General features: G+C 74.5%; 37 protein-coding genes and 5 pseudogenes (1 of these 42 running past the window's edge). 16 read left to right on the top strand and 26 right to left on the bottom strand.

Annotation, left to right across the window (positions count from 1 at the left end):
• A pseudogene (locus tag ABD198_RS07780) lies at positions 1–22 on the top strand (class I SAM-dependent methyltransferase) (its annotated part extends 644 nt beyond the left edge of the window); the annotation flags it as partial.
• 131 nt (positions 23–153) lie between these two features.
• On the opposite strand, the gene ABD198_RS07775 reads toward ABD198_RS07780, so the two are convergent.
• The 4 genes from ABD198_RS07775 to ABD198_RS07760 form a co-directional block, all read right to left on the bottom strand.
• Complete coding sequence (locus ABD198_RS07775) at positions 154–753, bottom strand: Rv1733c family protein (protein WP_343998798.1); 600 nt, start codon at positions 751–753, stop codon at positions 154–156.
• 32 nt (positions 754–785) lie between these two features.
• Positions 786–1865: a zinc-dependent alcohol dehydrogenase family protein gene (locus tag ABD198_RS07770; RefSeq protein ID WP_343998796.1), complete on the bottom strand. Its 1080-nt coding sequence runs from the start codon at positions 1863–1865 to the stop codon at positions 786–788.
• Between the two features lie 326 nt (positions 1866–2191).
• Positions 2192–6550, bottom strand: a complete 4359-nt coding sequence (locus ABD198_RS07765) for a cation-translocating P-type ATPase (RefSeq protein ID WP_343998794.1) — start codon at positions 6548–6550, stop codon at positions 2192–2194.
• 26 nt (positions 6551–6576) lie between these two features.
• On the bottom strand, positions 6577–7200 hold the full coding sequence (locus ABD198_RS07760) for a hypothetical protein (RefSeq protein WP_343998792.1): 624 nt from the start codon (positions 7198–7200) through the stop codon (positions 6577–6579).
• A 347-nt stretch (positions 7201–7547) separates the two neighbouring features.
• On the opposite strand from ABD198_RS07760, the pseudogene ABD198_RS07755 reads away from it, so the two are divergent.
• The 4 genes and pseudogenes from ABD198_RS07755 to ABD198_RS07740 all read left to right on the top strand — a co-directional run.
• Positions 7548–7763: pseudogene (locus ABD198_RS07755) on the top strand (hypothetical protein); the annotation flags it as partial.
• Entirely contained in the window at positions 7760–8524 is a 765-nt protein-coding gene (locus tag ABD198_RS07750) for a metallophosphoesterase family protein (RefSeq protein WP_343998791.1), read from the top strand. The pseudogene ABD198_RS07755 and the gene ABD198_RS07750, both read left to right, overlap by 4 nt.
• Positions 8525–8915: 391 nt before the next feature.
• Positions 8916–10580 (top strand): alkaline phosphatase D family protein, encoded by a 1665-nt coding sequence (locus ABD198_RS07745; protein WP_343998790.1) that lies wholly within the window; start codon positions 8916–8918, stop codon positions 10578–10580.
• A gap of 157 nt (positions 10581–10737) precedes the next feature.
• Positions 10738–12120: a trypsin-like serine protease gene (locus ABD198_RS07740; protein ID WP_343998788.1), complete on the top strand. Its 1383-nt coding sequence runs from the start codon at positions 10738–10740 to the stop codon at positions 12118–12120.
• A 208-nt stretch (positions 12121–12328) separates the two neighbouring features.
• On the opposite strand, the gene ABD198_RS07735 is transcribed toward ABD198_RS07740, so the two are convergent.
• The 15 genes and pseudogenes from ABD198_RS07735 to ABD198_RS07665 form a co-directional block, all read right to left on the bottom strand.
• Positions 12329–13444, bottom strand: coding sequence for a serine hydrolase domain-containing protein (locus tag ABD198_RS07735; RefSeq protein WP_343998786.1), 1116 nt, complete (start codon positions 13442–13444; stop codon positions 12329–12331).
• Positions 13441–14358 (bottom strand): DUF6895 family protein, encoded by a 918-nt coding sequence (locus ABD198_RS07730; protein WP_343998784.1) that lies wholly within the window; start codon positions 14356–14358, stop codon positions 13441–13443. The genes ABD198_RS07735 and ABD198_RS07730 overlap by 4 nt, the downstream gene beginning before the upstream one ends.
• Positions 14355–15356, bottom strand: coding sequence for a DUF6895 family protein (locus ABD198_RS07725; RefSeq protein WP_343998782.1), 1002 nt, complete (start codon positions 15354–15356; stop codon positions 14355–14357). Before ABD198_RS07725 ends, ABD198_RS07730 begins: the two co-directional genes overlap by 4 nt.
• Positions 15353–16045 (bottom strand): hypothetical protein, encoded by a 693-nt coding sequence (locus ABD198_RS07720; protein WP_343998780.1) that lies wholly within the window; start codon positions 16043–16045, stop codon positions 15353–15355. Before ABD198_RS07720 ends, ABD198_RS07725 begins: the two co-directional genes overlap by 4 nt.
• 22 nt (positions 16046–16067) lie before the next feature.
• Entirely contained in the window at positions 16068–16256 is a 189-nt protein-coding gene (locus ABD198_RS07715; RefSeq protein WP_343998778.1) for a hypothetical protein, read from the bottom strand.
• 194 nt (positions 16257–16450) lie between these two features.
• Positions 16451–16869: pseudogene (locus ABD198_RS07710) on the bottom strand (cytochrome P450); the annotation flags it as partial.
• A gap of 27 nt (positions 16870–16896) precedes the next feature.
• Positions 16897–17430, bottom strand: a complete 534-nt coding sequence (locus ABD198_RS07705; protein ID WP_343998775.1) for a DoxX family protein — start codon at positions 17428–17430, stop codon at positions 16897–16899.
• A gap of 94 nt (positions 17431–17524) precedes the next feature.
• The gene (locus ABD198_RS07700) at positions 17525–17848 is read right to left on the bottom strand and encodes a hypothetical protein (protein ID WP_343998774.1); all 324 of its coding nucleotides are present in this window, start codon (positions 17846–17848) and stop codon (positions 17525–17527) included.
• A gap of 116 nt (positions 17849–17964) precedes the next feature.
• Positions 17965–18288: pseudogene (locus ABD198_RS07695) on the bottom strand (catalase-related domain-containing protein); the annotation flags it as partial.
• Positions 18289–18361: 73 nt separating this feature from the next.
• Positions 18362–19150 carry an alpha/beta fold hydrolase gene (locus tag ABD198_RS07690; protein ID WP_343998773.1) on the bottom strand — a complete coding sequence of 263 codons (789 nt, stop codon included), beginning with the start codon at positions 19148–19150 and terminating at the stop codon, positions 18362–18364.
• A gap of 65 nt (positions 19151–19215) precedes the next feature.
• Positions 19216–20361, bottom strand: a complete 1146-nt coding sequence (locus ABD198_RS07685) for an alpha/beta hydrolase (protein ID WP_343998771.1) — start codon at positions 20359–20361, stop codon at positions 19216–19218.
• Entirely contained in the window at positions 20358–22895 is a 2538-nt protein-coding gene (locus tag ABD198_RS07680; RefSeq protein ID WP_343998770.1) for a thioester reductase domain-containing protein, read from the bottom strand. Before ABD198_RS07680 ends, ABD198_RS07685 begins: the two co-directional genes overlap by 4 nt.
• Before the next feature lie 58 nt (positions 22896–22953).
• A complete protein-coding gene (locus ABD198_RS07675) occupies positions 22954–36786 on the bottom strand; it encodes an SDR family NAD(P)-dependent oxidoreductase (protein ID WP_343998901.1) in 13833 nt (4610 codons plus the stop codon).
• Between the two features lie 182 nt (positions 36787–36968).
• The gene (locus ABD198_RS07670; RefSeq protein ID WP_343998769.1) at positions 36969–38708 is read right to left on the bottom strand and encodes a fatty acyl-AMP ligase; all 1740 of its coding nucleotides are present in this window, start codon (positions 38706–38708) and stop codon (positions 36969–36971) included.
• Positions 38709–39261: 553 nt separating this feature from the next.
• Positions 39262–40785: a helix-turn-helix domain-containing protein gene (locus ABD198_RS07665; RefSeq protein ID WP_425580434.1), complete on the bottom strand. Its 1524-nt coding sequence runs from the start codon at positions 40783–40785 to the stop codon at positions 39262–39264.
• 182 nt (positions 40786–40967) lie between these two features.
• Here ABD198_RS07665 and ABD198_RS07660 point away from each other — a divergent pair, with 182 nt between their 5' ends.
• Positions 40968–41591 (top strand): L-threonylcarbamoyladenylate synthase, encoded by a 624-nt coding sequence (locus tag ABD198_RS07660; protein ID WP_343998767.1) that lies wholly within the window; start codon positions 40968–40970, stop codon positions 41589–41591.
• 99 nt (positions 41592–41690) lie between these two features.
• Positions 41691–43199, top strand: coding sequence for a metallophosphoesterase family protein (locus ABD198_RS07655; protein ID WP_343998765.1), 1509 nt, complete (start codon positions 41691–41693; stop codon positions 43197–43199).
• Between the two features lie 15 nt (positions 43200–43214).
• Here the strand turns inward: ABD198_RS07655 and ABD198_RS07650 are convergent, their stop codons facing one another.
• The gene (locus tag ABD198_RS07650; protein WP_343998763.1) at positions 43215–44228 is read right to left on the bottom strand and encodes a TauD/TfdA dioxygenase family protein; all 1014 of its coding nucleotides are present in this window, start codon (positions 44226–44228) and stop codon (positions 43215–43217) included.
• A gap of 182 nt (positions 44229–44410) precedes the next feature.
• Here ABD198_RS07650 and ABD198_RS07645 point away from each other — a divergent pair, with 182 nt between their 5' ends.
• Both ABD198_RS07645 and ABD198_RS07640 read left to right on the top strand, forming a co-directional pair.
• Positions 44411–45241: an aldo/keto reductase gene (locus tag ABD198_RS07645; RefSeq protein WP_343998761.1), complete on the top strand. Its 831-nt coding sequence runs from the start codon at positions 44411–44413 to the stop codon at positions 45239–45241.
• A gap of 51 nt (positions 45242–45292) precedes the next feature.
• Complete coding sequence (locus tag ABD198_RS07640) at positions 45293–45928, top strand: DNA polymerase ligase N-terminal domain-containing protein (RefSeq protein WP_343998758.1); 636 nt, start codon at positions 45293–45295, stop codon at positions 45926–45928.
• Between the two features lie 146 nt (positions 45929–46074).
• On the opposite strand, the pseudogene ABD198_RS07635 reads toward ABD198_RS07640, so the two are convergent.
• The 3 genes and pseudogenes from ABD198_RS07635 to ABD198_RS07625 all read right to left on the bottom strand — a co-directional run.
• Positions 46075–46338: pseudogene (locus ABD198_RS07635) on the bottom strand (PAS domain S-box protein); the annotation flags it as partial.
• Positions 46339–46392: 54 nt separating this feature from the next.
• Entirely contained in the window at positions 46393–46860 is a 468-nt protein-coding gene (locus ABD198_RS07630; protein ID WP_343998756.1) for a peroxiredoxin, read from the bottom strand.
• On the bottom strand, positions 46857–47273 hold the full coding sequence (locus ABD198_RS07625; protein ID WP_343998754.1) for a DoxX family protein: 417 nt from the start codon (positions 47271–47273) through the stop codon (positions 46857–46859). Before ABD198_RS07625 ends, ABD198_RS07630 begins: the two co-directional genes overlap by 4 nt.
• 267 nt (positions 47274–47540) lie before the next feature.
• Between ABD198_RS07625 and ABD198_RS07620 the strand changes: the two genes are divergently transcribed.
• The 3 genes from ABD198_RS07620 (at position 47541) to hemC (ending at position 50444) form a co-directional block, all read left to right on the top strand.
• Positions 47541–48524, top strand: coding sequence for an ATP-dependent DNA ligase (locus ABD198_RS07620; RefSeq protein ID WP_343998752.1), 984 nt, complete (start codon positions 47541–47543; stop codon positions 48522–48524).
• Positions 48525–48667: 143 nt separating this feature from the next.
• Positions 48668–49444 (top strand): NPP1 family protein, encoded by a 777-nt coding sequence (locus ABD198_RS07615; protein WP_343998750.1) that lies wholly within the window; start codon positions 48668–48670, stop codon positions 49442–49444.
• 64 nt (positions 49445–49508) lie between these two features.
• The gene (hemC, locus tag ABD198_RS07610) at positions 49509–50444 is read left to right on the top strand and encodes a hydroxymethylbilane synthase (RefSeq protein ID WP_343998748.1); all 936 of its coding nucleotides are present in this window, start codon (positions 49509–49511) and stop codon (positions 50442–50444) included.
• A gap of 34 nt (positions 50445–50478) precedes the next feature.
• Here hemC and ABD198_RS07605 read toward each other — a convergent pair whose 3' ends face one another.
• Positions 50479–51000 carry a hypothetical protein gene (locus tag ABD198_RS07605; protein ID WP_343998746.1) on the bottom strand — a complete coding sequence of 174 codons (522 nt, stop codon included), beginning with the start codon at positions 50998–51000 and terminating at the stop codon, positions 50479–50481.
• Between the two features lie 528 nt (positions 51001–51528).
• On the opposite strand from ABD198_RS07605, the gene ABD198_RS07600 reads away from it, so the two are divergent.
• Positions 51529–52326, top strand: coding sequence for a SigB/SigF/SigG family RNA polymerase sigma factor (locus ABD198_RS07600; protein ID WP_343998744.1), 798 nt, complete (start codon positions 51529–51531; stop codon positions 52324–52326).
• Between the two features lie 439 nt (positions 52327–52765).
• Positions 52766–53569 (top strand): VOC family protein, encoded by an 804-nt coding sequence (locus ABD198_RS07595; protein ID WP_343998742.1) that lies wholly within the window; start codon positions 52766–52768, stop codon positions 53567–53569.
• Between the two features lie 88 nt (positions 53570–53657).
• On the opposite strand, the gene glgX is transcribed toward ABD198_RS07595, so the two are convergent.
• On the bottom strand, positions 53658–55820 hold the full coding sequence (glgX, locus tag ABD198_RS07590) for a glycogen debranching protein GlgX (RefSeq protein ID WP_343998740.1): 2163 nt from the start codon (positions 55818–55820) through the stop codon (positions 53658–53660).
• The gene (locus ABD198_RS07585) at positions 55817–56329 is read right to left on the bottom strand and encodes a pep a2 (protein WP_343998738.1); all 513 of its coding nucleotides are present in this window, start codon (positions 56327–56329) and stop codon (positions 55817–55819) included. Before ABD198_RS07585 ends, glgX begins: the two co-directional genes overlap by 4 nt.
• A gap of 342 nt (positions 56330–56671) precedes the next feature.
• On the opposite strand from ABD198_RS07585, the gene ABD198_RS07580 reads away from it, so the two are divergent.
• Together ABD198_RS07580 and ABD198_RS07575 are read left to right on the top strand one after the other, a co-directional pair.
• Positions 56672–56971: a DUF5133 domain-containing protein gene (locus ABD198_RS07580; RefSeq protein ID WP_343998736.1), complete on the top strand. Its 300-nt coding sequence runs from the start codon at positions 56672–56674 to the stop codon at positions 56969–56971.
• A 145-nt stretch (positions 56972–57116) separates the two neighbouring features.
• The coding region (locus tag ABD198_RS07575) for a maltotransferase domain-containing protein (RefSeq protein ID WP_343998734.1) at positions 57117–57671 on the top strand (555 nt) is incomplete at its 3' end.

Genomic DNA, 57671 nt, shown 5'->3' with positions numbered 1-57671 from the left:
CGTGCACGCCCGGCGTGCGGAGGGCACGGAGGCTTTGCGGACGGCCCTGACGGCACGCGGAGGGACTGACCGGGGCGGCGCGCTGGAGGGACTGACCGGGGCGGTGCGCGGAGGGACTGACCCGGGCCGGGCCCTCCGCCCGTGGCGGACGGGTCAGCCGGTCATCCGCTTGCGCCACATCGGTTCGACCCACTGCCACTCGGCCTCCCACTGGTCGAGGACGCGGCGCCGGATCCTCCTGCGCACCAGCCATCCGGCGCCCAGGATCAGCCCGCCGCAGGCGGCACCGACCGTGACGCCGCCCATGACGACCTGGAAGTGCGCCTCCACGCCCTCGGGGGGCTTGGTGACCAGCCGACCACTGCCGTCCGTCCAGACGGTGACGGTGCTGCCGGCCTTCCTGCCGGGCGGGACCTCGGCACGGCCCGTGTGCGTGGCGCCGTCCCGGTCGGTCCACCGGACGGTCGTCCAGACGCCGGCGCTGCCGTCGTCGGTGACGGGTGCGGGCACCGCGTCGGCGGTGCCCTTGGTCAGGACGGCGGTGACGGGCCGGGCCTCGGCCCGCCGGTCGGCGAGGGAGGAGCCGACGGCGCCGGCCGCCAGGAGGCCGACGCACACCGCGGTCAGCAGGGCGAGGACGTGGGTGGCGAGCTGCACCCAGGCCTCGGCGACGTCGCTGCGTCGCCGCAGCGGGTTCCGGCGCCAGCGCCACAGACGCTCCCTGCGGGGCCGTGCACCGGGTGTCCGCGCCATCGCGCTTCACCTCCTCGCATCGGGGGCGGAGGTCAGGACGTCTGCGTCTGCTGCACCGGGACGACCTCGTGCTGGGGCACACCGAGGACGACCTTGAGCGCGCCGGTCTCGGCGGCGTTGGCGAAGACGTCGTACGCCTCCTGCATGTGGTCCAGGGGGAAAGTGTGGGTGACCAGCGGTCCGGTGGGCAGCCGGCCGGCGGCCAGCATGCGCAGCAGGGTGGGCGTGGAGTGGGTGTCGACCAGGCCGGTGGTCACGGTGACGTTCTTGATCCACAGGCTCTCGAGGTGCAGCGTGGCGGGGGCGCCGTGCACACCGACGTTGGCCACGCGACCGCCCGGCCGCACCATGCGGGTGCACAGTTCGAAGGTCGCGGGTACGCCCACCGCCTCGACGACCACATCGGCGCCGAGCCCGTCGGTGAGGTCCTCGACCAGTTGCTCCGGACCCTCGCGGGCGTCGACGACGGCCTCCGCGCCGAGGTCGCGGGCGGCCTGCAGGCGGGGCGGTGCCAGGTCGACGGCGATGACGCGCTCGGGGGAGAAGAGGTGCGCCGTGGCGACGGCGGCGAGCCCCACCGGTCCGGCCCCGACCACCACGACGGTGTCGCCGGGCCGCACCTTTCCGTTGAGCACGCCGACCTCGTAGGCGGTGGGGAAGATGTCGGCCAGCAGTACGGCGTCCTCGTTGGCGACCGCGCCGGGCAGGGCGTGCACGGACAGGTCGGCGTAGGGGACGCGGACGTACTCGGCCTGGGTGCCGTTGATCAGATGGCCGAGGATCCAGCCTCCGCCGCCGCGGCACTGGCCGTACATGGCCTCGCGGCAGAAGCGGCAGCGGCCGCAGGCGGTGATGCAGGACACGAGCACGCGGTCTCCGGGACGTACGCTGCGCACGTCACCGCCGGTCTCGACGATCTCACCGACCGTCTCGTGTCCGAGGACGGTCCCCGGCTGCACCTCGGGCACGTCGCCCTTGAGGATGTGCAGGTCCGTGCCGCAGATGGTGACGGCGTCGACCCGCACGATCGCGTCGGTGGGCTCCTTGATGTCCGGATCGGGGACTTCTTCCCAGGCGGACTGCCCGGGGCCGTGGAAGACGTAGCCCTTCATGCCGTTCCTCACCCTTCTGCTCGCGGCGGGCCACGGCGTCGGGCGCTGCCGCGCCCGCCTGAGTCGGCGGGCCCGGGGAGGGGGTCCTGCGGCCCGCCCTGCATCTTCCAGTCTGGGCGAACGGCGGCGGTTCCGCGCGGGCCGGACGTCCCGGCAGGTTGGGCTGCCCGGACCCCTCGCGGGCTTCCCCGCCGGCTCCCTCGCGGACTCCCCCGCCGGACCCCTCGCGAGGGTGCCCTGACCGACCCTGCGCGGACTCCCCCGTCGGCCTCTTCTCGTGCTCCGCTACGGCACCACCGGGGGCGGGCGCTACGACACCACCGGGCCTACGACACCACCGGGCGGGCGATGCCGCTGTGCAGGAGGTGGCGGGCCTGCTGGGCGTGGGCGCCGAGGCGCAGCAGCAGGCGGGAGGCGGCCTCGTAGGCGTGACGGACGGCGGCCCGGCGTTCCAGGCGCGGGGCGAGGGCGGACAGGGTGATGGCAAGGGCGACGCCGGTCCAGGCGACCGGGCCGAGCGGGGTGCAGCCGAAGAAGTGGCTGACGCCGGGGGTCTGCACCAGGGCGGCGAGCACGGCGGCGGAGCCGAGTGCGGTCGTCCACACCAGCGGGCTGTGGCGGCGGCCGGAGAGGGTCTGCACGAGCTGGGCGCCGACCACGCCGCACAGCGCCATGGTGGTGGCACGGCGGTCGCTGCCGGGGGTGAGCCGGCCGACCAGGTAGGCGGCGACCGCGCCGAGGCAGGTGGTCACACCGCGTCGGCGGATGGCGCGCAGCAGCGGGGCGCCGAGCGCGTCGAGCCCCATGGGGCCGGTCGCGGCGTGCACGGCGGTCGCCGGGTCGTCGCTGGGGGTCACCGCCACGGCCATGGCGGGGAACATGTCGGTGAGCAGGTTGACCAGCAGCAGCTGCCGGGTGGACAGCGGCGAGGAACCGGCGAGCAGGGTGCCGAGCACGCTGAAGCCGACCTCGCCGGCGTTGCCGCCGATGAGGATGCTCACCGCGTCGGCGACGCTGCGCCACAGGGCCCGGCCCTCGGCCACGGCGTCGACCAGGACGGACAGGTCGGTGGTGGTCAGCACCAGGTCGGCGGCGTTGCGGGCGGCGGCCGAGCCGCGGGCCTCGATGCCGACGCCGACGTCGGCGGCGCGGATGGCGGCGGCGTCGTTGGCGCCGTCGCCGGCCATCGCCACCACCCGGCCGGCCTGTTGCAGCGCCTCCACCACGTGCAGCTTCTGCTCGGGCGCCACGCGGGCGACGACGCCCGCGCCGTGCAGGGCGCGGACCCGCTCGCGCCGGTCCATGGCGACCAGTTCGTCCCCGGTGACCACCTCGGTCTCCTCGGGCCAGCCCAGTTGCAGGGCGATGGCGCGGGCGGTCTCGGGGTGGTCGCCGGTGAGCATCACGGGCAGGATGCCGGAGCGCCGCAGCTCGGCCAGCAGGGCCTCGGAGGTGTCGCGGGGGACGTCGGCGAGGGCGACGAATCCCGCGAACTCCAGTCCGTCGAGGCCGCCTTCGAGTTCCTCGGCGGGGTCGCCGCCCCGGCAGGGGCGCCGGGCCACGGCGAGGACGCGCAGTCCCTGCGCGGCGAGGGCGTGGGCGGTCTCGGTGGCGTGGCCGGGCAGACCGGGGCAGGCGGGCAGGACGGCCTCGGGTGCGCCCTTGACCACCAGCAGCTCGCCTGAGTGCGCGGAGCCGGCGGACTCGTCCCGGCCGACGGCGGCGGCGTAGCCGCGGCTTGCCTCGAAGGCCAGTTCGCCGCTGGGCTTCCAGCCGTCGTCGGGCGGGGCGACGTCGAGGACGGCCTCGTCGGTGGCGTGCGCGACCTTGCGGCCCTGCCCGGTCTCCTCCTGCGGGCAGGCCCGCGCGGCCAGCCGGACGACGTCCACGGCGTCCCCGGCGCCGGGGTCGAGGACAGTGCCGTCGGCGGTGGCGACGCGGACCAGGCGCAGCCGGTTCTCGGTGAGGGTGCCGGTCTTGTCGAAGCAGACGGTGTCGACCCGGCCGAGCGCCTCCAGGGTGCGCGGGGTGCGCACCAGGACGCCGCGCCGGGACAGCCGCCGGGCGGCGGCCATCTGGGCGACGGTCGCGACCAGCGGCAGTCCCTCGGGCACGGCGGCGACGGCCACGGCGACGCCGCCGCTGACGGCCCGTCGGACCGGGCTGCCGCGCAGCAGGGACAGCCCGGTGACCAGGGCGCCGCCGGTGAAGCTGACCGGCAGGGCCTTGCGGGTGAGTTCCTGCAGCCGGGCCTGCACCCCGGCGGGCGGCGGGGTGCGCGAGGCCAGGGCGACGGCGCGCCCCGCCTCGGTGTGCTCGCCGGTGTCGACCACCAGTGCCGTGGCGTGGCCGGCGACGACGGTGGTGCCCTCGAAGACCATGCAGGTGCGCTGCGCCACCGGTGCGCCCGGTGTCGCCTCGACGGCCTTGGTGACCGGCAGCGACTCGCCGGTGAGGGCGGACTCGTCGACCTCCAGTCCCTCCGCCGCCAGCAGGCGGGCGTCCGCCGGTACGACGTCGCCGGCGGCCAGGCTGATCCGGTCCCCCGGCCGCAGCCGGGCCGCGTCGACGGTGACGGTGCGTCTGCGGTTCTCCTGCCGCCGGGCCTTGGGCTGCTGGCGGGCGGCGAGGCGGGCGAGCGCCTGCTCGGCGCGCAGCCGCTGCAGACCGCCCGCGACGGCGTTGATGTCCATGGCGCCGACCACCAGCAGGGCGTCCACCAGTGAGCCGAGCAGCGCGGAGGCGACGGCGCCGGTCGCCAGCACGGGAGTGAGCGGGTCGTCGAGTTCGCGCCGGACGGCTCCGGCGGCCTGCCAGGTCCAGCGGGCGGGGGCGGCCACGGGGGTGCGGGCGAGCCGTGCGGCGTGCTGCCGGGAGCGGTCGGCGAGCACGGCCAGTCCGTGCGGTTCCGCCTCGCCGCGGGCGCGGCGCAGCCGCTCGTGCGCCTCGTGGGGTTCCATGGCGTGCCACGGCACGTGGAGGTGGGGTTCGGGTGGGGTGGCGCGGGCCACGCGCAGCGCCTCGGTCCACCCGAAGTACAGGGCGGCGGCCGCGGCGACGTTGACCGGGGCGTGCCGGGTGAGCACACGCCACAGGCGGCCACGGGGCTTTCCGCCGCGGGCGACCAGCAGCCCGGACAGGGCCGCCCCGGCGCGGGCCAGGGTCTGGGAGCGGCGGCTCACCCGGCGGGCCGACGGGATCGCCCGGAGCAGCCGCCAGACGTCGGCGCTGCCGCCCGGGGTGAGGATGTCGGCGCCCCAGGGCACGGCCGAGCGGGCGTCGACGAGGGCGACGGCGACGTCCCCGGCGGGCAGTCCCTCGGCCACGCCGGGTGGGCTGCCCGGGGTGACGCGGGCGACGCTCACCACGATGTGCCCGTCGTTCTGCAGGGCCCGCACCACGTCGCCGAACGGCAGGTCGGCGGGGGCGATCTCGTCGGCCATGCGGGTGATGTCCTTCAGGTCCGGGCCGCCGGTGATCACCACGTGCAGGCCGGCCCGGCGGGCCGCGTCGAGGACGGCCTCGGCGAACGGCGCGACGGGGTCGACGAACGCCGCGGCCCGCTCGTCGTCGTCCGCGTCGGCGCGGGCCGCGGGGTTGCGCAGGGCGTCGGCGTGCAGCACCAGGCAGTCGGCGATCTCCAGCTGCCGCAGGCGTTCGTCGCTGCGCACCAGGACCCCGGACCGGGCGAGGTGGGTGCCGAGGCCGGTGAGGAAGGCGGCGGGGCCGTAGCGGGCGGCCTTGGGCGAGCCGGCCAGCACGGCCTCGGCGGCCTCCTGGGTGTCGTGGGTGACCAGCAGGGTGGCGGCGGCGCCGGCGAGGCTGCCGGTGCCGGCGTTGGCCGCGTACTCCTGGGCCGGGGTGACCCGCAGCGGCGGGCGGACGTGAGGCGGGCAGGGCAGGGCGGTGCCCTCGTCGCGGCACAGCCCGTCGTGCAGCGCCTCGAAGGCGGCGGCCCGGGCCACCGCCTCGGTGAGCTGCCCGGTGCGCAGCAGTCCGTCGAGGACCAGGGCGACGGGTGACTGGCCCGCGCCGTGGGCGGCGGCGTTGGCGGCGGCCAGGAGGAGTTCCCTGCCGCCGGCGCCGAACCGGCGGCGCAGCAGGGCCCGGAAGCGGGGGTTCTCGCGCAGCAGGCTGACGCTCGCGGTGACGGCCTTGGGGCTGGGCGGCAGGCGCAGCGCCCGTCCGGCCAGGAGGTCGGCCGCTCCGGCGGCGGCCACCAGCAGCGCGGCGGCGGCGATGCGCACCTCGCCGGGGTCGCCGGGGTGGGCGGCGTCCTCCTCGGCCTCGGGTCCGGCCTGCTCGGCCAGGCCGGCCTCGGCGGCGAGTTCGGCGGCCCGCCGGGCGACCCGGTCCCCGGCCGCGTCCTCGACCACGGTCACCACCAGCCGGGACAGCCCGCCGTCCCAGTACGCGGTGAGCACATCGGGGTGGTCGAGGAGTTCCGCGGCGACCTTGCGGGCTAGCGGGGCGACGCCGGTGCCCTCGGGGTGGTGCAGGGCGAGGTGGAGGCGCGGTCCGGCCCGCCAGTGGCGGCCGCCGCTCAGCGCGTTGCGGGCGACATGGCCGATGCGGCGCGTGGTGTCGTGGACGGACGTCAGGCCCTGGGCGGTGCTGCGGGCGGCGCCTGCGGCGGCCCCCGCCACCGCTCCCGCGAGGGGCGCGACATCGAGGCGAGTGAGCATCGTGAGGGTGTCCCTGGTCCTTGGCGTCAGCCGGAGTGCCGGTCGTCGCGGTGCCCGTCGCCGCGGTGCCCGTCACCGCCGTGCCCGTCGTGGCGGATCCGCTCGCCGGCGCCGGCGCCGTGCGGAGGGCGGGCGGCGTGCGCTGCGTGGTGCACGGTGGCCTCGGCGACCTTGCGCAGCGCGGCCGCGGTCTCGGTGTCGCCCACCTTGGCGGGCTGCTCGTGCACCTGGGGGGCGGCCGGCCCGGGCCGGTGCCTGGAGGAGGCCAGCCGGTCGCCGGGGCCTCGGTCGCCGGACGGCTCCGCTTCCGCTTCCGGGCCGGCGGGGGTGGTCGCGGCTGCCCCGGCGGCGTCGCGTTCGTGCTCCGCCGGCCGGGTGTCCTCAGCCGAGCCGGGCCGCGGCCGGGTGAACCAGGCGACGGCGGCCCCGGTCAGCGCCACCGGCCACTCGACGACACCGGCGACGCCGAGCGCTCCGGCCCCGGCGTAGACGGCGATGCGGCGGCCGCGGGGGGAGAGCGCGCCGATCCGGTCCAGGGCGGCCTCGGCCACCTTGCCCGCCTGGGCGGCGCCGGGCAGCTGCCGCAGCCCCGAGGCGACGGCCCGCAGCGGCTGGGGAAGCTCCGGCGTTCGAGACGTGTGCTGGGCCATGCCGACCTCCACGGGCGCGCCTGGGCGCCACATCGAGCGGTTTACCTGCTTTCGCCCATATTCAGGCGTGCGCGGCCGAAGCGCTTGCCCAGTACGCCCGAGCCGGGCGCCGCCGGCCGCGGGCGGGCGGTGCACCGCCGGGGCGTGCGTGCGCGGGGAGCGGGCATTCGAATGCGCGCAGCGTCCGGTGCGGCGAAGGGAGTGCCCATGCCGGAGAACAGTGAGGACACCGCCCGCGCCCGGCGTCCGGGCGTCCCGGGGCTCCGGCTGGCGGAGGACGCGCCCGGGCGGCCGACGGCGCCGTCGGCGCTGCGCGAGGCACCCGAGGCCGGGCTTCCCCGGGACGTCTCAGGGACCGGCTCGCCTCCGGCGAGCTGGGCGAGCTCGGCGTGCACATGGAACTGCGCGGCGACTCCGTGCTGGTCACCGGGACCGTCCCCTCGGCCGCGTGCCGCGAGGACGTGCTGCGCACCGTCCGCGAGGAACTGTCCGGGCTCGCGGTCCACTGCGACGTCGTGGCCGGCGAGACCTCGTCGCCCGACCACGCGGAGGAGCTGCCATGATCCGGATCGCCGCCGTCGGAGACATCCACATGGGGCCCGACAGCCGGGGCCGGCTGCGGCCCGCCTTCGACACCCCGCCCGACTGTGCCGATCTGCTGCTGCTCGCCGGGGACCTCACCCGGCACGGCACGCCCGAGGAGATGCGGGTCGTGGCCGACGAGATCCGGGGCCTTGCGGTGCCGGTGGTCGCCGTCCTCGGCAATCACGACCATCACGACGACCGCCCGGACGAGGTGTCGGACCTGCTGCGGGACGCCGGTGCCCAGGTGCTGGAGGGCGAGGGGACGGTGCTGCGGTGCGGTGACGCCCGCGTGGGGGTCGCCGGGACCAAGGGGTTCGGGGGCGGCTTCGTCGGGCGGTCGGCCGGGGAGTTCGGCGAGCCGGTGATGAAGGAGTTCGTGCGGCACTCGCGCCGCTGCGCCGACGGGCTGCGCACGGCCCTGGAGCGGCTGGCGGACGAGGGCTGCGACACCCGGATCGCGCTCACCCACTACTCCCCCGTCGCGGACACGCTGGCCGGTGAGCCACTGGAGATCTATCCGTTCCTCGGCAGCTATCTGCTGGCCGAGGCCATCGACACGGCCGGCGCGGATCTCGCGGTGCACGGGCACGCGCACGCCGGAACGGAGCACGGCATGACCGCCGGGGGCGTGAAGGTGCGCAATGTGGCGCAGCCGGTGATCGGCCGCGCCTTCCACGTCTACCATCTGCCGGCCCGCGAGCCGGTGAGAGCCGCGGCCCGCACGGACCGGGCCGGCTGACCCGCCTTCAGCCGCACTTCCCGCACTCCCCCAAGAGCGTCACCGGCCTCGCGCCGGTGGCGCTCTTCACGGTTCTCGGCGGCAGCTCTCCGCCGTTCTCCGCGCAGCTCTCCGCCGTTCTCCGCCGCGGCTCTCCGCCGTTCTCCGCCCGGCTCTCCGCCGTTCTCCGCCCGGCTCTCCGCCGCCCTGCACGGCCCGCTGCCGGGTGTCCGTACCGCCTCTTGTGTGAACTGCCCGCCAGGCGCGCCCGTTTTAGGCATTTTGTCTGCTTAGCATGCAGGCTCCGCGCCCCGCGGCCGCTGTTCGCCACACATCAGCCGGGGGGCGCGCCCGCCTCGGTGACGAAGGACGCCGCCGTCGGATCACCCCGCCCCGTACGAGAGGACACCGCATGGCGCTGCCGGGCCGTACCGGACTCGCTCCGGAGCACGCCTTCTCCCCGCACGACGCCGTACTGCGCACCGCAGCCCCGCACCTGGCCCGCCGGCGCTTTCTGACCCTCACCGCGGCCGCCGCCGCTCTCGCCTTCTCCACCAACCTGCCCGCCCGCGGCGCGTTCGCCGCGCCCCGGTTGCAGCCGGCCCGCATCACCGAGGACCCGTTCACGCTCGGGGTGGCCTCCGGTGACCCGCTGCCCGAGTCGGTGGTGATCTGGACCCGGCTCGCCCCGGCCCCGTTCGAGGCCGACGGGGGGCTCGGCCAGCAGCGGGTGGAGGTGGACTGGGAGGTGGCGCTCGACGAGTACTTCGTCCTGACCGTGCGCAGCGGCACCGCCACCGCCTATCCGGAGTACGGCCACAGCGTGCACGTCGATGTGCAGGGTCTGGAGCCGGGCACGCCGTACTACTACCGGTTCCGCACCGGCACCTGGATCAGCCCTGCGGGCCGCACCCGCACCGCACCCCCCGCCGGCGAGGCCACCAGCAGCCTGCGGCTGGCCACCGTCGCCTGCCAGGCCTACCACGACGGCTACTACACCGTGCACCGGCATCTGGCGCAGGAGGACGTCGACGTGGTGTTCCACCTCGGCGACTACCTCTACGAGTACGCCGTCAACTCCGCGGGCGGGGCGCGCAATTACACCGACCGGGTGCTGCCGGCGGTGTTCAACCGGGAGACCATCACACTGGCGGACTACCGGCTGCGGTACGCCCTCTACAAGAACGACCCCGACCTGCGGGCCGCACACGCCGCCCACCCGTTCGTCGTCGTCTGGGACGACCACGAGACCGAGAACAACTACGCGGGCGCCGTCGACGAGAACGGCAGCGCCCCCGAGCAGTTCCTGGTGCGGCGCGCCGCCGCCTACCGGGCCTACTGGGAGAACCAGCCGCTGCGCGCCGCCCAGCGGCCCAGCGGCCCCGACGCGCTGCTGTACCGCCGGCTGCACTGGGGCACGCTGGCGCAGTTCGACATCCTCGACACCCGCCAGTACCGCTCCGACCAGGCCTACGGTGACGCCCCGCACGCGCCCGGCCCGGAGTCGGACGACCCGGCCCGCACCCTCACCGGCGACGCCCAGGAGAGCTGGCTGCTCGACGGCTGGGCCGCCTCCGGCGCCCTGTGGAACGTGATGCCGCAGCAGGTGTGCTTCTCCCAGCGCAAGCTCGACCTGACCGCGAACGCCAAGATGTCGATGGACGCCTGGGACGGCTACCGCGCCTCCCGGAACCGGCTGGTCGCCGGGGCGAAGGCCGCCGGGGTGGACAACTGGCTGGTGCTCACCGGGGACGTGCACGTGGCGTACGCCTTCGACATCAGAGAGGACTTCGACGACCCCGACTCCGCCACCCTCGGCACGGAACTGACCTGCACCTCCGTCGCCAGCGGCCGGGACGGTGCGCAGCGGCCGTCCAACTGGGACACCTACATGCAGGCCAACCCGCACATGAAGTTCTACGACGGCCGGCGCGGATATGTGCGGCTCGAGCTGAACCGGCAGAACGCCCGGGCGGACTTCCGGACGGTGCCCGTGGTGACCTCTCCCGGCGCCTCGGTCTCGACGGTGGCGTCGTTCGTCAGCGAGGCGGGCGCGCCCGGTCTGCAGCCCGCCTGATCACGGACGGGGCCGTACGTCGCGCGCTGGTACTGCACATGGCGCGTCCGCGTCACCAAAGCGCGAAAGCACGGCGCTCCTGACATCGCGTCGACTGCCGCGGGCTAGACCTATTGCGCCCGCGGCAGCGCCATCCCGAACGAAGGAGACGTACCGAATGGTCCACCGACATGCCAGGACCGCCCGCCGGACCGCGCTCGGCGCACTCGGCGCGATCGGCGCGCTGGTCCTCGCCGCCCTTCCCGCGTCCGCGGGGGCGGAGCCCGTGCCCACCTCGGGACCCGTGCCCGGCGCGGCCCAGACCCTGGGCGCCGACCGGCCCTCGCCGCAGGTGCTGAACGCCCTGCAGCGCGATCTGAAGCTGACCCCGGCTCAGGCGTCGGAGCGGCTGGTCAACGAGGCGGAGGCCGGCACCCGCGCCGGCCGGCTGCGCAACGCGCTGGGCGACCGGTTCGCCGGAGCCTGGGTGCGGGGCGCGACGGCCGAGGAGCTCACGGTCGCCACCACCGACGAGGACGACGTGGCCTCCATCGAGGCGGAGGGCGCGACGGCGCGGGTGGTCGAGCGGCCGCTCGCCGAGCTGCGGGCGGCCAAGAAGAAGCTGGACGCGGCCGCCGAGCGGGTCAAGACCCTCGAGACCCCGGTGTGGTACGTAGACGTGACGCAGAACCGGGTCATTCTGCAGGCGACGAGCCTCACCGCCGGCGCCGCGTTCATCAAGGCGGCGGGGCTTCAGGCGGAGGACGTCGGCATCCGCGCCACCAAGGACCGGCCGCGGCTGCTGAAGGACGTCACCGGCGGCGACGCCTTCTACATCGAGGACTCCGCGCGCTGCTCGGTCGGCTTCTCGGTGACCGAGGGCAGCCTGGGCGGCTTCGTCACCGCCGGTCACTGCGGTCAGCGGGGCGACTCCACGACCGGCTACGACCGCAGCGCCCAGGGCACCTTCGAGGACTCCGTCTTCCCGGGCGTGGACATGGCCTGGGCGTCGGTCAACGACGACTGGACGCCCACGCCGGACGTGAAGGCGCAGGACGGCCAGGAGGTCCAGGTCACCGGCTCGGTGCAGGCGCTGGTGGGGGCGTCGGTGTGCCGCTCCGGTTCGACCACCGGCTGGCACTGCGGGACGATCCAGCAGCACGACACCAGCGTCACCTACCCCCAGGGCCGGGTGAACGGGCTGACCCGCACCACGGTGTGCGCCGAGCCGGGCGACTCCGGCGGCCCGTACCTGACGGGCTCCCAGGCGCAGGGCGTCACCTCCGGCGGCTCCGGTGACTGCACCTCGGGCGGCACCACGTACTACCAGCCGGTCAATCCGGTCCTCAGCGAGTTCGGGCTGACCCTCACCACGGCCGGTACGGGGGCCACGCTGCCGGCCCCGCAGGACGGCACGGCCGAGGAGTGGGCCGCCGGCCGGGTGTACGAGGCGGGCACCACCGTGGTCCGCGACGGTGTGCGCTACCAGTGCCTGCAGACCCACCAGGCACAGGGAGCGTGGGCCCCGGCCGCCACGCCGGCGCTGTGGCAGCGTCTGTGACCCTGCCGACCGGCTGACCCGTGCCACGCCGACCGGCTGACCCGTGCCACGCCGGCCGCGGCCCCGTGCCGCGGCCGGCGTTCCGGTGTGTCGTCATGGCGTCATGATTACAGAGCGACATGGCGATCACGGCGACCTGGCAGTCATGGCGTCATGTCGTCCGTCACAGCGGTCGATTCGTCACGTCGTCACTGTTCGTCACCACTCGTCACTGTTCGTCGGCGAGCAGTGCGTAGGCCGCGGCCACGAAGGGGTCGCCGGAGCGGAAGCGGCGGGTGCAGGCCGCGGCGATGGCGGTGCCGGTGTCGGGGCGGAAGCCGAGGAAGGCCTGCTGGCCGAGGGTGGCGCCGCTGTGGAAGTACAGGGGACCGCCGCCGGTGGGATGCCGGAACCAGGCGATGGTGTGCACATGCCGGTGCTTGAAGCCCCGCCGCAGGACGGGGGTGCGCACGGCGTGCAGGGCGGGGGCCAGGGCCGGGGCGCGGGAGGGGTCGAGGTGGGCCTCGAGGAAGGTGAGCAGGTCGTGGGGGGTGGCGCGGACCGCTCCCGCCGCCTGGAAGCCGCCCGCGTCGAAGGCCGGCACCTCGGCGCCGTTCCTGCCGTGGCCGACCGCGTCCGGTCCGACGTCGTCGGGGCGCAGTGCCGTGCCCTGCAGGCCGAGCGGCTCGAGCAGCCGGGTGGCGACCAGGTCCTGCCAGGTCGTCTCGGTGGCGGCGGCCAGGGCGTGACCGAGCACGGCGACGCCGAAGTTGGAGTAGCACCAGCGGGTGCCGGGCCGGTGCCGAGGACGCCCGCGCAGGAAGGCGGTGACGACGCGTTCGCCGGAGTAGCGGGCGTAGGGGTTGGTGCGCCAGGCGGGGAGGGCGCGGACGTAGAAGTCGGGCGGGAGGGCCGGCAGACCGGCGGTGTGGGTGATCAGGTGGGCCAGCGTCACGGGCGCGGGGTCCGGCGGCCGGGTGGGGTCGAGGAGGTGTGCGGCCGGTTCTCCGCCGGTGAGCATGCCGCGCTCGACCAGGTCCGCCATCAGCAGCCCGGTGAACGCCTTGGTGGCGGAGCCGATCTCGTAGCGCACGGCGTCGCGGGGGCGGTGCGGGGGCGGTGCGGTGCCGCCGGTGCGGACGATGCGCCGCCCGCGGTGCGAGACGGCGAAGACGGCGTCGGGCGCGTCGGCGGCGGCCACGGCGGCCTCCAGCCGCGCGCCCCAGTCGTCGTCCCCGTGGCCGGCCTCCGGCTCGCCCGCACGACGCGGCATGTGCCGGACCGTCAGCTCGTCGTCGCGGCGCAGCGGGCTGCCCGGCCAGGGGGTGCGGTACGCCGTCGTCATGAGGCGCCGGCCAGTTCGCTCAGGGCGCGGGAGGTGGCGAGGACGGAGGCGAAGGCGGCGACGAGGGTCGAGTGGTAGACCACGTCGAAGACGTCGTCGGGTTCGCCCTCGGGCATCTCCCGGATGGCGGGCATGGCTCCGTCGGGCTGCTGGGCCGCTGCGAACGCCTTCCAGGCCCGCTCGTCGAGGGTGGGGCGGGGCAGGCAGGCGTCGACGACGAGGAGTTCGCCGAGCAGGTCCCAGCGTTCCAGGTCCAGCCAGTCGTCGATCCACACCGGCAGCCAGGTCTCGAGGTAGTCGGCGATGTCCGCGGTCAGGCCCTCGGGGCGCTCGCCCCAGTCGGTGAGGTGGAAGACGCAGTGCGTGATGTCGTAGGCGATCCGGCCCTCGACCATCCAGGGTTCGGGGGTGCGGGCGAGCCAGGTGCCCTTGACCGCCTCCGCCTCCGGGGGGCGCGGGGTGAGGCCGAGGCGGCGCTGGAAGGCGGACAGGCCGAGCCGCCGGGTGGGGGTGGTCTCGAAGACCTCCCAGCCGTCGATCCGCTGGAGCATCGCGGCCCAGCGCTCGATCTCGGGCTGGCTGTAGCCCAGTTCGCGGTAGGGCAGGTAGACCTCGAACGGGATGGGCGACATCGGTTCGATGCGCTGGCCGCGCACCAGCATCCGGCCGCCGTCGAGGGTCTCGCGCCAGGTGGTGTCGAGCAGCCGGCGGGCCAGCTCGGCCTGGCGTGAGCCGGCGACGCCCTCGCGGAACAGCACGCCGCAGATCATGGCGAGCTCCCCGATGGGCTTGAAGCGTTCCAGGAAGCCGGTCTCGGGGTCGACGTCGGGTTCCAGGCGGAAGCCGTCACGGTGGGCCCACAGCCATTCCATCGCGCCCACTCCGACGTTGTGGATCAGGCGGGTGTCGGTCATGCGGGCGCTCCTTGTCCGCTGTGCCGGGGCCCCTTCCGGCCCGCTTCGCCGGTCGCCCTGCCGGTCGTGCCGTCCGGCCGGGCGGTGGTCAGCACGGCGGCGAAGGCGGCCATGAGGGTGGAGTGGTAGTGGTTCATGAAGTAGTGCGGGTCGTCGTCGGCTCCGGCCTCGGCGCCGCCGGAGGCGTGTTCCAGTTCGGGCAGGGCGCCCGTGGGGCGCTGGGCGGAGCGGATGCGCTCCCAGGCGCCGTCCAGGGCCGGTTCCCCGGTGAGGCGGGGTACGGTCGCGGCGACCGCCAGCAGTTCGCAGCCGAGGTCCCACATGCCGGCCTCCAGGCAGGTGTCGAGCCAGGCCGGGAGCCAGTCGTACAGGTAGTCGGCGAGCGCCGGAGGCAGCCCGGCGGGGTTGCGTCCCCAGTCGGTGAGGTGGAAGACGACATGGGTGGCCGCGTAGCCCGCGTCCCGTTCGAAGGTCCACGGTTCGGGCCGCCCGGCGAGCCAGGTGCCGGCGGGCAGCAGTTCCTCGACCGGGGCACGCCGGATGCCGCTGCGCTCCTCGGCGCTGAGGACGGCGAGGCGTCTGGTGGGTTCCTGCTCGGTGAGCCACCAGCTGCGGGTGCGGGCGACGACGGCGGCGGCCTCCTCGTAGGCCCGGTGGCGGTAGCCGGCGGAGGCGAAGGCGCCGTACACCTCCAGCGGGTAGGTGGCGAAGGGTTCGAGGCGCTGCATGCGCCGGAACAGCTCGCCCTCGCCGGTCTGGCGCCAGGCGAAGTCCTGCATCGCTCCGGCGCGGGTGTGCAGGGGGTCGTCGGGGGCGGTGTGGTGGGAGACGGTGGCGCACACCTGGGCGAGTTCCCCGAGGGGTTTCCAGCTGTGGTCGACCTCGCCGTCGGCGGCCAGGGCGTCCTCGCCGAGCGCGAAGGCGGCGAGGTGTGCGCCGGTCCAGGCGAAGGCGTGCTCGGCGACCTCCCGGATCTCCCGGGTGCCGGTCGCGGTCACACGAGTGCCCCGGTGCGTGCGAGCAGCCGGGCCGCCTCCAACTGCAGGGCGACCTGCGGGTCCTGGCCGCCCATCAGCTCGACGAACTCCAGGCCGGCGCGCAGGCCGAGGGTCTCGGGGACGCCGGGGAGCAGGGTGAGCCACCGGCCGACGCCGGCCGCCTGCCGCCAGTCCCTGCGGCGCACGGCGCGGACGAAGCCGCGGGCCACGTCGACGGTGCGCCGGCCGGCGGCGCGGGCCACCGCGTCGTCCTCGCCGGGCAGGGCGAGCGGTGCCAGTACGGCGAGTTGGTGGGTGAGGAACTGCCAGCTCGCCCCGTCGAGCCATCCGGCGTCGGGCTCCTCGGGGCGTTCGGGGACGGACGGGTCCGCCTGGCGCAGGGCGCGCGCCATGGCCCAGTGGCTCCAGCGGACGGTGGGCGCGGCGTCGGCGCGGGGCGGGTAGGCCTCGACGGCCTTGCGGAACACGGCCACCCGGGCCGGGTCCGGCGGGGTGCCCAGCAGGGTGCCGGGCAGCATGGCGTCGGCGCCCAGGACGCGTACGGCGGCGAGAGTGACGTCTCCGGCTTCCTCGGTCCCCGCGGGGAGGACCGCATGGGCGTGGTCTCCGCTCCGGAGAGCGGAGACCACTGAGGAAGCGAGGTCCTGCACCGCGCCCTGCAAGAGGGTCGAAGTGCCTGACTGCTCCATCTTGCTACTCCCGTCGACTCACTCAGCCCTTCTTCGGGCGCGGGGTCGGCGGGGAGAGCAGCAGCTTGCCGCCGCCGGCGAACAGAGCCAGGCCGGCGCACTCCCTGCTGTCCCGGAACACACCGTCGGCCTCGGCCGGGTCGAGTGCGGCCTCGATGTCGGCGCTGCGCACGCCGGTGAGCTTGTCGAGGACCTTGTCTTCGGTCTGCATGACACCATCTCCCTGAGGTGTAGTGAGTACCTGCACCTCCCGATTTACCCATATCGGACAAATAATGCCAACTTACCCAAATACAACTTCCGTAACTTGTTCAACCATTTGGGCTTGACGGGCCCTGAGAGGGCCGACGCGCCGGGCCTCCGCGGGACATGACGACCCGGTAGCAGGCCAAGGGAGCGCAGGTCTCAGCGCACGTCGGCCATCAGAAAGCCGCTGCGCGGACGGGTGGGGACCCGGTGCAGGGGAATGGTCAGATTCTGCTCCGGCACCCTGTACTCCATTCGGGCCAAACGCGCCGCCAGTGCCTCCAGCACGCCGACGGTGAGGCCCTCTCCGGGGCAGCGGTGTCCGGTGGCCGGGTCGCCGCCGCCCTGCGGGATCAGCTCGTCGCGTCCGGCGGGCCGGCCGAGGAGGCGCCGCGGGCGGAAGGCGTACGGGTCGCCCCACAGCAGTTCGTCGTGGTTCTGCCCGTACACGTCGAGCAGCACCAGTCCCCCGGCCGGGACCCATTCGCCGCGCCACATCAGGTCGCGCGCCGCGCCAGTCCGCCGAGGAACGGCACGAACGCCCGGTCCGCGGGTTGCCGCATCGGGTGTGCCCCGGCGTGCGTCGGCACGCCGGGGCCGGTTCGTCAGCCGGGCAGTTTGGCGCGTACCCGTGCGGCCACGGTGGCGGGTACGGCTCCGGCGCGCAGGGAGCGCCGTACCAGGCGGGCGTCGCGCCGCACGTCACGGGCGGTGTGCCGGCCGCGCCACAGCAGGGAGGGGGCGGCGCCGGTGTCGTCGGCGGCGATCAGCAGTCCGCCGAGCATGGACAGGTTCTTCAGGAAGTGGATGCGCCGGCCGCTGCGCGCCTCGGCGTCGTCCTCCTCCCAGAAGCGGTGTCCGGCCAGGGTGGTGGGCACGAGCGTGGCGGCGATGGCGAGCGCGGCCGGGCGGGGCATGCGTCCGGTGGCCAGCATCAGCCCGGCCACCACCTGGACGGCGCCGCTCAGCCGCACCGCCTGCCCGGTGCGGTCCGGCAGAACGTCGACGCGTTCGGTGACGGGCTGGACGACGGGCTCGGCGGCCGGAGCCACGTCCTGGGGGCGGCGGACGGAGTCCAGGCCGCCCGCGAGGAACATCGAGGCCAGCATCGGGCGGCCGAGGACACGCAGCACACTCATGGACAGCTCCTGGGATCTCGGGGGTGCGGGACCGGCCGGGTTCCCGGGTGGCGGGCCGCCATGCCGTGCTGCCGGGACAGGTGACGGGCCGTCCTCACCAGTACCGGGTGGTCAGGGCCGGCTGGTGGAGGGCCTCCACGGCGTCGCGCAGGCGCAGGGCGACCCCGATGGTGGCGCGCAGGGCGGAGGGCCGTGCGGTCTGGGCGGTCTCGGTGGCCAGCACCAGCAGACAGCCCGCGGCCTGCTCCACCACGGAGACCGGCAGGGTGTAGTCGTTGTCGGCGGCGGCCCGGAACGCCTTCAGCGGGATCCCGGCGCCGTCGACGGTCCGCTGCGCGGCCTGCTCCAGATGCTGGACGGCCTGCTCGCACAGCGAGGCAGGCAGGGTGAGGGTGCGCTGGAACGGTGTACTCGTCATGATCCAGTGGTCCCCCGGCCCGGGCCCCGGCGATCGGCGGCGGGCGGGAATTCACCGTCCTGCGTGAGTGGTTGACGGCGGATGTCCCGCCCGCCGGTTGCGTGGTCGCCGGTGGCTCAGCGGGTGACGACGTGGTGCTCGTCGGGAACGCAGTGGGTCATGGTGAGGCCCGCCACGTCGCGTGGCGGGTTGTCGCCGAGGTTGGCCAGCCGCTTGCGGTCCTCGTCGGTGAGGTCCTGGCTCGCCAGGGGTTCCAGGGTGGCGACGTCCTCGGGCGTGATGCCGAGCCCCTCGCCGGCCCGGCGGCCGAGGTCGTTCTCGGCCGGCAGGAAGTGCCAGACCATGCGCTCCTGCACCGGGCGGTCGCACTGGGAGAGCAGGGTTGCGAAGTTGTGCACCAGGTCGTCCCGCTCCCAGTCCTCCATCAGCAGATAGCGCCGCCGGGGCGCGCCGAGGGCGGCGAGAAGCCCTTGCCGGGTCAGTCGCGGGGCAGCGACTCGGAGCCCTGGCCTCTCAGCTGCCGGGCGGCGGCCCGGAGAGGAACCAGTCGAGCGCGGCGGTGAGCTCCTTCGGCTTCTCCACGGGCAGCTCGTGCCCGGCGTCGATGATCCGGATCACCGCGTCCGGGTAGTGCGTGGCCATGCGCAGCATCTGCTTCACCGGGAGCTGGATGTCGTGGTAGCCGTGCACGATCAGCGTGGGCACTCGGATCTCGCCGACCCGGTCCAGTACGTCGAAGGCCCGCATGGCGTCGTACAGGGTCATCACGACCTCGCGGGGCGTGGCCGCGGAGGCGCGGATGTACTCCCTGACCTCCTGGCGGGGATACCCGGGGGCGAAGGCGCGGTGGATCTGGGCGGCGATGAACAGCTTGAACGGCACCCGCGCGGACGCGGCCATCAGCAGTCCGCGTCCCCGGCTGTAGACCATGCGGCTGATGGAGTTCACCAGCACGAGCCGCTCGACCCGCTCGGGGTGGGTGAGGGCGATGACCTGGGCGATCATGCCGCCCATCGAGTGTCCGACCGGGATGAACCGTTCGACCTTCAGATGGTCGAGCAGGGCCATCACGTCGCGGGCGAGTTCCTCGACGGTGCGGGCCGCGCCGCCGCTGCTCTCGCCGTGTCCGCGCAGGTCGAGGCGGATCACCCGGCGCCCGGCGGAGAAGTGCTCCATCTGGTGGTCCCAGCGGTGCCGGTCCGCGGTCCAGCCGTGGATGAACACCAGGGGCACGCCCTCGGCGTCGCGCGGCCCCTCGTCGTCGTAGATGAGTTCCGCGCCGTCGGCAGCGAACTGCGGCATGGGGCCTCGCCTCCTGGGTCCCGTCGGGTTACTGATCGGTAGGGTAGCGTCGGCGCGGGCGGCCGTCAGCGGTGTTCGCCGAGGAAGTCCAGGATGTGCCCGTAGACGTCGAGGGCGGCGCCCCGGCCGAGGAACGTGTCCAGGTGGCCGTAGCCGGGGATCTCGGTGTAGCGCACGTCGAGCCGGGGCTGCCGTCGGGCGAGCACCTGGTGGCAGAGCTTCTGCGAGTCGAGCCACAGCCCGTTCTCACTGCCGGAGATCAGCAGCACGGGGGTGTCGATGCGGCCGGCGGCGTCGAGCGCGTTGGGCGGCAGGGCGCGGTAGCGGTGGTCGGTGTCGTGCCAGCGCACCACGGTGCGGGCGAGTTCGATGCGCCGCAGGTGCGGCAGGATCCACAGCGGCGCGGGGCCGAGGAGGTCGGCGAGCCGGCCGTGGGTGGTCTCGCTGAGGTGCTCGTGCACGAACAGCGAGGCGCCGGTCCCCCAGGCCGAGTTGTGCAGGATCTGGCAGGTCGGGTCCGGGCAGTCGGCCTTGCGGGAGGCCAGGGCGAACAGCGGGGTGTACTTCGACCACAGGCCGACGGAGCGGAAGTCGACCGGGATGTGGTCGATGCGGGACCTCAGCAGCTCCCCGGCGAGCGACATCCGCAGCGAGGTGCGTCCGGCCAGCTTGGGGGTGAGGAACACCCCCTGGGAGACCACTCCCGCGAGGCCCGGCACCAGGCCGGCGGTCATGCTCAGCGACAGGCAGAGCGAGCCGATGCAGTGGGCGACCACGAACAGCGGCCGGTCTCCGATGCGTTCGCGGACCCGCGCGACGGCGGCGGGGATGTCGTAGAGGGCGACGTCGTCGTAGGTGTAGCGCCCGCCGGTCGAGTTGTAGGGCAGCCGGCAGCTGCCGCGCCAGTCGAGCAGCCAGGGCTCGTAACCCTCGTCGAGCAGGACGTCGACCAGGTTGCGGGTCTCCGGCAGCAGGAACATGTCGGCGGAGGCGGTGTGCCCGTGCAGCAGCAGAACGGCCGGCCGGTCGCCGCTGCCGTTGCCACTTCCGACGCGGGTGAGGCCGAGGCGTACCCCGTCGCCGGCGCGCAGCGGGATCTCCTCGACGGCGGACGGGTCGAGCCGGTGCTGCAGCGGGCGCAGGGCCGGTGTGGTCCTGACCCGGCGGAGCACGGGCGCGTTGGTTTTCCTGGTCCTGGTCTGGAAGATCATCGGTGGCGCTCCGTGAGGGTGGTGGTGCGGCGCAGGTCGAGCAGGTCGGCGGCGGCGCGGGCGAACGGTCCGATCAGTCCGCGGCCCATCTCGAGACCGAACCAGGCGAGCCAGGTCAGCTTGGCGGCCCGCTTCTCCTGGCTGGTCAGCCGAGGGTCGACCTTGATGCCGTCGATCTGGTCGCGGACGTAGGAGTCGGCGGGTACGACGACCTCGCCGGCCAGCGTGGCCGGTTCCCCGGCGGGGCCGATCTCGACGGTGAGGGCGCGGGTCTGCCGCCACAGGTCGCGCCGGGCGCGGGCATGCTTGCGGCCCTCCAGCCACCAGCGCCCGCCGCTCGCGTCCACCAGTTCCAGGCGGTAGCGCAGCAGTTGATGCTTCATGCCGTGCCGCTGCGGGATGCCCTCCTCGGGGCGGACCCACACGTCGCCGCGCTCCACGGTGAGCGGTTCGGCGTGCAGCGCGGGGCAGGTGACCGTGCCGCGCACGTCGACCCGGCGGTCGCTCACCAGCTGGTGCATGCTCGCGATGGAGAGGGTGAGCGCCATGGAGCACGGCACTTCGGCGGGTGCGCCGACCGGTCCGACCGTGCCCTCGGTGGTCTCGGAGAACCACAGGTAGGGCGGGTCCTCCTTGGCCGGGAGCCGGCCCAGACCGTCCTCGGCGAGCCTCTCGAACGTCTTCAGCTGGGCGCGTGCGTCGTAGCGCCGGGCGGGCGGCAGGCCCAGGGCCTCGACGAGGGCGGCGGTGCGTTCCATCTCGGCGGCCGGTCCCTTGAGGGTGGCCTCGCACAGCTTCAGCGCCGTGGGACTCTGCAACACGCGGGTGAGGAAGGCGAGTTCGGGCACGGGCTCGGCCTCCAGCCGGGCCAGGGTGCCGGTGCGCCACTCGTCCCAGTCCTGCACACGCACGTGCATGCCGCCGAACGCCATGTCCCGTACGACGTCGTCGAGGGTGCTGGGAACGCCGGTGAGGTTGTAGTCGAAGCCCCAGGCGTCCGGTTCGCACACGACGGCCGCGGCGACGCGGCTCACCCAGTCGACGGGGGCGGCGTTGAGGTACCGGAAGGCGGGCACGGTGCGGAAGCGGCCGAAGGCCGAGATCAGGCCGCTGCTGAGGTCCTGCGGGTTGTAGGCGCCGGTCTTGGTGTGGCCGCCGATGCCGCCGGGGCGCAGGGCGGTGACGATCAGCCCGTGGTCGCGGGCGCGGCGCAGGGCCACCTCGGCGGCCCACTTGGACTGGTCGTAGCCGGACACCAGGCGGTCGATGTGCGCGAGGGGGTCGTCCTCCCCCATGGAGGCGATGCCGACCTCGTTGAACACGGCGATGGAGGAGATGTGGTGCAGCGGCTTGGGCCGCCCGGTCGCGGCCAGCTCGGCGAGGGTGAGCGGGCCGAGGACGTTGCTCCCCCGCAGCGACTGGTAGCCGCGCAGGAAGTCCACGGCGGCGGCGACACCGACGATGCTGTCCAGCTCCTGGGCGAGCCGCGCCCAGGTCTCGTCGGACAGCCCCAGGCGCGGGCGGCGCATGTCGCCGGGGAGGACGGTGATGCGCCGGCGCACCTCCGACGACCAGGGCAGCCGGTAGCTCTTCAGCGCCTCGCCGAGCCGGGTGAGCGCCGCGTCCTCGTCCTCGGCGCGCACCAGGCAGTACACGTGGGCGTCGCTGTAGCGCAGCAGGTCCAGCAGCATGTGCCCGCCGAGGAACCCGGTGGCCCCGGTGAGCAGGATCCGGCGGGGCGGGACGGGCTCCGCGTCGGAGACGAAGGGAAGACGGTCGGCGAGCGCCAGGTCGGCGAGGATCTGCTGGAGATCCTCGGGACGGGCGGTGGCGGGGCCGGCCGAGGTGGTGGCGGGGCGGTCTGCTGAGGAGGGCTGGACGGCGGGTGGTACGGGGGCGGGGACCCGCGGTGCGGGGGCAGGTGCAGGGGCACGGTCCTGCGGTGCGGAGGCCGGGGCCGGTGACACAGGGACCGAGGGTGGGGCGGCCGGCGTTGCGCTCACGGACGGTATGGAGGCGTGCGGACCGCGGCGGGCCAGACTGATCGGGCGGCCGTCCGTGAACACCTCGTCGAGGTCGAGCACGATGCCGAGCTCGTCCTCCAGCGCGGCGGCGAACTCGACGGCATCGACGGAGGAACCCCCGGCGTCGAAGAAGTCGGCGTCCACGGCGAGTTCTCCGCCCGGGAGGAAGCGCCCGGCGACGGCGGAGATGGCCGCCGCCAGGGCGTCGGCGTCCTGCGCGGCGGGGCCGCTCTCGGTGCTGCCGGACTCCGTACGGGACACCGGGCTTTCGGGCTCCGTGCGGGAGACCGGGCTTTCGGACTCGGTACGGGACACCGGGCCTTCGAACTCCGTACGGGACACCGGCCCCGCGCAGTCCGCCCCGGTGTCCGACGCCGCGTCCTCCGCGTCGGCGGTCTGCGCGCGCCGGCGTTCGGAGACCCTGGCCAGCAGTCCGGGGACGTCGAGCGGGCCGCCGCCGCGTTCGATGGCCTCGGCCTCCGCAACCGTGTCCTGGTTCACCTCACGCATGGGAGCCCTTCGCTCTTCACCGGTTCCTGTTCCTCTCATGCCGCTGCCGCCCCGCGGCCTACTGCTGCCGCCAGGACCGGAACGCCCGCAGGTGATCCGGTGTGACGACGGCTTCCAGACGGTCGTCGCTCTCGTCTCCCCCGCCCAGCGCGGCGAGCAGCCGCCGGGCGGGGGCGTTGCGCGGGGTGCGCTCGGCCGTCAGGCGGACCTTGCCGCAGCCGAGTTCCTCGGCCCGGTCCGCCATCCACTGCAGCAGCCGTTCCTCGACGCCCCGGCCGAGCGCCCGGCAGCTCATCGACCAGGCGAGCAGGTCCAGCAGGTCGCCCTCGGCCCGCACGGCGAGCAGGGCGATCTGCCCGTAGTCGCCGAAGCGGTCGCGGGCCGCCGCGGTCCACACCTCGCCGCGCTCGCGCCACCGGGCCAGGTCCCCGCCGTCGGCCGAGCGCGCCCGCAGGGTGAACTGGTTGGTCCGGCGGACGAGTTGTTCGCCGCGCGGCACATCCGCCTCGGTGAGCGGCCGGATGTCGACCTCCAGTCGCAGCCCGGCGAGGAACTCCTCGAACGAGGTCTGCGCGCGCACCGCGTCGCGTTCCCGCTCCTGCTCGTAGAAGCGTGCCCGCAGCGCGTCCTCGGCAGTCGTCGCGGCCGGTGTCAGCGGCCACAACCGGCGCAGGAACCCGGCGAGTTCGGTGGCGGGCGGGCAGGTCACCGACAGCACCTGGGGGTGGGCCGCGCGCATCCTGGCGATCTCGGCGGGGTTGTCGTCCAGGAACAAGAAGCTGTCCAGGCCCAGGTTGAGGGTGCGGGCCGCCTGTGCGAGCCGTTCCGGCTTGGGTCCCCACTCGGCGGAGAGGACGCTGAAGTGCTCGGGCTTCAGGGTGCTGTCGGGGCGGTCGAGCACCGCCCGCACCACGTCCTCGTCGTTGTTGCTGACCAGCACCAGCAGCGCACCGGCCTCCCGCCAGCGCAGCAGGCGGCGGGCGAGCAGGGCGCGCGGACCGGTCAGGTCCACCGACTCGGGGCCGGTCTCGCCCGCGACAGCGCCCCAGAGGGTCTCGTCGCCGTCGACCGCGATCACCTTGGGCCGGCGGCGCGCCGCGCGGAGCGTCTCGGCGAGCGTCAGCGCCACGGCGGCCTGGAACTCGGTCGTGTACGGCAGATGGGCCAGTCGTTCGGTGCGCTCGTCGAAGACCTTCTCGACGGGGTGATGCCGGGTCCAGTCGTCGGGGCCGAGGACGGCGAGGCCCGGCTGCTCGGCGAGTTCGGCGGCCAGTTCCCGTTCCCAGGCGGTGCACCGGTCCTCGGGCCGGGCGGTCGGCAGGACGCCGACGACCAGCGGCTTTCCGGTCCGCTCGGCGAGGCCCCGCAGTGCGGCCGGGTAGGCGGTGCGCAGCTCGGTGAGCAGCTCGTCGTCGACGGGTCCGAAGCGTTCCAGGTCGGCGCCGCGCAGCAGCACCACGCCCGCCTGTACCGCCGGGTCGGCGAAGACGCCGGAGGGGTCCTGGAGCGCGGCGAGCACCTGGTGATACGGCGCCTCGGCGACCTCGGTCGGTGCCGTTCCGGCGGCCTCGTCGAACGCGGTCTCGCAGATCAGCGGCAGGCTGCCGAGCGCGAAGGTGGCGGCAAGGGCGACCCGGGTCCGCGCCGGCCCGGCTTCTGCGGAGGCGTTCGCCCGGGGGGCGTTCCCAGGGTTCTTCCCCAAGTCCATGTCCTTCCCGACGAGCGTCGCGGGTGTCTCCGCCGTCTCCTCCAGCAGCCGCAGGTACTCCTCGGCCATTGCGCTCGTCGCCGTGGCGTCGAGGATGTCCAGGTTGTGGTCGAAGCGGATGCTGTTCGCGTCCGGCGTCATGGTGATCATCAGGTCGAGGTCGGAGTAGCCCGTCCCGGCGGGCAGCACCTGGACCCGGTCGAGCCGGCCGGCGGCGGAGCGGACGTAGTTGAAGTAGACCTCCACCAGGGGCGCGTGCGGCCGGTGCAGACCCTGCCGGGACAGCACGGGCAGCACGTCGGAGAACATCGCGCCCTTGGCCAGGATCCGCTGCAGTCGCTGGTCGGTGCGGCGCAGCACCTCCTCGGCCCGCTCCCCGGGGTGTGCCTCGGCCGGGAAGGGCACCGGCACCCCGAAGAAGCCGACCGCGTCGTAGGCGTCGGCGTGGATGCGGGTGTCGACGGGCACCGCGAGCACGAACCGCTCGCGTTCCCGCAGGCGGGCGAGCAGCACGGTGAGGGCGCCGAGGCAGAAAGCGGCGGGCGTGACGGCGAGCCGGCTCGCGGCGGCGGTCACCTTCCCGGTGAGCCCCTCGGGCATGGTCACGGTGACGCTGCCCGCGCGGTAGGACCGTGCCTCCGGGCGCTCATGACTGAGCGTCAGGTCGAGGCGGGAGACGCCCTCGAAAGCCTGGTGCCATGCGGCGGTCGTCGCGTCCTGCTCCGGGTTGCCGCCCTGCTGCGCCTCGAGCAGCAGCCGGACGTCCCGGTTGGTGAGGGTGTCGTCGAGCCGGGTGCCGGACAGCTCCCTGTCGATCTCCCCCGCGACCAGCAGCAGGGACTGCAGGTCGCTCACCGCGTGGTGGGCGCCCAGGACGAGGACCTGCCCGTGCTCGGCCCCGCCGTCGAGGAGTTCGAAGCGCCACAGCGACGGCTGGGCCAGGTCGAACGGCGGCTCCAGCAGGGCGCTCAGGCGGCTCGCCGGGTCGATGCCTTCCTCGTCCGTGACCGTCGTCCAGCGCAGGATGGGCCGGGCCACCTCCCGGTGGACGCACAGCCGGCGTCCGCCCTCGGGGCCGGTCACGATGCCGGTGCGCAGGGCCGCGTGGCGGGCGGTGAGCCGGGCGAGGATGCCGGTGAGCGCCTCCTCGGTGGTGGGTTCGGTGAGCCGCAGTGCGAGACCGATGCCGTGGGCGGCGTCGGGCATGCCGGGTCCGGCGCTGCGCAGCAGCCGCACCACGTCGCGGGTCGCGGGCAGCAGCTCGGTGTCGGGGACCTCCTCGACGGCGGCCGGTGCCTGGGCCGCTGCCGGCTGCTCCTCGGGGGCCTCGGCGCGTTCGGGCAGGGCGGCGGCCAGCATGCGGGCGAGGCCGCGCGTGTCGGCGGCCGAGAACACCTCGGCGGCCGGGAGGTCGACGCCCAGTTCGCGGGCGAAGTCGTTGCGCAACCGCACCAGCATCAGGGAGTCCAGGCCGAGTTCCTTCAGGGCCGTGGTCGCGGAGACGTCGGCGACGCCGCCCGAGACGGCGGTGATCCTGGCCCGCACATAGGCCTCGATCCAGGTGGCGCGGTCCTCGTCGGTGGTCGCGGCGAAGACCTTGCGGACGAGTTCGTCCGCGTCGCCGTCGCGGGCCGGTGCGCCGGTCAGGTCGGCGAGCATCGGGCGGGTGCGGGCGACCTCGGGGGCCAGGGCCAGCATCTCCCGGTCGAGGGCGATCGGGGCGAGCTGGCGCCGGGAGTCGGACAGCAGGCGGGTGAAGAGTTCGCCGCCCTCCTCCGGGGTGAACGGCACGAGGCCGGAGCGGCCGGTCTCGGCGGCCCGGGTGTCCGAGGCGGCGACCATGCCGACGCCGGTCCAGGCGCCCCAGTCCAGGCTCTGCGCCCTGCGGTGGCCGAGGTGGTGGGCCCAGGCGTCGAGGAAGGCGTTGGCGGCGCTGTAGGGGGCCTGTCCGGCGGAGCCGAGCAGGCCGGCCGCGGAGGCGAACAGCACCAGGTTGCCCGCCTCGGGGACCAGTTCGGTGAGCAGGGCGGTGCCCAGCACCTTCGGTGCGAGGACGCGCAGCACACGGTCGTCGGTCAGGTTGGCCACGGTGGCGTCGTCGAGGACACCGGCGGCGTGCACCACGGTGGCGACGGGCCCGGCCGCCTCGCGTACGGCGTCCAGGGCGGCGCTCAGCGCGGCGCGGTCGGCGACGTCGGCGCGGGCCAGGTGCACGGTGACGCCGCGCTGCTCCAGTGAGGCGATCCAGGCTGCGGCGTCCGGGCCGGGTGTGCCGCGGCTCAGCAGGGCCAGTCGCCGTGCGCCGAGCCGGACCAGGCGTTCGGCGACGACCCGGCCGAGGCCGCCGAGGCCGCCGGTGATCAGGTGGACGCCGTCGGGGCTGACGGTGCCGTCGGCCCGGTCGTCGGGGCGGGTGCGGGCCAGGCGCGGCACCAGGCGGCCGGAGTCGCGCAGGGCGAGGAGCCGTTCGTCGTCGGCATGCCGCAGCTGGGTCCACAGCGCCTCGGTCCCGCCGGTGCCGGGCAGGTCGACGAGGGTGGTCGACAGCTCCGGGTACTCCTGCGCCACGGCGAGGGCGAAGCCCCAGGCGAGCGCCTGCTGCGGACGGGTGACGTGCTCCTCGGGTCCGGCGGCCTGGGAGGCGCGGACGACGACGAACAGGCGGGGTGCCGGACCGCGGCCGCCGGTGAGCGCCCGCACCACGTGCAGGGTGCTCAGGCAGCACAACCGGGCCGCCTGCTCGGCGCTCGCCTCGTCGGTGACCGGCGGCGCGTCGAGCGCGGTCAGCAGCACCACCCGCTCGGGCGGCGCGTCCGGGAACGCCTCGTCGAGCAGGCGGTTCATCTGCTGCTCGTCGGACGGGTCGAGGGCATAGTGTCCGGGGCCTTCGGCGGTGAAGGTGTCGCCGCGCCGGGCCAGGACGTGCCGCCCGGACGGTCCCAGGCGCTCGGCGAGTTCGTCGGCCACGCCGGTGGTGTCGGCCAGGATCAGCCAGCGGCCGTCGGCCGCGGGTTCCCGGGCGTCGGGGCGGGACTGCCAGCGGGTCTCGAACAGGGCGCCGTCCAGCGGGGAGAGCGCGGCCAGCCGGAACTCCTCGGCCTCCAGCAGGAGTTGTTCGTCCTCGTCCCACAGGCGCAGGTCGAGGGTGGCGGTGTCGCCGTCCAGGGACCGCAGCGCGCAGGTGACCCAGGCGGGTGCGGTGCGCCGCCCGGTGTGGCGCAGCCGTCCGACCCCGGCGGGCACGAACGCCCGGCCCTCGGGCGCGTCGCCGGGCAGGCCGGCGGTGTGGAAGGCGGCGTCGAGGAGGGCGGGGTGCAGCAGATGGCCCTCGGCGGACCGGTCGGCAAGGCGGGCGAGCGCGGTGGTGGCGTCCCGGTGCGCCTCGGGCAGGCCGCGGAAGGCCGGGCCGTACTCGATGCCGAGGGTGCCGAGCCGCGCGTACAGGGCATGCGGGTCGGCCTGTTCGGTGCAGCGGGCGCGGAGCTCGGACGGCGGCTCGACCTCGCCCGTGCCGCCGGCCTCGCCGGTGAGGATCCGGCCGGTCGCGTGCCGTTCCCAGCGGGCGCCGGGCGCCGCGGCCGCGACGGTGAACTCGCGGGCGCCGTTCTCGGCGGGCCGCAGCACCAGCTGGAGCCGTACGGGGCGCTCCTCCTCCAGCCGCAGGGGCCGCAGGAAGGCGACGTCGGCCAGCCGTATGGCACCGTCTCCGCCGTCCGCCGCGACGGCGGTGGCGGCCTCCAGGGCCATGGCGAGGAAGGCGGAGCCGGGCAGCCAGACCTCGCCCGTGACGCGGTGGTCCGTCAGATAGGCGAAGCGGCGGTCGCGCAGGTCGATCTCGCTCTGGAACAGGTGGTGGTCCGGTGTGTCGCTCGCCTCGACGTGGGTGCCGAGCAGCGGTGAGCCGCCGGACGCGGCGGCCGGGGCGGGGGCCAGCCAGTGCCGGGTACGGGCGAAGGCGTAGGTCGGCAGGCTCACCCGGCGGCCCGCCGGGAAGAGGACCTTCAGGTCGGGGGTGTGACCGGCCGCGTAGAGTTCGCCGACCCTGCGCAGCAGCACCTGGCTGCCGTCCCGCCGGCGGCGCAGCGAGCCCACGGCGGCCGCGTCGATGCCGGCCTCGGCGGCCACCGCCTCGATGGACGCGGTGAGGGACGGGTGCGGGCTGAGTTCGACGAAGTACCGGTAGCCGTCGTCCAGGAGGCGGCGGATGGTGTCGGCGAAGCGGACCGGGCGGCTGAGGTTGCCGAACCAGTAGGCGGCGTCCAGCCGTTCACCCGGTACGGGCTCGGCCAGCACGGAGGAGTACAGCGGGGTGTGCGGCTCGGCGGGCCGCACCTCGCCGAAGCGCTCCAGGAGTTCGTCCCGCAGCGGTTCCATCAGCGGGGTGTGCGAGGCGAACGGCGTGCTCAGCCGCCGTACCGCGACGCCGCGTTCCTCCAGGCGGGTGCGCAGCTCGGCGAGGGCCCCGGAGTCGCCGGAAACGGCGGTGGAGCGGGGGCCGTTGACGGCGGCGACGAACAGCCGTCCGGCGTAGGGCTCGAGGAGTTCCCCGACCTCGGCATGCGGCAGTTCCACGGCGGCCATCCCGCCGCGGCCGACCAGCGGCACGACCGCGTGGGCGCGGCCGGTCACCACGGTCACGGCGTTATCGAGCGTCAGGGCGCCCGCGCTGTAGGCGGCGGCGATCTCGCCGAGGCTGTGTCCGGCGACCGCACCCGGTGTGACGCCGAGCGCGCGCCAGGCAGCGGCCAGCGAGGCGTTGACGGCGAACAGCGTGGGCTGCAGATACTCGGTGCGCTCCAGCGGGGAGAACTCCTCGGGGGCGCGCAGCGCGTCCAGCACCGACCAGCCGGCGTGCCGCCGCACGGCCTCGTCGATCCTGGTGAGTTCCGCGCGGAACGCCTCCGACTCCCCCATCAGCTCCAGGCCCATACCCGGCCACTGGCCGCCGTGCCCGGCGAAGACGAAGGCCACCTTGCCGTCCTGCCCCTCGCGGGCGGGCGCGACCGGCATCCGTCCGCTCGCCAGCGCCTCCAGCCGGGCGAGCAGTTCGTCCCGGTCGGCGGCCGCCAGTCCGGCGCGCCGCTCGAAGTGGCTGCGGTGCCGGGCCAGGGTGTGGGCGACGTCCGCGAGCGGGATGTCGTCGTCGGTCAGCCGGCGGGCGAGCCGGGCGGCCTGTCCGCGCAGCGCGGCCTCGCTGCGTGCCGACAGCAGGAACAGTCCGGCAGCAGGGCCCGCGCTCTTCTGGTCCCGGTCGCCGTCCGGGGCGGGCGGGGCCTCCTCCACGATCACATGGGCGTTGGTGCCGCTGATCCCGAAGGCGCTCACCCCGGCCCGCCGCACCCGCTCGCCGGACGGCCAGGCCACCGGCTCGCGCAGCAGGTGCAGTCCGCTGCTCTCCCAGTCGACGTGCCGGCTGGGCGTGCCGACGTGCAGGGTGGCGGGCAGCGTCTGGTGCCGCAGCGACTCGACGACCTTGATGAGCCCGGCGATGCCGGAGGCGGCCTGCACATGCCCGATGCTGGACTTCAGCGACCCCAGGTACAGCGGGCGTCCCGGCGGGCGGGTGGCGCCGAAGACCTGGGCGAGGGCGTTCGCCTCGATGGGGTCGCCGAGCGTGGTGCCGGTGCCGTGGGCCTCCACGTGGTCGATGTCGGCGGGCGTCAGGCCGGACTGCTGAAGCGCCCGCCGGATCACCTCCTCCTGCGCGGGTCCGTTGGGCGCGGACAGGCCCTGGCTGCGGCCGTCCTGGTTGACGGCGGTGCCGCGCAGCACGGCGAGCACCTCGTCGCCGTCGCGGCGCGCGTCGGAGAGCCGCTTCAGTACGACCATGCCGGCGCCCTCGGCCCAGATGGCACCGTCGGCGTCGTCGGAGAAGGAGCGGCAGCGGCCGGTCGGGGACAGCCCGCGCAGCCGGCTGAACTCCACGAAGGTCTGCGGGGTCACCATCAGGGTCACCCCGCCGGCCAGGGCCAGGTCGCACTCCCCGGAGCGCAGCCCCTGCACGGCGAGATGGGTGGCGACCAGGGAGGACGAGCAGGCGGTGTCCACCGTCATCGCCGGCCCGTGCAGGCCGAGGGCGTAGGCCAGGCGGCCGGAGGCGACGCTGGGCGCGGAGCCGGTGCCGACGTATCCGTCGAGCTGGTCGAGGCGGGCGCCCGCCAGATAGCCGCTGCCGAACATGCCGACGTACACGCCGGTGGTGCTGCCGGCGAGGTCGGCGGGGACGATCCCGGCCCGCTCCAGCGCCTCCCAGGCGGTCTCCAGCAGCAGCCGCTGCTGCGGGTCCATCGCCGCGGCCTCCCTGGGAGTGATCCCGAAGAAGCCCGCGTCGAAGGACTCGATGTCGTCGAGGAAGCCGCCCTCCCGGGCGTAGGAGGTGCCGGGGTTGTCCGGGTCGGGGTGGTAGAGGGAGTCCACGTCCCAGCGTCCGGCCGGGAAGGGGCCGACCGCGTCGCGCCGCTCGTCGAGCAGCCGCCACAGCGACTCCGGGTCGTCGACGCCGCCGGGCAGGCGGCAGGCCGTCGCCACCACGGCGATCGGCTCGTCGGCGGCGGACCCTGAAGTGCCCGACGGGGCCTGCCGGGGCGCCGGATGCGCGGCGGTGGTGCGGCCGCCGGCGAGCACGGTGGAGAGCAGGTGGGCGGTGAGCCGGGCGGGCGTGGGGTGGTCGAACAGCAGCGTCGCGGGCAGCCGGGCGTCGAAGCGGGCGCCGATGCGGTTGCGCAGGTCGACGGCGGTCACCGAGTCCATGCCGAGCTCGCGCAGCGGCTGTTCGGGGCGCACGGCGTCGGTGCCGCGCAGGCCGAGGGCGCGGGCCGCCTCCTCGCGGACCAGGGCGAGGACCCGGGCGGCGCGCTCGTCCTCGGGCAGCCGGGCCAGGCGGTCGGCGAGCCGGTCGCCGCCGGTTCCGGTCCGGGGCGCGGCGGGCAGCAGGGTGCGCCAGAGCGCGGGCGTGCCGCCGGGCGCGGAGGTGAGGGCGGCGCGCAGGCGCGGCAGGTCCAGCGACCAGGCGACCAGGTGCGGGGCGGGCCGGCGCAGCGACAGCTCGATCAGGTCGCGGGCCTGACCGGGCGTCAGGGCGCGGTGGCCCAGGCGGGCCATGCGGTCGAGGTCGGCGTGCCCGGCGGCCAGCCCCTCCCCCGCCCAGACGCCGAAGGAGACCGACTGGGCGGCGAGGCCGAGCGCCCGGCGGTGGTGGGCGAGCTGGTCGAGGAAGACGTTGGCGGCGGCGTAGTTGCCCTGACCGGCGTTGCCCGCGACACCGGCCGCCGAGGAGACGAGCAGGAAGAGGTCGAGGCCCAGGTGGGCGGTGAGGCGGTGCAGATGCGCTGCCCCGTCGGCCTTGGGGCGCAGCACCTCGGTGAGGCGTTCGGGGGTCAGCTCGGCGACCACGCCGTCGGCGAGGACGCCGGCACAGTGCACCACGCCCCGCAGGGGCGCCTCCTCCGGGATGCCGTCGAGCAGTTCGGCGAGGGCGTCCGCCTCGCCGGTGTCGCACGCGGCCACCTCCACCTCGGCGCCGAGGGCGGCGAGTTCGGCGGTGACCTCGGCGGCGCGGGGGTCGGCCGGGCCCCGGCGGGAGGTCAGCAGCAGGCGCGGGGCGCCGTGCTCGGCGAGCAGCCGGGCAAGGGTGCGGCCGATGGCGCCGAGGCCGCCGGTGATCAGGACGGTGCCCTCGTGGGGGATCCGGTTGGCGGGCGCATCCGCGCTGCCGGCTTCGGAGTCGGAGTCGGCTTCGGAGTCGACGCCGGTGAAGCGTGCACGGACGAGGCGCGGGGCCAGCAACTCACCTCGACGGCAGGCGAGTTCGGGTTCCTCGCGCTGGGCGGCGGCGGTGCGCAGCACGGTCACCGCGTCCTCGGTGTCGTCGTCGAGGTCGAGGAGGACCAGACCGAGGTCGGGGTGCTCGGCGCGGGCGCTGCGGGCGAGCCCCCACAGCGCGGACCGGGCGAGACCGGGCACCGCGTCCCCCTCGGCGGCCGCGACCGCGCCCCGGGTCACCCACAGGACGCGCGCGGGCGTCTCCTCGGGCCGGAGGGCGACGAGGTCGCGCAGCTCGCGGAGGGCGGCGGTGGCCGCCTCGCCGGGTCCGGTGTCCGGGCCGGTGCGCGGCCAGAGGCGTACGACCACGTCGGGGCGCTCGTCCGGGGCGGCGAGGGTCTCCCCCGCCGCCGTCAGCTCCCGCTCGACGGCTGCCGCTTCCGGGCCGTCCCCCAGGACCCGCCAGGTGCCCGCCGGGGCCGGCCGGGCGGCGACCGGCGTCCAGGCCACCTCGTACAGATGCCGGGCGCTCTCCGAGGAGGCATCCAGATCGGCGGGGTCGGCGGCGCGCAGCCGCACGCCCTCCAGCCGTCCGGCGGGGAGGCCGTCGGCGTCCCACAGGCCGACGTCGAGGGTGACGTCGGTGCCGGAGGCGGAGGTGCGGCGCACGGACACGGTCAGTTCGGTGGGGTTGCCGGGCGGCAGCATGCAGCGGCCGACGGCGACCGGCAGCAGCGCCCTGCTCTCGTCCGGGTCGAGCCCGGCCGCCACATGGAGTGCGGCGTCCAGCAGCGCGGGGTGGACCGGGTAGGGGTCGGTGGTGTCGCGGGCGGACTGAGGGAGGGTCAGCCGGGCCAGCAGGGTGCCGTCGCCGGTACGGACGGCCTGCCGTACGCACCGGAAGGCGGGGCCGTAGCCGAGGCCGAGGGCGGCCAGCCGGTCGTAGGTGTCCTCCCTCCAGGCGGGATCGGCCCCGTCCGGCCAGGCCGGCGGCGCCTCGCCCGCGGTGGCCGTTGCCTCGTCGGTGGCGGTGCCGGTCGCGGTGGCGTGCAGGGTCCAGCCGGCGGCCTGCTGCCCGCGCGGGCGGCTGTGCACGGTGATCTCGGGTGCGGGGCCGGAGGTGACGACCTCGACGGACACCTCGGTGGTGCCGTCCGCGGGCAGTGCGAGCGGGGCGAGCAGGAGCAGGTCGGTGACGTCCGAGGGGGTGTCCGGGCGCGCCACGGCGAGGGCGGCGCGGCAGAGTTCGGTCAGCGTGGTACCGGACACCACGGTGCGGCCGAACACGGTGTGGTCGGGGAGCCAGTCCGCGGTGGCCGCCGACCATTCGTTGCGGAAGGTCCAGCGGGTCTCGTCCGCCGACTGCAGCTGCACGCCGAGCAGCGGATGCGCGGCACGGTCGAAGAGGCCGGGTGCGGCGGTGGTGGTGCCGGCGGCCTCGGACCAGTGGCGCTGCTCGTCCCAGGCGTAGGTCGGCAGGTCGGCCGGGGCGGTGCCGGGGACCAGGCGGCGCCAGTCGACGGGCCGTCCGTGGACGTGCAGTTCGGCGGTGGCACGGTCCAGGCAGGCCAGGGCGTCCTCGTCGCGGCGCAGCGAGCCCACGGCGACGAGGTCCTCGGTCCCGCTGTCCTCGGCAACGGTGCGCAGCGCGGTGAGCAGGGCGGGGTGGGGGCTCAGCTCGACGAAGCAGCGGTAGCCGTCGGCGATCATCCGCTCGACGGCCGGCCCGAACCGCACCGGCTCGCGGAGGTTGGTGTACCAGTAGGCGGCGTCCAGTTCGCCGGTGACGGGGGCGCCGGTGACGGTGGAGTACCAGGCGACGGGCGCCGGTATCGCGGTGACGCCGTCGAGTTCGTCGACGATCCCGGTGCGGACGGCCTCCACCGCGGGGCTGTGCGAGGCGTAGTCGACGTCGAGGCGGCGGGCGAAGACCTGCTCGCGCTCGAGGCCGGCGAGCAGCTCCTCGACGGCTTCGGTCTCGCCCGCCACGACGGTGGAGCGGGCGCTGTTGACGGCGGCGACGGACACCCGGTCGCCGCCGAGTGCGGCGAGGCGGGCCTCGGTCTCGGTGTGCGGCAGGGCGACGACCGCCATGGTGCCGGTGCCGGACAGGGCGGTCAGGGCCTGGCTGCGCAGGGCGACCACGGCCGCCGCGTCGTTGAGGCTGAGGGCGCCCGCGACGCAGGCCGCGGCGACCTCGCCCTGGCTGTGTCCGATCACGGCGTCCGGGCGGATGCCGCGGGCCCGCCAGACGGCGGCCAGCGACACCATCACGGCGAACAGCACCGGCTGGACGACGTCCACGCGGTCCAGCGAGGGCGCGCCGGCGTCGCCGCGCAGGACGGCGGCCGCGGACCAGGAGGTGAAGGGGCGCAGGGCGGCGTCGCAGCGGTCGAGTTCGTCGGCGAAGACCGGGTCGCGGTCGAGGAGGTCGCGGGCCATGCCGGCCCACTGGGATCCCTGGCCGGGGAAGACGAAGGCCACCTTGCCCTGCGGGACGGCCTGGTGCGGGCCGGCGATCCGCTCGGGGTCGGTCTCCCCGTCGGCGAGCAGGCGCAGGGCGGCGCGCAGGGTGTCGTGGTCCCCGGCGGGGATCACGGCCCGGTGCTCGAAGTGGGTGCGGTGATGGGCGAGGGTCGCCGCCACGGCGTTCAGGGGCAGGTCGGGTTGTGCGGCGAGGGCGCGTTCGAGGCGGTCGGCCTGTCCGCGCAGGGCGGCCGGCGTGCGGGCGGAGAGCGGGAAGAGGTGCCGGCCGGCGGGGTCGGGGGCGGGCGCCGGCTCCGGCGCCGGGTCCGGCTCGCGCGGGGCTTCCTCCAGCACCACATGGGCGTTGGTGCCGCTGATGCCGAAGGCGCTCACTCCGGCGCGGCGCGGGCGGTCCTCGGTGCGCGGCCAGGGGCGCGGCTCGGTGAGGACGCGCAGGCCACTGGCGGCCCAGTCGATGTGCTCGGTCGGGGTGTCCGCGTGCAGGGAGGCGGGGAGTGTCTCGTGCCGCAGGGCGAGCACGGTCTTGATGACGCCCGCGATGCCGGCGGCGGCCTGGGTGTGGCCGAGGTTCGACTTCAGCGAGCCGATGTGCAGGGGGCGTTCGGCCGGGCGGCCGGCGCCGAGGACGCGGGCCAGGGCGCGGCCCTCGATCGGGTCGCCGAGCGGGGTGCCGGTGCCGTGGGCCTCGACGTAGTCGATGTCGTCCGGGGTGAGTCCGGCGGCGTCGAGCGCGGCGCGCAGCACGCGTTCCTGTGCGGGGCCGCTGGGGGCGCTCAGGCCCTGGCTGCGGCCGTCCTGGTTGAGGGCCGAGCCCTTGATCACGGCGAGGATCCGGTCGCCGTCGCGCCGGGCGTCGGCGAGCCGCTTGAGGAGCACCAGGCCGCAGCCCTCGGCCCACACCACCCCGTCGGCGTCCGCGGAGAAGGGGCTGCAGCGGCCGCTGGGCGACAGCCCGCGCAGCCGGCTGAACTCCACGTGCCCGCGCGGGGTGACCATCAGCGTGGCCCCGCCGGCGAGGGCCAGGTCGCACTCCCCGTCGGCGAGTGCCCGCGCCGCGAGGTGCAGGGCGACCAGGGAGGACGAGCAGGCGGTGTCGACGGTCACCGCCGGTCCCTCGAGGCCGAGGGTGTAGGCGATGCGTCCGGAGGCCACGCTGGAGGCCGAGCCGGTGCCGACGTGCCCGTCGAGCCGGTCCAGTCCGGCGGAGGCGAGGTAGCCGCTGTCGTAGAGGCCGATGTAGACGCCGGTGGAGCTGCCGCGGAGGCTGCCGGGGACGATGCCGGCGCGTTCGATCGTCTCCCAGGCGGTCCGCAGCAGCAGCCGCTGCTGGGGGTCCATGGCCTCGGCCTCGCGGGGCGAGATGCCGAAGAAGGCAGCGTCGAAGCGGTCGATGCCGGTGAGGAATCCGCCGCGCAGGCTGTAGGCGGTGCCGGTGCTCTCCGGGTCGGGGTCGTACAGGCCCCGGGTGTCCCAGCGGCCGGCGGGCACTTCGGTGACGGCGTCCCGTCCCTCGGCGAGCAGCCGCCACAGTGCCTCCGGGTCGTCGGCGCCGCCGGGCAGGCGGCAGGCCATGGAGACGATGGCGATGTCGTCGCCGGTGCGCCCGGGTGCCGTGACCTCGGTGACGGTGGCGGGAGTTGTCGGTGCGGGGCTCTGGTCCTGGTCCAGCAGGGCTTCCGCGAGGGCGCCGACGGTCGGGTGCTCGAAGACGACGGAGGCGTCCGGCGTGCGGCCGGTGCGGGCGGCGAGTTCACCGGACAGGGCCACCAACTGCCGTGAGCCGAGGCCGAATTCGGCGAGCGGCCGGTCCGGGTCGACGCTGCGCGGGTCGAGTCCGGTGGCCTCGGCGACGGCCGACACCAGCCAGGCACGCACCTCGTCCACGGACTTCAGGGGCGGGTCGTCGGGCTGCTTCGGGGGCTCGGGCGCGGACATCTCTGACACGGGTGGTCCTTGGGAACTCGGGCGCCGGCCGGGTGGGCCGGCGCGGCGCGCGGGACGGGGCGGCGGGGCCTCTCAGGTCCGGCGTGCGCGGGGGTTGCGGTGGGCGCCGGCGCCCGGCGGGTGCGCGGCGGGCCGGGCCGTCGGCGCGCGGGATCGTCCGGCGGTGGGCCGGGTCACCCGGCGGTGGGCGCACCGATCACGGAGAGGGTGCCGTCGAGGTACGCGGTGCGGCAGGCGCGGCGCTGGATCTTGCCGCTGGAGGTCTTGGGGATGGTGCCCGGCTGGACCAGCACCACGTCGCGGACGGCGACGCTGTGGGAGTCGCCGAGGGCGCCGCGGATCACCTCGGTGATCTTCTCGGCGTCGCCGGCGGCGTCCGGGGCGGCCTCGGCGACGAGGACGACCTGTTCGCCGCCCGTTCCCCCGGTGCCGGTGTCGACGCCGAACGCGGCGGTGCAGCCGGGGCGCAGCGCGGGGTGCGCCATCTCGGCGGTGAGTTCGAGGTCCTGCGGGTAGTGGTTGCGGCCGTCGATGACGATGAGGTCCTTCAGCCGTCCGGTGACGAAGAGTTCGCCGTCGCGCAGGAAGCCGAGGTCGCCGGTGCGCAGGAAGCGTCCCTCGCGGCCGGTGACCTCGGCGCGGAAGGTCTCGCGGGTGGCGAGGGCGTTGCGCCAGTAGCCCTTGGCGACGCTGGCGCCCGCGACGCGGATCTCGCCGACCTGCCCCTCGGGGAGTTCCTCGTGGGTCTCCGGGTCGGCGATCACCACGGTCAGTCCGGGGCCGGGCCGTCCGGTGCCGACCGCCGCCGCGTCGGCCTCGCCGGCGTGCGGGCCCTCCTCGGCGGACAGGAGGGTGGGCGGGGCGCCGGTCGAGCCGCCGGTGACCATCAGGGTGGCCTCGGCCAGCCCGTAGCAGGGGCAGAGGGCCTCGCGGCGGAAGCCGGCCGGGGCGAAGGTGTCGGCGAAGCGGCGCAGGGTGGCGGCGCGTACTGGTTCGGCGCCGTTGAAGGCGACCTTCCAGCTGCTCAGGTCGAGCCGGTCGATGAAGTCGGGGTCGGCGTGCTTGAGGGCCAGTTCGTAGGCGAAGTTGGGGCCGCCGCTGGTGTGCGGGCGGTAGCGGCTGACGGTGTCGAGCCAGCGCTGGGGCCGCTGGAGGAAGTGCAGCGGGGAGAGCAGGGTGGCGGTGCCGCCGGTGTGGATGGTGTTGAGGACGGGTCCGATGAGGCCCATGTCGTGGTAGACGGGCAGCCAGCTGACGAACAGTTCGTTGCCGTGGGCGGCGAGGGCGTCCGGGGTGTGGCCCATCCGTTCGGTGATGATCCGCTGGTTGTCCAGCAGATTGCCGTGGGTGACCATCACGCCGCGCGGGGCGGAGGTGGAGCCTGAGGTGTACTGGAGGAAGGCGACGGAGCCGGGGTCGAGTTCGGGTGCCTCCCAGCCGGCGCCTGCCTCGTCGGGGATGTCCTCGGTGGCGACGCGGGTGACGTCGGCCAGTTCCGGCAGATGGGGCGTCATGCCGTCGAGCGCGCCGATCACCTGGCGTCCGCCGAGGATGATGCGGGCGTCGGCGTCGGCCATCAGGCGCTTGGTCCGGGTCAGGGCGCGGTGGTTGTCGGCGCGGCCCTGCGGGGGCACGGCGGGCACGGCGACGACCCCGGCGGCGAGACAGCCGAGGTAGCCGGATATGAACTCCAGTCCCGGCGGGTACATCAGCATGGCGCGGGCGCCGGTGAGGTTCCGGTCCCGCAGCCATGCGGCGACGGCGCGGGTGCGGGCGGCCAGACGCCCGTAGGTGACGGTGTGGATCTCGGCGTTCTCGCCGGCGCAGTCGCCGGTGGCGAGAAAGCGGTAGGCGGTCCGGTCGGGGTGCTCGGAAGCGTGCGCGAAAAGTAGGTCGACCAGGGAACGGGCCATAGGAGGAGACTCACCTGTTCTTGCGTCAGTGCGAGGAACCGGAGTGTTGAGGGCCGCGCCTCGGGTACGCGCGAGACTGCGGCCGGCCTGGCCTCCTTGCCAGACCGCTGCCGCTGGAAACGCGGGGAGCGCTGATGCGGTCAACACCGGCCCCCCGAACCCCCGTTCAGCTTGCTACCGGCGAGTAGCACGATAGCAAGTCCGTCCGCCCCGCAAGGCGGGCGGGTGTGAACTCCGCGTAACCACCTGTGTGGAACGCGTATGCGACCGTAGCAGACCCGTTCGGCGTGTTTCGACGGACATGGCAAAGGCCCGGCCATCGTCTCGGTGACGACGGGCCGGGCCTCACGGACAAACCGCGGGAGCGCGACCGGTCCCCCGTTCCGGTCGTGCCCCGCGGCTGAAAAGAAGCTATGCGCACGCCGGTGGGTCTGTGTACCGCACCAGTGCCCGCCTGCGGCCCCCTCGGGACTCACCGGTGCACAACCGCGCCCGAAACATACCGGTAGGAGCCCCTCCGCATCGCGGCCCGGCCGGCCTCTCGAAAGGATGTTCACGCAGGTGAGGAGGTTTGCGCCGGACCGGCGAACACCGGCTGCGGCAGGTCCCCCGCGGCGAGCAGGGCCAGGACCACCTCGTAGAGATCGGTGCCGGCGGCCAGCAGCCGGCGTTCCAGGATCGGCTCCGCGCTGCGCACATGCTCGCGGACGGTCTGGGCGTGCACGCCCAGGCTCTGCGCGGCGCGTCCGGCGTTGCCGCCGGAGGCGACCCAGGCGCCGAGGGTGCGGCGCAGATTGCGGGAGTCGTCCTCGAGGGGGCCGAGCAGCTGCTGCGCCCAGGCGCGTACGGCCTCGCCGGAGAGCAGGTCGGCGAGGCGGGGCGGGTCCGCGCCGGGGTCGGCGACGGCCTGCCCGTCCTGGAGGTTGATCTGGGTGTGCAGCGCGAGATGGGCGACGGCGCGGGCGGTGACGTCGTCGAAGTCGGCGCCCAGCATGGTCTCCACGCGCTCCATGCGGGCGCGCACGGTGTTGCGGCTGACGCCGAGGATCTTGGCGGTGCTGACGGCCGTGAACTCCAGGCCGAGGCGGGTGGTGGCGAGGAGTTCGGCGCGGGTGTGGTGCGGCAGGACGTCGAGCGGGCGCAGCAGCCGGGCGGTCCAGCCGCGCAGCGCCGCGGGATCCATCAGCCGCTCGGGGTGGATGCGCTCGGCGTAGACGGCCGCCTTGTCCGGTCTGAAGCGGGCCACGGCGAGGGCGCTGACGGCCTGCCCGTAGGCGGTGGCGGTGCGGGCGAGGCTCTGCCGGGCACTGCCGCCGAGGTAGGTGTCGTCGTGCCGTACGACCAGCGACCGCAGGTCGCTCGCGGTGGTCTCCCGGGGGCTGAGGACGATGACATGGCCGTCCATGGCGGGGCAGCGCACCACCAGCGCCTCCCCGGCCGTGGCGTCCAGGGCCTCCTCGGCGAGCCGGTCGCGGCGGGCCGGTGTCGATTCGACGACATAGACACACGCCGTGTCGGCGTCGAGCAGTCCGGGCCACAGCCCGGCGGCGACCCGGCGGGCGGCGACGATGTCCTCCACCATCAGCAACTGCATGATCGCCAGGCGCAGGTCGGCGGTGGCGCGGCGCAGCAGCTGCCCGGCGGTGGCGGTCTCGCGGGCGGCGAGCAGCAGCTCCAGCACCTGGGCGGTGTGCGTGACGACATCGGCGGCGCGCCGGTCGAACGGGGTCCGGCGGGAGACCGCGAGCACCAGCGCCCGCGACGGGTGCTCGACCCGCACCAGGCGCAGATGGCGGCCCTCGCCCTCCCAGGCGGCCGAGGCGATCCGGCCGGAGGTGAGGTCGGCGACGAGATCCTCGTCCAGCGGCAGCCGCCGGCCGGCGAGGAGGTTTCCCTCGGCGTCCTGGAGGGCGACCGCGGCGTGCACGGTCGCGGCGAGCCAGTCGGCGATCCGGCGGACGTCACGGGCGGAGGGGCGCAGATGCTCCAGCAGCTCCCGCGCCCATGCCGGGGCCTGGCCGGCCGCCGGCTGCTCGCCCCGGATCTCGCCCCGGATTGCGTCCCTGCGGCCTGTCACCTCGGCCTTCCCCTCGTTCGCGCCGTACCGGTCCCGGTCGGGCACGTTACCTCACCCGCACGTCCGGCTCATCCCTTCTGCCCGGCTCGTCCCGTCCGGCACGTCCCCCGAGGCGCACCGGCATCGTGCGTCCCGGCCCGGTCCCCGCGGCCGTACCGGCACCTGCGTCATAAGCTCGGTGAATGGCGAAGTACTTCGACGTGCACCCCGACAACCCGCAGCCGCGCACCATCTCCCAGGTCGCCCGGAGCATCCGCGACGACGACGCCCTGATCGCGTACCCCACGGACTCCTGCTACGCGCTGGGCTGCCGTCTCGGCAGCCGCGACGGCATCGACCGTATCCGCACCATCCGCAAGCTGGACGACCGGCACCACTTCACGCTGGTCTGCCGGGACTTCGCCCAGCTCGGCCAGTTCGTACGGATCGACAACGACGTCTTCCGCGCGGTGAAGGCTTCGACCCCGGGCAGCTACACCTTCATCCTGCCGGCGACGCGGGAGGTGCCGCGCATGCTGCAGCACCCCAGGAAGAAGACGGTGGGCGTGCGCATCCCCGACCATGTGGTGACCCAGGCGCTGCTGGAGGAGCTGGGCGAGCCGCTGCTGTCCAGCACCCTGCTGCTGCCCGGCGAGGACGAGCCGATGACCCAGGGGTGGGAGATCAAGGACCGCCTCGACCACGTGGTGGACGCTGTGCTCGACTCCGGGGACTGCGGCACCGAGCCGACCACGGTCATCGACTTCTCCGGCGGCGAGGCGGAGATCGTGCGGCGCGGCGCGGGCGACGTCTCCCGGTTCGAGTAGCCGCCCCCGCGAGGCAGTGCGAGCAGCCTTCCACGGCAGGGCAGTTGAACGGCGGACCACCCCTGCGCCCCTGCCGGGCACCGTTGTTACGGTGCCCCGATGTCCAACTCCTCACGCGACACGGCCGAGGGCGCAGGCTGGGGCTCCGCGGAACGCGGCATCTACCGGCGGCTGATGCCCGGCGGCACCGAGAAGGTCTTCTGGCTCGACCCGCGCATGCTGTGGGCCGCCCGCAACGGCGTGCTGGTCTGCTGGCTCGGGGACCCCACCGGCCGTATCCGCAGCCGCTGGACGGCCCGGCGGGCGGCGGCCGGCGCACCGGCCGACAAGGTGATCCGGCGTGACGACCCGGACCGCTTCTCCTTCCTGGTCATCGGCGACACCGGTGAGGGCGGCGAGCCCCAGTACGCTGTGGTGCCGGGCCTGTTGAACGCCGGCCGGGACACCCGCTTCGCCGTGCTGGCCAGCGATGTGATCTACCCGGTGGGCAGCGCCGACGACTACGCCGACAAGTTCTTCCGCCCGTACGCCGGTTACCGGGCGCCCATCTACGCGATACCCGGCAACCACGACTGGTACGAGGACCTCGCCGGTTTCATGCGGGTGTTCTGCGGCGAGCGGGCGCCCCTGCCGCCCGAGGAGCGTCCCCGCCCCCTCACCCGCGCCTGGCTGCGCTCCCTGCTGTGGCACCGGCCCCGCCCGGGCGACGGCGAGCGGCTCGCCGAGGCCCGCGCCCTGCGCTCCGCGCCCGAACAGCAGGCCGTGCAGCCGGGCCCGTACTGGGCGATCGACGCGGGGCCGATACGGATCGTCGGCATCGACACCGGGCTGCTGGGAACCGTCGACGCCGAGCAGGGCGCCTGGCTGCGCGAGGTCTCCCGCGGTCCCCGCCCGAAGATCCTCGTCACCGGCTCGCCGCTGTACGTGGACGGCGCGCACCACCCCTGCCCGATCGAGGGCGGCGGCACGGTGGACGAGATCGTCCGCGACCCGGACCACCACTACGTGGCGGCGATCGGCGGGGACATCCACAACTACCAGCGCTACCCGGTGCGGCTGCCGGACGGGCGCACCCTGCAGTACGTGGTGGCGGGCGGCGGCGGTGCCTTCACCCACGCCACCCACACCATCCCCCGCGTCGATGTCGCCGGGGTGACCGAGCGGGACTTCCGCTGCTATCCGCTGCGCGGCGACTCCCTCGCCTTCTACAGCGCCCTGTACGGCCGCCGGCTGCGGCTGCCGCGCCTGTTCACCCTCACCGAGGCGGAGGCGTCCGCGGTGATCGCCGAGCGGCTCGGCATCGGGCCGACCCGGCCCACCGACCCGCCCGGGCGGGTCACCCGGCGGGTCCGGCTGGTCGCCGCGCTGCTCGGCACCGGCCGCCGGCCGGACCGGGCCAAGCGGTTCCGGCTGCCCGTGCGCAAGATCTACACCCAGGTGTTCTCGCCGGGCTCGGCCACCTACAGCCCGCCGTTCTTCAAGAGCTTCCTGCGCCTGGACGTCGAGCCGGAGCGGATCCGGCTGCGCTGCCTGGCGGCCACCGGCAACCGGGCGCAGGAGACCGACCCGCCCGTGGAGGACGAGGTGATCATCCCGCTGACCCGGTGACCCGATGACCGGAGGTCACCAGCGGCCGGGAGCCGGGCCCGTGATCGGTGCGGACGGCCGTCCGTCGACGCCGACCGGGACGTCACCGGCGATCATCACCCGGTGCATGATCCGCGGATGGTCCAGGTGGGCGGTGTCGCCGGGGGCGAGATGGATGGTGGCCCGGTTGTCCCAGAACGCGACGCTGCCCGGCTCCCAGCGGAACCGCACGGTGTACTCGGGCCGGATCGCCTGCTCCAGCAGCATCTCCAGCACGGCGGCGCTCTCCGGGCGGGACAGGCCGGTGATCTGCTCGACGTAGTAGCCGTTGACGAACAGGATCCGCTCCCCCGTCTCCGGGTGGACCCGCACCAGCGGGTGCTCGGAGGCGACCTGATGGTCCAGCAGGTGGCGGGCGTAGGCGTCGTCGCCGGGCCGCGGCTGGTAGCCGACGCCCAGCCGGTGCTCGGCGCGCAGCCCGTCCACGAACGCCCGGACCGGGGCGGACAGTCCGGCGTAGGCGGCGGCCAGGTTGGACCAGGTGGTGTCGCCGCCGTAGGGCGGCACGGTCTCGGCGCGCAGGATGGTCGCCGCGGGCGGGTCGATGCGGGCGCCGTGGTCGCAGTGCCAGCCGCGCAGCAGGGTGTGCCGGCGGCGCCGCAGCCACTCGTCGTGCGCCATGCCGAACCGGCCGCCGAGCTCCAGCCGGTCGGCGGTGGTCTCGATCTCCGGGACGTCCGGCGGGGAGGCCTTGCCGCGCCGCGGCAGCACGACCGGTTCGCCGAATCGGCGCGCCAGCGCCACCTGCCCGGCGTGGTCGAGACGCTGCCCGCGGAAGAACACCACCTTCCAGCGCAGCAGCGCCGCCCGGATCGCGGCGACCGCCGAGTCGTCGAGGTCACCGGCGAGGTCCACCCCGGCGATCTCGGCCCCGATGTGCCCGGCCACGGGCCGCACGTCCAGCTCCGCCCCGGCCGGCTCCGCCCCGGCCGGTCCCGTCCCGCTCGCCGGCCCGCCGACGGCCGCTGCGCCACCCCGGTCGCTCGTCATCCGTCCTCGCCTCCGTCGTGCCTCCCCACGGCCCCTGCGGGCCGGCTCCTGGAAGATCGTGACAGCCGGGCGCCGGCTTGGCGACAGGGCGTGGCCGCGACCGGCACGGACCTCTCCGGTTGATCACGGCCGGGCGGGTCGTCGAGGCTGGAGCCACGACATCGCCAACGGGAGGTCCTTTCGTGAGCAGCGTCCCGACCCACACCCTCAACGACGGCACCACGATCCCCGCCCTGGGCCTGGGCACCTGGCCCCTGGACGACGACGAGGCGGAACGCGCGGTGACCAGCGCACTGGAGCTGGGGTACCGCCTGGTCGACACGGCGGCGAACTACCGCAACGAGACCGGGGTGGGCCGCGCCGTCGCCCGCGCCGGCGTGCCGCGCGAGGAGATCGTCGTCACCACGAAACTGCCGGGCCGCCACCACGGCTATGAGCAGACCCTCGCCTCCTTCGAGGAGTCCCGCAGGCGGCTCGGCCTGGACTACGTCGACCTGTACCTGATCCACTGGCCGCTGCCCCGCGTCGACAAGTACGCCGACTCCTGGAAGGCCATGATCAAGCTCCGGGAGGACGGTCTGGTCCGGTCCATCGGCGTCTCCAACTTCACCCCCGCCCACATCGAGCGGCTGGAGAAGGAGACCGGGGTGCTGCCCTCGGTGAACCAGATCGAGCTCCACCCCTGCTTCCCGCAGGAGGAGCTGCGCGCCTACCACCGGGAGAAGGGCATCCTCACCGAGAGCTGGAGCCCGCTCGGCCAGGGGTCGGCGCTGCTGGACGACCTGGCCGTGGCCGCCGTGGCAGAGGCGCACGGGGTGACGCCCGCCCAGGCGGTGCTGCGCTGGCACATCCAGCTGGGGGCGCTGCCCATCCCGAAGTCGGCGGACCCGGACCGGCAGCGCGCCAACCTCGACGTCTTCGGTTTCGAGCTGGACGAGGCGCAGATGCGGACCCTCTCCGACCGCGCCCACCGGCGCCTGGGCGGTGACCCCGAGGTGCACGAGGAGTTCTGACCGGGTACCCGGCGCGGCACCGGGGCACGACCTGGAGGAAGGGAGCCGGACGTGGGCGCACGGCAGCGGCGGGACGAGCGGGACGGGCCGGACCGGCTGCGGGACTACCGCGGCAAGCGGGACTTCACCCGCACCGCGGAGCCCCGCGGCAGGGCCGCGGCGGCGGGCCCGGAGCCCCGCTTCGTGGTGCAGATCCACGACGCGCGCCGGATGCACTTCGACTTCCGCCTCCAGGTGGGCGACGTGCTGCGGTCCTGGGCCGTGCCCAAGGGGCCGCCCGCCGACCCGAAGGACAAGCGGCTCGCCGTGCCCACCGAGGACCATCCGCTGGAGTACGAGGAGTTCGAGGGGGTCGTCCCGCACGGCGAGTACGGCGGCGGCACGGTGATCGTCTGGGACCGCGGCACCTACGAGCCGCTCAGCCACGACCGCCGGGGCCGGCCGGTCGGCTTCGCCGAGTCGCTGGAGCGCGGGCACGCCCGGTTCCGGCTGAAGGGGTCGAAGCTGCGCGGCGAGTACGCGCTGACCCGGTTCCGCGGCGGGGACGGCAGCGGCGAGGAGGCGTGGCTACTGGTGCGGACGGCCTCCGGGCAGTCCTGGGGCCGCCCGGCGCCCGACCCCCGGCGCGCCCGTTCGGTGCGCTCCGGCCGCACCCTGGCCCAGGTCGCCGCCGACGAGGAGGCCTGACCGCCACCGGCGCGGGTGCCCTCTCTACAGGGCGGACAGCGGCTGCTCCGCCCAGATGACCTTGCCCGTGTTGGTCTGGACGCCTGCTGGAAGGCCCGCCCGGCCAGGGAGGTCTCGGCCGCGCCGGGCGGCTCGGCGTGCAGGATGTACCCGGCGGGGTCGCCGTCCGGGCCGCTCAGCGGGGTGACCGTCGCCCGGACCCACACGGAGTGCCCGTCGCGGTGGCGCAGCACGACGCTGCCCGACGGCACGGGCGGGGTTGTGGCGGGTGCCTCCTCGGCGAGCAGCTCCCTCACGGCCCGCCCCACGGCTTCCCCGGCCGGATGTCCGGTCAGCCGGCGGGCACCCTCACTCCACCCCGTCACGATGCCGCGGGCATCGACGACCACCTCAGCGGAGGCCTCCTCCATTCGTCCAGGATCAGCCCATCCTGTCCCCTTATCAACCGCGGCTCGCGGCCCGCCTCAGGAGCGGTGGTCGCGCAGTGCGGCGAGCGCCCGGTCGGCGTGGACGTTCATCCGCAGCTCACTGCGGACGACCTCGAGGACGGTGCGGTCCCGGCCGATGACGAAGGTGGCCCGCTTGGTCGGCGCCAGGGCGATCCCCCGTTTGACCCCGAACCGCTCCCGGACCGTGCCGTCGGTGTCGGACAGCAGGGGCATGCCGAGGCCGTGCCGCCCGGCGAACTCGGCCTGCCGCTCGACTCCGTCCCCGCTGATGCCGACGGGCCGTGCCCCGACGGCGGCGAACTCGGCGGCCAGGTCCCTGAAGCGGCAGGCCTGCGCGGTGCAGCCGGGACTGAGCGCGGCCGGGTAGAAGAACAGCACGACCGGCCCCTCGGCGAGCAGGTCCGACAGCCGGCGGACGGTGCCCGTCTCGTCCGGCAGCGCGAAGTCCTCGACGACGTCGCCCTTGCCCGGCGCGGCGCTCATGACCGGCCCTCTGCGTTCTTGACGTTCCTGATGTTCCTGGCGTTCCCGGCGTTCCTGGCCACGCCGCGCGCCCACAGCACCAGCGGCAGCTGCAGCGGCAGCCGCCCGAGGGCGGCGGCCCGGTAGGGGGCGGGGCGGTGCCGCCAGTCGACGGCCATCTTCACATTGGCGGGGAACACGCCCACGAAGAAGGCCGCGGCGGCGAGGGCGGCAACCCTGCGGGTGCGGGGCAGCGCCACTCCCGCGGCCAGCGCCAGCTCCGCGGCGCCGCTGGCCCGGGTCCAGGTGCGGGGCGATCCCGGCAGGGAGCGGGGCACGATGCTGTCGAACGGACGCGGGGCCGCGAAGTGGGCGGTGCCCGCGACGGCCAGCAGGCCGGCGAGCAGCAGGGGCGGGCGATCGGACCGTGACACGGTTCCTCCTCTGAAGGCCTGCCCCCGCACATTACCCGACGGTAAGTACCCCCCGAACTCCGCCCTTCCATTCAAAGAAGCGGCCGGACAACACCCTTAAGGGGCGCGGGGAACTGCGCGCCCAGCCCCCTCCCACCCGCAGCCGCGCCTCCACCGCACCCCCACGGCGCTCAGGCGCCCCACCCTTGGGCGACCCCACGACGCCGTTCAGGGGATCCCAGGTGCCCGAGGCGCTTAGCGCAGCGCACCCGCGTCCACACCTCACCCGTGAACCTGCCCCTGATCCCGCCCATGCTCGCCACCCCCGGCACCCTGCCGCCCCCGTCCATGGACCACCGCTGGGCCTACGAGACCAAGCAGGACGGCCAGCGCGCGGTCGTCTACCTCCCCGGCGACGGCACCATCGTGCTGCGCGCCCGGTCCGGCCAGGACATCACCGGCGCCTACCCCGAACTGGCCCCGCTGGCCCGCGCGCTCGGCAGCACCCCGGCGGTGCTGGACGGCGAGGTACTGGCCCTGGACGAACACGGCCGCGCCAGCTTCCAGTTGCTGCAGTCCCGGATGGGGCTGGCGCACGCCCCCGGCAGGGCGGCCCGGCGGGCGGCGAAGGTCCCGGTCCACCTCGTCCTCTTCGACGTGATGCACCTGCGCCGGCGCTCTCTGATCCGCCTGCCCTACGTCCGGCGGCGCGAGGAGCTGGAGGCGCTCGGCCTCGAGGGGCCCTCCTGGTCCACTCCGGCCGCGATCGTGGGGCACGGGGCCGAGGCGCTGCGCGCCACCCGGGAGCACGGCCTGGAGGGCCTGGTCTGCAAGCGGCTGGACTCGGTGTACGAGCCGGGCGTGCGCTCCCGGGCCTGGATCAAGATCCGCAATATGCGCAGCGAGGACGTGGTGATCGGCGGCTGGCTGCCCGGCAGGGGCCGGCTGACGGGCCTGCCGGGCGCGGTGCTGGTCGGCCAGCGGGCGGCGGACGGCCGGCTGCGCTACGTGGGCGGGGTGGGCACGGGCTGGAGCGAGGCCGAACGCACCGAACTGGCCGCGCTGCTGCGGGCGGCGGCGAGCGAGGTGTGTCCCTTCGACCCGGTGCCCCCGGTGCCGGGCGCGCACTGGGTGGTCCCCCGGCTGGTGGGCGAGGTCCGCTACAGCACCCGCACCCGTGAGGGGATGCTGCGCCAGCCGTCCTGGCTGCGGCTGCGGCCGGATCTGACGCCCGAGGAGTCGGCGGCCGACCTGCCCGACGACCTGGCCTGAACCGCGCCCGGCCGCACCCTGCCGCGCAGGGACCACGGGCCGCCTCGGCCCACCTCTTGGCATGGACGCGTCCACCCGGGATGATGCTGAACTCCCCAGCCCCCCACAGACGTTGGGCTGCGCCCGCACCCGAGGAGGACGCAGTGCAGTCGAGCACGCTCCGCACCCACCGCAGACGGTGGCTCACCGGCCTCGCCGGAGCCTCCGCTCTCGTCATCGCCTTCCCCGGCACCGCCTTCGCCGCCCCGCCCCCGGCCCTGCCCGCGAACGCCGACGCCCTGGAGCGCACCTACCAGCCCGCCTACGACTACGACACCGACGGCTGCTATCCCACCCCGGCCATCGGCCCCGGCGGCGACGTCAGCCCCGGCCTGAAGCCGACCGGAGCGCTGAACGGCAACTGCCGGGACGCCGCCGACCTGGACCACACCAACGGTTACGCCCGCGCCAAGTGCAACAACGGCTGGTGCGCCGTGGTCTACGCCCTGTACTTCGAGAAGGACCAGGCCCTGCCGGGCATCGGCCTGGGCGGCCACCGCCACGACTGGGAGCACGTGGTGGTGTGGGTGCAGAACGACACGGTGCAGTACGTGGCGACGTCGAACCACGGCTCGTTCACCCTTCACCCCCGTTCGTCGGTCCGCTTCGAGGGCACGCACCCGAAGGTCGTCTATCACAAGGACGGCGTCAGCACGCACTGCTTCCGTATCGCGCAGGCCCACGACGACCCGCCGGAGAACCACAAGAGCACCTGGCAGTACCCGGCCCTGGTCGGCTGGAACGGCTATCCACCGGGGATACGGGAGAAGCTCGTCTCGCACGACTTCGGCAGCGCCCACTTCGGCCTGAAGGACGGCAGTTTCGCCTCGCACCTGGCCAAGGCCAAGCCGGAGGGCATCCCCTTCGATCCGAACGCCTGACCGCTCGGGACCTTCGGGCCCGTTCCGGCACGGGGACCGGGCCCGGAGGGTCTATCGTGTCGCCATGTCCGCCCCCGAGCTGATCCGTATCGTGTCCCGCGACTCGCCCATGGCGCTCGCCCAAGTGGACCGCGTCCGTGCCGAGTTGGCCGCCGCCCACCCCGGAGTGCGCACCGGGGTCGTGCCCGTGCGCACCACCGGCGACAAGTGGCTGGGCGATCTGTCGAAGGTGGAGGGCAAGGGCGCGTTCACCAAGGAGGTGGACGCCGCGCTGCTGGCCGGCGAGGCGGATCTCGCCGTGCACTGCCTCAAGGACGTGCCCGCCGACCGCCCGCTGCCGGCCGGCACGGTGTTCGCCGCGTTCCTGGAACGGGACGACATCCGCGACGCGCTGGTCCACCCGGGCGGGCTGACGCTGGACGAGCTGCCGCCCGGCACCCGCATCGGCACCTCCTCGGTGCGCCGGACCGCCCAACTGGCCGCCACTCACACGCATCTGACCTGCGTTCCGTTCCGCGGCAACGCCAACCGGCGGCTGGCCAAGCTGGCGGCCGGCGAGGCGGACGCGCTGCTGCTGGCCAAGTCGGGCCTGGAACGCATCGGCCGGACGGACGTGATCAGCGAGGTGCTCTCCCCCGAGGCGATGATGCCGCCGATCGGCGCGGGCGTGCTGGCGCTGCAGTGCCGGGAGGACGACGCGGACCTCATCGACGCGGTCAGCGCCCTCGGCCATCCCGCCACCCACCGGGAGGCCACCGCCGAGCGCATGTTCCTGCATGTGCTCCAGGGCCACTGCAACAGCCCGATCGCCGGCTACGCCCGTGTGGACCGCAGCGGCGAACTCTCCCTGCGGGCCTGTGTGTTCACCCCGGACGGCAAGACCCGGCTGAACGCCCACGAGTGGGCGGGCCGGCTCGACCCGGCCACGCTCGGCACCTCGGTGGCGGTGGCGCTGCTGCGTCAGGGGGCCCGGGAGATCATCGACACGATCCCGCACTGACCAGCGGGGGCGGTTGATGTGCGAGGGGCCGCCGTCAGGCGGTGCCCTCCTCGGCCTGCTCGCGCAGGAACACGCTCACCTGGTGGGCGAGGCTCTCCCGGCAGGCGCCCGCCGGGGTCCCGGCGGACAGCTCCCGCAGCCCGATGCCGCCCGCCCACAGCCGGCGTCCGGTCCACTCCTCGTCGACGCGCAGCTGGACCTGGACGTCCACATGGCTCAGCGACGCCTCGGGTCCGGCGGCGAAAATGACGGCCGTCGCCCGGCGCAGCGGATAGACGTCGAATCCCTCGATGAATTGCGAGTTGCGCCAGTCGATGAAGGCGCTCTCACCGTCGGGGCCGACCCGGACATCGATCTGACCGTCTTCGAGGTGAATACCGAATGGCCGGCTTCCGCGGTTCTCCACGGTCACCCGGACACTGAAGTAGGTGAGCCCTTCGGCAGCGTCGTCGCGTCCGCGCGGCGGCTCGCCCGCCTCAAGTCGGTGGACGCGGACCCGCAGACCGGCATGCTCGTCGTACTCCTGCCAGTCCCCGACCACGTTCGGCTCGTACACAGTGCACCTCTCGACATTCTGTGGCTGCTTCCTATCTGTGGGCTCGGCGCACTGTCAAATGGGCGGAATGCGCCGTGGGCAGGCGGTTTTACCGCAGCTGATCGCTGATCAAGCGCTGCGCTGGCACTATCCGCCGAAGCGGTCGGCCACCCCGCCCGCGCGGCGTGCCGTACATCACGTCCGCGCCGTGATCACAGGTATGGACCGGTCGTGGTCAGGCGCAGGGGCCGGGCGGGAGGCCCGGTCCGGCACCCCCGGGCGCGATCATCCCGCCCGCCCGCCGCCTCCCCGCATTTAACTCATCGAATTCCTTCGATTTCACTGCGTCGCCGTACCGCCGGAAAATTCCCTCGTTGAATTCCCAATCTGTTTCGGAATGGCGGGGCACGGGAAAAGGTGGTTCAGTGCTTCGGACAGGAGGCACGTCCGTGGGAAACGGTTCGCCGGCCCGGGCTGCTTCGTGCCGTGAAGCGTCCGGCCTTCCCGCGGTGTCTGTCCCACCGGCACCTGCTCAGGGAGGTGCGCATCATGCGTATCGCCGGAAGCACCACCACCAGGCCGCACCCCCACGACGACGCCCCGGACACCAGCGAGGACTTCGCCCGTCTCGCCCGGCTCCCCGAGGGACCCGAGCGCACGGCGCTGCGCAACGAACTGGTCCGGGCCTGGCTGCCCATGGCCGAGCGCATCGCGGTCCGGTTCCGGGGACGCGGCGAGACCCTGGAGGACCTCTACCAGGTGGCGGCCCTGGGGCTGGTCAAGGCCGTGGACCACTACGACCCGGCGCGCGGCCACGCCTTCGAGGCGTACGCGGTGCCGACCGTCACCGGCGAGATCAAGCGCCACTTCCGCGACCACATGTGGACCCTGCACGTGCCGCGGCGGGTCCAGGACCTGCGCAACCGGGTGCGCAGCGCGATCAAGGAGCTGTCGCAGACGTCACCGGGCCACACCCCGACGACCGCCGAGATCGCCGAGCACACCCGGCTGACGGAGGAGGAGGTGCAGACCGGTACGGAGGCCCTGGAGTGCTTCTCGGCGCTGTCGCTGGAGGCGGAGATGCCGGGCACCGACGGCTACGCCCTGGCGGACGCGCTCGGCGCCCCCGACCCGGCGTACGACACGGTCGTGGACCGGGTGGCGGCGCGGCCCTGCCTGCAGGCGCTCCCGGAGCGCGAGCGGGTCATCCTCTATCTGCGGTTCTTCCGGGGCATGACGCAGAGCACCATCGCCGAGCAGCTCGGCATCTCCCAGATGCATGTGTCGCGGCTGCTCAGCAGCTGCTTCGCCCAGCTGCGCGAGGAGCTGGCCGCCGAGGGCGGCTGAGCGGCGGGGCGGAGGCGGGGCGTGCAGGGTCTCGAGGGCCGGGCTGCGCGTGGCCGCTCAGGGTGGCGGCGGCGCGCCCGGGATCCGGGGTGGTGCCGAGCCGGTCCAGCGCCTCCTCCAGGGCAGCGCGGTTCTCCTCGGGCAGCACGCCGGTGCGGCCCGGACGAGGACCATGCCGGCGACGTTGCGGGACCTTGAGGTTTGCCGCTGCCGCGTCGGCTCCGCACAGTGCTTGAGTGCCTTCACCCAGTGTCCGGCTTCTCCATCGTCGCCACTCGCCGCGCCGCGTGCCACCGGACGGACGGAGGCGCTCCGGATCGGTTCCGGATCACCGTTTCGGCATCGCCGCCGGGGTACTCGGCAGGCGCCCGGAGCGGTCCGGGACGGACACTGGTGTCATTCCGGTGCCACCCGGCCGACGAGATCAGGACGCGACGCCATGAACCAAGAGATGCCCTCCCCTGCCGGCACGAAGGACGTCTTCACGACCGAATCCGTGTTCGGGGCACCCTGCTGGGTGAGCCTGACCAGCCGTGACCTGAAGACCACCGAGGAGTTCTACAGCGCCGTGCTGGGCTGGACCTGGCGGCCGGTCCGGCTCGGGGACCGCTTCCGCATCGCCCTGGCGGACGGCACACCCGTGGCGGGCATCGCCGCGGTCGCCGGGATGTGGCAGATGGCGGTGGCCTGGACGCCCTACTTCGCGGTGCGCAGCGCCGACGAGGCGGTCTCCCGGGTGCAGGAGCGGGGCGGCACCACGGCTGTCGGTCCCATCTCGCTGGCGCCGGGACGTGCGGCGCTGCTGGCCGACCGGGACGGGGCGACGTTCGGGATCTGGGAGGGCGAGCTGTTCACGGACTGGCCGGCCTGGCGCCGCGCCCACCCGGCCTTCATCAAGCTGCACACACGCGACGCCTTCGACGCGGCGATCTTCTACGGGGAGGTCTTCGACTGGGCCTCGGACAAGCAGGGCTGCTGCGAGGTGGAGTACGTGGGCGACGAGGTGGTGCTGCGCAGCGGCGGCGACGTGGTGGCCCGCATCGAGTCGGGCGCCGTGGAGTCGGCGCCCGACCCGACGATCCGCCCGCACTGGCAGGTGCACTTCGCGGTGAAGGACGTCGCCGCCTGCGCCCGGGCCGCCGAGATGCACGGCGGCAGCGTGCTGTCCCTGTCGGAGGACGAGGCGGTCCTGCGCGACAACGAGGGCGCCCAGTTCACCGTGACGACCCGCCGCAGCCGCTGACGCGGCGTGCCGACCCGCCGGTGACGGTTCGCGGCGTGCCGCCCCTCGGCGGCGGGGGCGTGCGGGGCGTCCGTCACCGGCGTGTCCCTCACCGGCGTGTCCCTCGGCGGGCGGTGGTGCGCGGCGGGCGGGTCAGCAGGATCAGGCTGCGCGGGGCGACGCTCACGGTGGTGCGGGCCTTGTGCTCCGCCTCGTCCGGCGTGCCCTCGGGGTCGGCCGTGTCGATCAGGGCCGTCCAGCGCTCGCCGTAGCGCGCGTCGGGCAGGCGGAAGTCCACCGGCTCCCAGTGGCTGTTGAGCAGCAGCAGGAACGAGTGGTCGACCACGGGCCGGCCGTGCGCGTCGGGTTCGGCGATGGCGTCGCCGTTGAGGAAGACGGCGATCGAGTGGGCGCCGGAGCGGTCCCAGTCGTCGTCGGTCATCTCCTCCGCGTCCGGCAGCAGCCACACCAGGTCGGGCAGTGGCTGGCCGGCCCGGCGCAGGGTCTCGCCGCGGAAGAAGCGGCGCCGGCGCAGCACGGGGTGGGCGGTGCGCAGGGCGATGAGCCGGCGGGTGAAGTCCAGCAGGTCGCGCTGTTCGCGGCCGAGCCGCCAGTCGATCCAGGAGATCTCGTTGTCCTGGCAGTAGGCGTTGTTGTTGCCGCGCTGGGTGCGTCCGAGCTCGTCGCCGTGGGAGAGCATCGGGATGCCCTGGGACAGCAGCAGGGTGGCGAGGAAGTTGCGCTGCTGCCGGGCGCGCAGCTCCCGCACGGCCGGGTCCCTGGTCTCGCCCTCGGCCCCGCAGTTCCAGGACCGGTTGTCGCTCTCGCCGTCCCGGTTGCCCTCGCCGTTGGCCTCGTTGTGCTTGTCGTTGTAGGAGACGAGGTCGCGCAGCGTGAAGCCGTCGTGCGCGGTGACGAAGTTGACGCTGGCCCGGGGCCGGCGCCTGCTGTGGGCGTACAGGTCGGCGGAGCCGGTCAGGCGTGAGGCGAACTCGCCGAGGGTGTGCTCCTCGCCGCGCCAGAAGTCCCGTACGGCGTCGCGGTACTTGCCGTTCCACTCCGACCACAGCGGCGGGAAGTTGCCCACCTGGTAGCCGCCCTCGCCCACGTCCCAGGGTTCGGCGATGAGTTTGACGCGGCTGATCACCGGGTCCTGCTGGATCAGGTCGAAGAAGGCCGACAGCCGGTCCACCTCGTGGAACTGCCGGGCGAGGGTGGCCGCGAGGTCGAAGCGGAAGCCGTCGACGTGCATCTCGGTCACCCAGTACCGCAGCGAGTCCATGATCAGCTGCAGGACGTAGGGGTGGCGCATCAGCAGGCTGTTGCCGGTGCCGGTGGTGTCGTAGTAGTGCGCCCAGTCGCCGTCCACGAGCCGGTAGTAGGAGCTGTTGTCGATGCCCCGGAAGGAGAGGGTGGGACCCTTCTCGTTGCCCTCGGCGGTGTGGTTGTAGACGACGTCGAGGATCACCTCGAGGCCGGCGGCGTGCAGGGTGCGCACCATCTCCTTGAACTCGGCGACCTGCTGTCCGCGTGTGCCGCGGGCGGCGTAGGCGTTGTGCGGGGCGAAGAAGCCGATGGTGTTGTAGCCCCAGTAGTTGGACAGGCCCCGGCCCTGCAGCACGCCGTCCTGCACGAACTGGTGCACCGGCATCAGCTCCACCGCGGTGACGCCGAGGGAGGTCAGATGCTCCACCACCGCGGGGTGGGCGAGCCCGGCGTAGGTGCCGCGCAGCTCCGGGGGCACCTCCGGGTGGGTGCGGGTGAGGCCCCTGACATGGGCCTCGTAGATCACGGTGTCGGCGTACGGGCGGCAGGGGCGTCGGTCTTCGCCCCAGTCGAAGGCCGGGTCGGTCACCACGCCCAGCGTGGTGTGCCCGGCGCTGTCCGCCGGGTCGGGTCCGTCGGGGTCGCGCTCGTACAGCGAGGGGTGGTTGTCGATCTGCCCGTCCACGGCGGTGGCGTAGGGGTCGAGCAGCAGCTTCGCCGGGTTGCAGCGGTGACCGGCGTCGGGGTCCCAGGGGCCGTGCACCCGGTAGCCGTAGCGCTGGCCGGGGCCGACGCCGGGCACATAGCCGTGCCAGACGAAACCGTCGACCTCGGTCAGCGCCACGTTGGTATGTCGGCCGTCGTCGTCGACGAGGATCAGTTCGACCCGCTCGGCGACCTCGCTGAACAGCGCGAAGTTGGTGCCCTCGCCGTCGGGGGTCGCCCCCAGCGGGTAGGGGCGCCCGCTCCACGCGGGCGCCCCTGTGCGGTTCCTCCGCCGGGTCACCGGGCCTCCTCCAGGACGCCCTCGGAGGTACGGACCCGGCCGGTGACCTGGGCGACGCTCACCTCGCGGGGCAGGTCCAGGCCCTCACTCTCACGCGGGTCGGGCGCGGTGGGCACCAGCGGGACCCGCTCGCCGGCGCGGGCGCGCTGCGAGAACCAGGTGACCTTGCCGCCGGTCTCGGTGGCGCAGCAGCCCCAGCCGTCGCTGCTGGCGGCGATGTGCTCCAGGCAGCCGCGCAGCTCCTGGTCGGGGCGCAGGGCACGGTCGTTGTCCCCGATGGCCGTGATGAGGTGCTGACCGTTCCACCACATCTCGATCGAGACGTTCTTGTCGGTGGCGTGGTCGTCGATCGCCCGCAGCAGCATCTCGGCGCCGCCGCAGACGCGCTCCCTCAGGTTCTCGAGGTCCCAGTACCTCAGGTGAGCGGCCAGAATGCGGCTGACCTGTCCCACCCTCTCCGGGCTGACTTCCACGTCCAGGTGGTAGTAGCAGGGCACTGCGGTCTTCATGGTCGTCGGCTCCTCACCGCGAGACTCGCGTTCCTCCTCGCCCCTGCGGGACGAGGCCCACCCTGATCACGGAACGTGAGTGACTATCGCTTCTGAGTCACCCTCAGAGTGAGCGCGTTGACCCATTCGTGCAACACGAGCGCACGCCTGAGACGTCTGTGGCGACAACTGAGCACAATCCGACCCAAAGAGGTTGAAAATCCAACAAGACGAACAGTCACAGCGCATGCACCATGTGTGAAGACCTCGATCGCCGTTACGGTCCGTGCCGCCGTGCGCACGGCCGCCGCCCGACCCCCGGGAGAACGTGCCCCCATCGAGCCACGGAAAGGTGACGGCGCCATGCTGCTACCCGCCAAAGCCGAAGTCGCCCGGCAGTTGCGTCGCTACCGGGCGTGGGAACGCGTGATGCTGGCCGCCCCGGCGGACCGCACGGTACGGGCCACGTTCGAGGACTCCGGCTACACCCTCTGCGTGCTGATGGGGAAGCGCTGCGCCCGCGAGGCGGCGGACGCCGCCGAACGGTATCTGCGCGCCGGCCACGTCGCGCATCCGCAGGAACCGGCCGACAGGCCGCGCCCGGCCGCCACGGCCAGACGGGGCCCGCCGGTCGCACCGCGCTTCACGGCGGGAAGGCCATGAACCTCCCGGCAGCGCTCCACCACGGGAAGGCCAGGGCCTTCCCCGGCAGTGCTTCACGGCGGGAAGGCCAGGACCTTCCCGCCGCCGTTCGGTCCCCACGACCGGGCGCGGGCCCGGCGTTCGAGCACGGCGGAGGTGCCAGACGATGAAGACGACCCGGTCCATCGGCCGTGTTCCGGTGCGGGACGTCCGGCCGTCCGTCGAGTGCGGCAGGCGGCCGGCGAAGGCCGTCGTGGGCGAGACGTTCGAGGTCACGGCGACGGTGTTCCGCGAGGGGCACGAGGGCGTGGCCGCCAATGTCGTGCTGAGGGACCCTCAGGGCCGGCTGGGACCGTTCACGCCGATGCGGGAGCTGGCGCCGGGCACCGACCGGTGGGGCGCCGAGGTCACTCCCGACGCGACGGGAGTGTGGACGTACTACGTGGAGGCCTGGGGCGACCCGATCGCCACCTGGCGTCACACGGCCGGCGTCAAGGTGCCCGCCGGGATCGACACCGGCCTGGTGCTGGAGGAGGGCGCCGACCTGTACGAGCGGGCGGCCGCCGGCGTCCCGCAGGACGAGGGGCAGGACGTGCTCCTCGCCGCGGCCGAGGCGCTGCGCGACGACTCCCTGCCCTGCGCCACCCGGCTGGCGGCGGCGCTGACGCCCGAGGTGGACGCGGTGCTGGCGCGGTATCCGCTGCGGGAACTGGTCACCAGC

This window comes from Streptomyces thermocarboxydovorans (assembly GCF_039524635.1).
Classification (GTDB): domain Bacteria; phylum Actinomycetota; class Actinomycetes; order Streptomycetales; family Streptomycetaceae; genus Streptomyces; species Streptomyces thermocarboxydovorans.
The sequence above is the reverse complement of the archived record's forward strand: the minus strand, read 5'-3'. Positions and strand labels throughout refer to the sequence as shown.

What these genes read in the sequence shown, in the direction of transcription:
- ABD198_RS07750 (WP_343998791.1), top strand. Translation starts at nt 7,760, where the DNA reads ATGATCCGGATCGCCGCCGTCGGAGACATCCACATGGGGCCCGACAGC.
- hemC (WP_343998748.1), top strand. Translation starts at nt 49,509, where the DNA reads ATGTCCGCCCCCGAGCTGATCCGTATCGTGTCCCGCGACTCGCCCATG.
- ABD198_RS07630 (WP_343998756.1), bottom strand. Translation starts at nt 46,860, where the DNA reads ATGAGCGCCGCGCCGGGCAAGGGCGACGTCGTCGAGGACTTCGCGCTG.
- ABD198_RS07775 (WP_343998798.1), bottom strand. Translation starts at nt 753, where the DNA reads ATGGCGCGGACACCCGGTGCACGGCCCCGCAGGGAGCGTCTGTGGCGC.
- ABD198_RS07655 (WP_343998765.1), top strand. Translation starts at nt 41,691, where the DNA reads ATGTCCAACTCCTCACGCGACACGGCCGAGGGCGCAGGCTGGGGCTCC.
- ABD198_RS07680 (WP_343998770.1), bottom strand. Translation starts at nt 22,895, where the DNA reads ATGCGTGAGGTGAACCAGGACACGGTTGCGGAGGCCGAGGCCATCGAA.
- ABD198_RS07660 (WP_343998767.1), top strand. Translation starts at nt 40,968, where the DNA reads ATGGCGAAGTACTTCGACGTGCACCCCGACAACCCGCAGCCGCGCACC.
- ABD198_RS07600 (WP_343998744.1), top strand. Translation starts at nt 51,529, where the DNA reads ATGCGTATCGCCGGAAGCACCACCACCAGGCCGCACCCCCACGACGAC.
- ABD198_RS07585 (WP_343998738.1), bottom strand. Translation starts at nt 56,329, where the DNA reads ATGAAGACCGCAGTGCCCTGCTACTACCACCTGGACGTGGAAGTCAGC.
- ABD198_RS07765 (WP_343998794.1), bottom strand. Translation starts at nt 6,550, where the DNA reads ATGCTCACTCGCCTCGATGTCGCGCCCCTCGCGGGAGCGGTGGCGGGG.
- ABD198_RS07720 (WP_343998780.1), bottom strand. Translation starts at nt 16,045, where the DNA reads ATGGAGCAGTCAGGCACTTCGACCCTCTTGCAGGGCGCGGTGCAGGAC.
- ABD198_RS07685 (WP_343998771.1), bottom strand. Translation starts at nt 20,361, where the DNA reads ATGATCTTCCAGACCAGGACCAGGAAAACCAACGCGCCCGTGCTCCGC.
- ABD198_RS07690 (WP_343998773.1), bottom strand. Translation starts at nt 19,150, where the DNA reads ATGCCGCAGTTCGCTGCCGACGGCGCGGAACTCATCTACGACGACGAG.
- ABD198_RS07705 (WP_343998775.1), bottom strand. Translation starts at nt 17,430, where the DNA reads ATGAGTGTGCTGCGTGTCCTCGGCCGCCCGATGCTGGCCTCGATGTTC.
- ABD198_RS07595 (WP_343998742.1), top strand. Translation starts at nt 52,766, where the DNA reads ATGAACCAAGAGATGCCCTCCCCTGCCGGCACGAAGGACGTCTTCACG.
- ABD198_RS07675 (WP_343998901.1), bottom strand. Translation starts at nt 36,786, where the DNA reads ATGTCCGCGCCCGAGCCCCCGAAGCAGCCCGACGACCCGCCCCTGAAG.
- ABD198_RS07740 (WP_343998788.1), top strand. Translation starts at nt 10,738, where the DNA reads ATGGTCCACCGACATGCCAGGACCGCCCGCCGGACCGCGCTCGGCGCA.
- ABD198_RS07770 (WP_343998796.1), bottom strand. Translation starts at nt 1,865, where the DNA reads ATGAAGGGCTACGTCTTCCACGGCCCCGGGCAGTCCGCCTGGGAAGAA.
- ABD198_RS07745 (WP_343998790.1), top strand. Translation starts at nt 8,916, where the DNA reads ATGGCGCTGCCGGGCCGTACCGGACTCGCTCCGGAGCACGCCTTCTCC.
- ABD198_RS07700 (WP_343998774.1), bottom strand. Translation starts at nt 17,848, where the DNA reads ATGACGAGTACACCGTTCCAGCGCACCCTCACCCTGCCTGCCTCGCTG.
- ABD198_RS07580 (WP_343998736.1), top strand. Translation starts at nt 56,672, where the DNA reads ATGCTGCTACCCGCCAAAGCCGAAGTCGCCCGGCAGTTGCGTCGCTAC.
- ABD198_RS07735 (WP_343998786.1), bottom strand. Translation starts at nt 13,444, where the DNA reads ATGACGACGGCGTACCGCACCCCCTGGCCGGGCAGCCCGCTGCGCCGC.
- ABD198_RS07650 (WP_343998763.1), bottom strand. Translation starts at nt 44,228, where the DNA reads ATGACGAGCGACCGGGGTGGCGCAGCGGCCGTCGGCGGGCCGGCGAGC.
- ABD198_RS07670 (WP_343998769.1), bottom strand. Translation starts at nt 38,708, where the DNA reads ATGGCCCGTTCCCTGGTCGACCTACTTTTCGCGCACGCTTCCGAGCAC.
- ABD198_RS07760 (WP_343998792.1), bottom strand. Translation starts at nt 7,200, where the DNA reads ATGGCCCAGCACACGTCTCGAACGCCGGAGCTTCCCCAGCCGCTGCGG.
- ABD198_RS07730 (WP_343998784.1), bottom strand. Translation starts at nt 14,358, where the DNA reads ATGACCGACACCCGCCTGATCCACAACGTCGGAGTGGGCGCGATGGAA.
- ABD198_RS07715 (WP_343998778.1), bottom strand. Translation starts at nt 16,256, where the DNA reads ATGCAGACCGAAGACAAGGTCCTCGACAAGCTCACCGGCGTGCGCAGC.